Source organism: Mesorhizobium kowhaii, assembly GCF_003253745.1.
GTDB classification, from domain to species: domain Bacteria; phylum Pseudomonadota; class Alphaproteobacteria; order Rhizobiales; family Rhizobiaceae; genus Mesorhizobium; species Mesorhizobium kowhaii.
Genome location: NZ_MZXV01000013.1, coordinates 902,235 through 956,939, shown reverse-complemented (window position 1 = coordinate 956,939; position 54,705 = coordinate 902,235). Strand labels below are relative to the sequence as shown.

The 54,705-nt window shown below is 64.6% G+C and carries 56 protein-coding genes (2 of these 56 running past the window's edge); 26 read left to right on the top strand and 30 right to left on the bottom strand.

Annotation, left to right across the window (positions count from 1 at the left end; all coding sequences use genetic code 11):
* Together B5V02_RS07160 and B5V02_RS07155 are read right to left on the bottom strand one after the other, a co-directional pair.
* Positions 1 to 303: the 5' portion of a putative quinol monooxygenase gene (locus B5V02_RS07160; protein WP_167458386.1), read on the bottom strand. Its footprint begins 3 nt before the window's first position; only the first 303 of its 306 coding nucleotides appear in the window; it begins with the start codon at positions 301 to 303; its stop codon lies beyond the left edge, outside the window.
* Between the two features lie 148 nt (positions 304 to 451).
* Entirely contained in the window at positions 452 to 913 is a 462-nt protein-coding gene (locus B5V02_RS07155; protein WP_111543802.1) for an Lrp/AsnC ligand binding domain-containing protein, read from the bottom strand.
* Positions 914 to 1,045: 132 nt separating this feature from the next.
* On the opposite strand from B5V02_RS07155, the gene B5V02_RS07150 reads away from it, so the two are divergent.
* Entirely contained in the window at positions 1,046 to 2,041 is a 996-nt protein-coding gene (locus B5V02_RS07150) for an ornithine cyclodeaminase family protein (RefSeq protein ID WP_111543437.1), read from the top strand.
* Between the two features lie 39 nt (positions 2,042 to 2,080).
* Here the strand turns inward: B5V02_RS07150 and B5V02_RS07145 are convergent, their stop codons facing one another.
* The gene (locus B5V02_RS07145) at positions 2,081 to 2,656 is read right to left on the bottom strand and encodes a cytochrome b (protein WP_111543436.1); all 576 of its coding nucleotides are present in this window, start codon (positions 2,654 to 2,656) and stop codon (positions 2,081 to 2,083) included.
* A 212-nt stretch (positions 2,657 to 2,868) separates the two neighbouring features.
* Here B5V02_RS07145 and B5V02_RS07140 point away from each other — a divergent pair, with 212 nt between their 5' ends.
* On the top strand, positions 2,869 to 3,552 hold the full coding sequence (locus B5V02_RS07140; protein ID WP_111543435.1) for a YoaK family protein: 684 nt from the start codon (positions 2,869 to 2,871) through the stop codon (positions 3,550 to 3,552).
* Here the strand turns inward: B5V02_RS07140 and B5V02_RS07135 are convergent.
* Positions 3,549 to 4,019: a MarR family winged helix-turn-helix transcriptional regulator gene (locus tag B5V02_RS07135; RefSeq protein WP_111543801.1), complete on the bottom strand. Its 471-nt coding sequence runs from the start codon at positions 4,017 to 4,019 to the stop codon at positions 3,549 to 3,551. The genes B5V02_RS07140 and B5V02_RS07135 overlap by 4 nt on opposite strands.
* Positions 4,020 to 4,144: 125 nt before the next feature.
* Between B5V02_RS07135 and B5V02_RS07130 the strand changes: the two genes are divergently transcribed.
* Together B5V02_RS07130 and B5V02_RS07125 are read left to right on the top strand one after the other, a co-directional pair.
* Positions 4,145 to 4,960, top strand: coding sequence for a p-hydroxycinnamoyl CoA hydratase/lyase (locus tag B5V02_RS07130; protein ID WP_208647045.1), 816 nt, complete (start codon positions 4,145 to 4,147; stop codon positions 4,958 to 4,960).
* Between the two features lie 32 nt (positions 4,961 to 4,992).
* Complete coding sequence (locus B5V02_RS07125) at positions 4,993 to 6,513, top strand: AMP-binding protein (RefSeq protein WP_111543434.1); 1,521 nt, start codon at positions 4,993 to 4,995, stop codon at positions 6,511 to 6,513.
* A gap of 13 nt (positions 6,514 to 6,526) precedes the next feature.
* Here the strand turns inward: B5V02_RS07125 and B5V02_RS07120 are convergent, their stop codons facing one another.
* On the bottom strand, positions 6,527 to 7,252 hold the full coding sequence (locus B5V02_RS07120) for a 3-keto-5-aminohexanoate cleavage protein (RefSeq protein ID WP_111543433.1): 726 nt from the start codon (positions 7,250 to 7,252) through the stop codon (positions 6,527 to 6,529).
* 188 nt (positions 7,253 to 7,440) lie between these two features.
* Here B5V02_RS07120 and B5V02_RS07115 point away from each other — a divergent pair, with 188 nt between their 5' ends.
* Positions 7,441 to 7,635, top strand: a complete 195-nt coding sequence (locus B5V02_RS07115) for a hypothetical protein (RefSeq protein WP_167458385.1) — start codon at positions 7,441 to 7,443, stop codon at positions 7,633 to 7,635.
* A gap of 49 nt (positions 7,636 to 7,684) precedes the next feature.
* On the opposite strand, the gene B5V02_RS07110 is transcribed toward B5V02_RS07115, so the two are convergent.
* From B5V02_RS07110 to B5V02_RS07090, 5 genes are all read right to left on the bottom strand, one after another.
* A complete protein-coding gene (locus B5V02_RS07110) occupies positions 7,685 to 9,781 on the bottom strand; it encodes an EAL domain-containing protein (protein ID WP_111543431.1) in 2,097 nt (698 codons plus the stop codon).
* A gap of 132 nt (positions 9,782 to 9,913) precedes the next feature.
* Complete coding sequence (locus B5V02_RS07105; RefSeq protein WP_111543430.1) at positions 9,914 to 10,123, bottom strand: hypothetical protein; 210 nt, start codon at positions 10,121 to 10,123, stop codon at positions 9,914 to 9,916.
* Between the two features lie 77 nt (positions 10,124 to 10,200).
* A complete protein-coding gene (locus B5V02_RS07100) occupies positions 10,201 to 10,836 on the bottom strand; it encodes a DUF3313 domain-containing protein (RefSeq protein WP_245445744.1) in 636 nt (211 codons plus the stop codon).
* A gap of 136 nt (positions 10,837 to 10,972) precedes the next feature.
* The gene (locus B5V02_RS07095; RefSeq protein WP_146606020.1) at positions 10,973 to 11,362 is read right to left on the bottom strand and encodes a hypothetical protein; all 390 of its coding nucleotides are present in this window, start codon (positions 11,360 to 11,362) and stop codon (positions 10,973 to 10,975) included.
* A gap of 221 nt (positions 11,363 to 11,583) precedes the next feature.
* Entirely contained in the window at positions 11,584 to 12,180 is a 597-nt protein-coding gene (locus B5V02_RS07090) for a TetR/AcrR family transcriptional regulator (protein WP_111543427.1), read from the bottom strand.
* A 242-nt stretch (positions 12,181 to 12,422) separates the two neighbouring features.
* Here B5V02_RS07090 and B5V02_RS07085 point away from each other — a divergent pair, with 242 nt between their 5' ends.
* Both B5V02_RS07085 and B5V02_RS07080 read left to right on the top strand, forming a co-directional pair.
* Positions 12,423 to 12,872 carry an ester cyclase gene (locus B5V02_RS07085; protein ID WP_111543426.1) on the top strand — a complete coding sequence of 150 codons (450 nt, stop codon included), beginning with the start codon at positions 12,423 to 12,425 and terminating at the stop codon, positions 12,870 to 12,872.
* 272 nt (positions 12,873 to 13,144) lie between these two features.
* A complete protein-coding gene (locus B5V02_RS07080; protein WP_111543425.1) occupies positions 13,145 to 14,215 on the top strand; it encodes a phosphatase PAP2 family protein in 1,071 nt (356 codons plus the stop codon).
* An 81-nt stretch (positions 14,216 to 14,296) separates the two neighbouring features.
* On the opposite strand, the gene B5V02_RS07075 is transcribed toward B5V02_RS07080, so the two are convergent.
* Both B5V02_RS07075 and B5V02_RS07070 read right to left on the bottom strand, forming a co-directional pair.
* Positions 14,297 to 14,833: a hypothetical protein gene (locus B5V02_RS07075; RefSeq protein WP_245445742.1), complete on the bottom strand. Its 537-nt coding sequence runs from the start codon at positions 14,831 to 14,833 to the stop codon at positions 14,297 to 14,299.
* A 121-nt stretch (positions 14,834 to 14,954) separates the two neighbouring features.
* Positions 14,955 to 15,281, bottom strand: coding sequence for a DUF1330 domain-containing protein (locus B5V02_RS07070; RefSeq protein ID WP_111543424.1), 327 nt, complete (start codon positions 15,279 to 15,281; stop codon positions 14,955 to 14,957).
* 175 nt (positions 15,282 to 15,456) lie between these two features.
* Here B5V02_RS07070 and B5V02_RS07065 point away from each other — a divergent pair, with 175 nt between their 5' ends.
* From B5V02_RS07065 to B5V02_RS07045, 5 genes are all read left to right on the top strand, one after another.
* Positions 15,457 to 16,149: a winged helix-turn-helix transcriptional regulator gene (locus B5V02_RS07065; protein ID WP_111543423.1), complete on the top strand. Its 693-nt coding sequence runs from the start codon at positions 15,457 to 15,459 to the stop codon at positions 16,147 to 16,149.
* 85 nt (positions 16,150 to 16,234) lie between these two features.
* The gene (gene ada, locus B5V02_RS07060) at positions 16,235 to 17,368 is read left to right on the top strand and encodes a bifunctional DNA-binding transcriptional regulator/O6-methylguanine-DNA methyltransferase Ada (RefSeq protein WP_111543422.1); all 1,134 of its coding nucleotides are present in this window, start codon (positions 16,235 to 16,237) and stop codon (positions 17,366 to 17,368) included.
* Between the two features lie 14 nt (positions 17,369 to 17,382).
* Complete coding sequence (locus B5V02_RS07055) at positions 17,383 to 17,619, top strand: hypothetical protein (RefSeq protein WP_111543421.1); 237 nt, start codon at positions 17,383 to 17,385, stop codon at positions 17,617 to 17,619.
* Between the two features lie 109 nt (positions 17,620 to 17,728).
* Positions 17,729 to 18,292: a methylated-DNA--[protein]-cysteine S-methyltransferase gene (locus B5V02_RS07050; protein ID WP_111543420.1), complete on the top strand. Its 564-nt coding sequence runs from the start codon at positions 17,729 to 17,731 to the stop codon at positions 18,290 to 18,292.
* The gene (locus tag B5V02_RS07045) at positions 18,289 to 19,032 is read left to right on the top strand and encodes a 2OG-Fe(II) oxygenase (RefSeq protein WP_111543419.1); all 744 of its coding nucleotides are present in this window, start codon (positions 18,289 to 18,291) and stop codon (positions 19,030 to 19,032) included. The genes B5V02_RS07050 and B5V02_RS07045 overlap by 4 nt, the downstream gene beginning before the upstream one ends.
* A gap of 41 nt (positions 19,033 to 19,073) precedes the next feature.
* On the opposite strand, the gene B5V02_RS07040 is transcribed toward B5V02_RS07045, so the two are convergent.
* The 4 genes from B5V02_RS07040 to B5V02_RS07025 all read right to left on the bottom strand — a co-directional run bounded on the left by B5V02_RS07040 (position 19,074) and on the right by B5V02_RS07025 (position 22,747).
* Positions 19,074 to 20,009, bottom strand: a complete 936-nt coding sequence (locus B5V02_RS07040) for a sigma-70 family RNA polymerase sigma factor (protein WP_111543418.1) — start codon at positions 20,007 to 20,009, stop codon at positions 19,074 to 19,076.
* Between the two features lie 88 nt (positions 20,010 to 20,097).
* Positions 20,098 to 21,039, bottom strand: coding sequence for an alpha/beta hydrolase (locus tag B5V02_RS07035; RefSeq protein ID WP_111543417.1), 942 nt, complete (start codon positions 21,037 to 21,039; stop codon positions 20,098 to 20,100).
* Positions 21,040 to 21,148: 109 nt separating this feature from the next.
* On the bottom strand, positions 21,149 to 22,030 hold the full coding sequence (locus tag B5V02_RS07030; RefSeq protein WP_111543416.1) for an SDR family oxidoreductase: 882 nt from the start codon (positions 22,028 to 22,030) through the stop codon (positions 21,149 to 21,151).
* A 129-nt stretch (positions 22,031 to 22,159) separates the two neighbouring features.
* A complete protein-coding gene (locus tag B5V02_RS07025) occupies positions 22,160 to 22,747 on the bottom strand; it encodes a dihydrofolate reductase family protein (RefSeq protein ID WP_111543798.1) in 588 nt (195 codons plus the stop codon).
* 113 nt (positions 22,748 to 22,860) lie between these two features.
* Between B5V02_RS07025 and B5V02_RS07020 the strand changes: the two genes are divergently transcribed.
* From B5V02_RS07020 to B5V02_RS07010, 3 genes are all read left to right on the top strand, one after another.
* A complete protein-coding gene (locus B5V02_RS07020; RefSeq protein ID WP_111543415.1) occupies positions 22,861 to 23,277 on the top strand; it encodes a winged helix-turn-helix transcriptional regulator in 417 nt (138 codons plus the stop codon).
* An 81-nt stretch (positions 23,278 to 23,358) separates the two neighbouring features.
* Positions 23,359 to 24,606: a DNA polymerase IV gene (gene dinB / locus B5V02_RS07015; protein ID WP_111543414.1), complete on the top strand. Its 1,248-nt coding sequence runs from the start codon at positions 23,359 to 23,361 to the stop codon at positions 24,604 to 24,606.
* A gap of 209 nt (positions 24,607 to 24,815) precedes the next feature.
* Positions 24,816 to 25,076, top strand: a complete 261-nt coding sequence (locus B5V02_RS07010; RefSeq protein ID WP_111543797.1) for a hypothetical protein — start codon at positions 24,816 to 24,818, stop codon at positions 25,074 to 25,076.
* Between the two features lie 99 nt (positions 25,077 to 25,175).
* On the opposite strand, the gene B5V02_RS07005 is transcribed toward B5V02_RS07010, so the two are convergent.
* The 7 genes from B5V02_RS07005 to B5V02_RS42620 form a co-directional block, all read right to left on the bottom strand.
* Complete coding sequence (locus tag B5V02_RS07005; protein WP_111543413.1) at positions 25,176 to 26,777, bottom strand: FGGY-family carbohydrate kinase; 1,602 nt, start codon at positions 26,775 to 26,777, stop codon at positions 25,176 to 25,178.
* A 155-nt stretch (positions 26,778 to 26,932) separates the two neighbouring features.
* Positions 26,933 to 27,658 carry an SDR family oxidoreductase gene (locus B5V02_RS07000; protein WP_111543796.1) on the bottom strand — a complete coding sequence of 242 codons (726 nt, stop codon included), beginning with the start codon at positions 27,656 to 27,658 and terminating at the stop codon, positions 26,933 to 26,935.
* 22 nt (positions 27,659 to 27,680) lie between these two features.
* Positions 27,681 to 28,940, bottom strand: a complete 1,260-nt coding sequence (locus tag B5V02_RS06995) for a sugar ABC transporter permease (protein WP_111543412.1) — start codon at positions 28,938 to 28,940, stop codon at positions 27,681 to 27,683.
* A complete protein-coding gene (locus B5V02_RS06990; RefSeq protein WP_111543411.1) occupies positions 28,937 to 29,758 on the bottom strand; it encodes an ATP-binding cassette domain-containing protein in 822 nt (273 codons plus the stop codon). The genes B5V02_RS06995 and B5V02_RS06990 overlap by 4 nt, the downstream gene beginning before the upstream one ends.
* Positions 29,759 to 29,954: 196 nt before the next feature.
* Positions 29,955 to 31,025 (bottom strand): ABC transporter substrate-binding protein, encoded by a 1,071-nt coding sequence (locus tag B5V02_RS06985; protein ID WP_111543410.1) that lies wholly within the window; start codon positions 31,023 to 31,025, stop codon positions 29,955 to 29,957.
* Between the two features lie 249 nt (positions 31,026 to 31,274).
* Complete coding sequence (locus B5V02_RS06980) at positions 31,275 to 32,159, bottom strand: AraC family transcriptional regulator (protein ID WP_111543409.1); 885 nt, start codon at positions 32,157 to 32,159, stop codon at positions 31,275 to 31,277.
* Positions 32,160 to 32,785: 626 nt separating this feature from the next.
* Positions 32,786 to 32,923, bottom strand: a complete 138-nt coding sequence (locus tag B5V02_RS42620; RefSeq protein WP_111543795.1) for a type 1 periplasmic-binding domain-containing protein — start codon at positions 32,921 to 32,923, stop codon at positions 32,786 to 32,788.
* A 304-nt stretch (positions 32,924 to 33,227) separates the two neighbouring features.
* On the opposite strand from B5V02_RS42620, the gene B5V02_RS06970 reads away from it, so the two are divergent.
* On the top strand, positions 33,228 to 34,559 hold the full coding sequence (locus tag B5V02_RS06970; protein ID WP_111543794.1) for an APC family permease: 1,332 nt from the start codon (positions 33,228 to 33,230) through the stop codon (positions 34,557 to 34,559).
* A gap of 156 nt (positions 34,560 to 34,715) precedes the next feature.
* Here the strand turns inward: B5V02_RS06970 and B5V02_RS06960 are convergent, their stop codons facing one another.
* Positions 34,716 to 35,498, bottom strand: coding sequence for a helix-turn-helix transcriptional regulator (locus B5V02_RS06960; RefSeq protein WP_111543407.1), 783 nt, complete (start codon positions 35,496 to 35,498; stop codon positions 34,716 to 34,718).
* Between the two features lie 140 nt (positions 35,499 to 35,638).
* On the opposite strand from B5V02_RS06960, the gene B5V02_RS06955 reads away from it, so the two are divergent.
* Positions 35,639 to 37,075 (top strand): amidase, encoded by a 1,437-nt coding sequence (locus B5V02_RS06955; protein WP_111543406.1) that lies wholly within the window; start codon positions 35,639 to 35,641, stop codon positions 37,073 to 37,075.
* A 21-nt stretch (positions 37,076 to 37,096) separates the two neighbouring features.
* On the opposite strand, the gene B5V02_RS06950 is transcribed toward B5V02_RS06955, so the two are convergent.
* Positions 37,097 to 38,281 (bottom strand): Gfo/Idh/MocA family protein, encoded by a 1,185-nt coding sequence (locus B5V02_RS06950; protein WP_111543405.1) that lies wholly within the window; start codon positions 38,279 to 38,281, stop codon positions 37,097 to 37,099.
* A gap of 126 nt (positions 38,282 to 38,407) precedes the next feature.
* Here B5V02_RS06950 and B5V02_RS06945 point away from each other — a divergent pair, with 126 nt between their 5' ends.
* The 8 genes from B5V02_RS06945 (at position 38,408) to B5V02_RS06905 (ending at position 47,901) form a co-directional block, all read left to right on the top strand.
* Complete coding sequence (locus tag B5V02_RS06945; protein ID WP_111543404.1) at positions 38,408 to 39,301, top strand: MurR/RpiR family transcriptional regulator; 894 nt, start codon at positions 38,408 to 38,410, stop codon at positions 39,299 to 39,301.
* A 78-nt stretch (positions 39,302 to 39,379) separates the two neighbouring features.
* A complete protein-coding gene (locus B5V02_RS06940) occupies positions 39,380 to 40,162 on the top strand; it encodes an SDR family oxidoreductase (RefSeq protein ID WP_111543403.1) in 783 nt (260 codons plus the stop codon).
* Complete coding sequence (locus tag B5V02_RS06935) at positions 40,159 to 41,697, top strand: mannitol dehydrogenase family protein (protein WP_111543402.1); 1,539 nt, start codon at positions 40,159 to 40,161, stop codon at positions 41,695 to 41,697. The genes B5V02_RS06940 and B5V02_RS06935 overlap by 4 nt, the downstream gene beginning before the upstream one ends.
* A 38-nt stretch (positions 41,698 to 41,735) precedes the next feature.
* Positions 41,736 to 42,650: a sugar phosphate isomerase/epimerase family protein gene (locus tag B5V02_RS06930; RefSeq protein ID WP_111543401.1), complete on the top strand. Its 915-nt coding sequence runs from the start codon at positions 41,736 to 41,738 to the stop codon at positions 42,648 to 42,650.
* 154 nt (positions 42,651 to 42,804) lie between these two features.
* Positions 42,805 to 43,839: an ABC transporter substrate-binding protein gene (locus B5V02_RS06925; protein ID WP_111543400.1), complete on the top strand. Its 1,035-nt coding sequence runs from the start codon at positions 42,805 to 42,807 to the stop codon at positions 43,837 to 43,839.
* A 273-nt stretch (positions 43,840 to 44,112) separates the two neighbouring features.
* Positions 44,113 to 45,678: a sugar ABC transporter ATP-binding protein gene (locus B5V02_RS06920; RefSeq protein ID WP_111543399.1), complete on the top strand. Its 1,566-nt coding sequence runs from the start codon at positions 44,113 to 44,115 to the stop codon at positions 45,676 to 45,678.
* Positions 45,675 to 46,649 (top strand): ABC transporter permease, encoded by a 975-nt coding sequence (locus B5V02_RS06915; protein WP_111543398.1) that lies wholly within the window; start codon positions 45,675 to 45,677, stop codon positions 46,647 to 46,649. Before B5V02_RS06920 ends, B5V02_RS06915 begins: the two co-directional genes overlap by 4 nt.
* A 271-nt stretch (positions 46,650 to 46,920) precedes the next feature.
* On the top strand, positions 46,921 to 47,901 hold the full coding sequence (locus tag B5V02_RS06905) for an ABC transporter permease (RefSeq protein WP_111543397.1): 981 nt from the start codon (positions 46,921 to 46,923) through the stop codon (positions 47,899 to 47,901).
* A gap of 124 nt (positions 47,902 to 48,025) precedes the next feature.
* On the opposite strand, the gene B5V02_RS06900 is transcribed toward B5V02_RS06905, so the two are convergent.
* The 5 genes from B5V02_RS06900 to B5V02_RS06880 all read right to left on the bottom strand — a co-directional run bounded on the left by B5V02_RS06900 (position 48,026) and on the right by B5V02_RS06880 (position 54,165).
* A complete protein-coding gene (locus B5V02_RS06900) occupies positions 48,026 to 49,372 on the bottom strand; it encodes a hypothetical protein (RefSeq protein ID WP_111543396.1) in 1,347 nt (448 codons plus the stop codon).
* Complete coding sequence (locus B5V02_RS06895) at positions 49,369 to 50,523, bottom strand: ATP-binding domain-containing protein (protein WP_245445740.1); 1,155 nt, start codon at positions 50,521 to 50,523, stop codon at positions 49,369 to 49,371. The genes B5V02_RS06900 and B5V02_RS06895 overlap by 4 nt, the downstream gene beginning before the upstream one ends.
* Complete coding sequence (locus tag B5V02_RS06890; protein ID WP_167458384.1) at positions 50,520 to 51,887, bottom strand: serine/threonine protein kinase; 1,368 nt, start codon at positions 51,885 to 51,887, stop codon at positions 50,520 to 50,522. Before B5V02_RS06890 ends, B5V02_RS06895 begins: the two co-directional genes overlap by 4 nt.
* A 380-nt stretch (positions 51,888 to 52,267) precedes the next feature.
* The gene (locus B5V02_RS06885; protein ID WP_146606019.1) at positions 52,268 to 52,531 is read right to left on the bottom strand and encodes a hypothetical protein; all 264 of its coding nucleotides are present in this window, start codon (positions 52,529 to 52,531) and stop codon (positions 52,268 to 52,270) included.
* Between the two features lie 131 nt (positions 52,532 to 52,662).
* Positions 52,663 to 54,165: a helicase HerA domain-containing protein gene (locus B5V02_RS06880; protein ID WP_111543393.1), complete on the bottom strand. Its 1,503-nt coding sequence runs from the start codon at positions 54,163 to 54,165 to the stop codon at positions 52,663 to 52,665.
* A gap of 418 nt (positions 54,166 to 54,583) precedes the next feature.
* Between B5V02_RS06880 and B5V02_RS06875 the strand changes: the two genes are divergently transcribed.
* Positions 54,584 to 54,705, top strand: the beginning of a protein-coding gene (locus B5V02_RS06875) for a hypothetical protein (RefSeq protein WP_095091288.1). 184 nt of this gene lie beyond the right edge of the window; the window shows 122 of its 306 coding nt (coding positions 1–122); it begins with the start codon at positions 54,584 to 54,586; its stop codon lies off the right edge, out of view.

Sequence of the window (54,705 nt, the reverse complement as noted above, 5' to 3'; positions counted from 1 at the left end):
CCGGGTTTCGCTCAACACCGCCGAGCCCACGATCGAGTCCAAGCTCGCCAGCTCAATGATCTTCGGGAAATAGGCTTTCATGCGCGGATCGCTGCGCATCGCCTCGACGGCTGCGGGGGTCTCCCACTCGGAATAGATGACGACGCCGGCGCCGTCGTTTGCCGCGATCAGCCGGGTCGTCTTCCAGCCGTGGAGCGTGCGGACCACCGTGTCGGTGTTCTGCTTCAAGAGCGCGATCAGCGCATCCTGCTTGCCGGGTTTGACCTTCAGCAGATTGATCAAAATAACGGACTCGTCGGACATGGCATGTCTCCTTCTGTTTCGAACACACCAAGGACGATCCGAAGGGCGGAAACGGATCGCGACGTAAAAGATTTTTTGGAAAATCATCGGGCAGGAGTGCGCTTTGCCGAGTTTTGCAACGCCAGTTGCAATGACCTGACGCAGCCAGCTAGATCGGCAGCAAGGCGTCGGGCTTCACATTGGCGATCGAGGCATAGGTGTGCGTTTCGCGGACGCCGGGCAGCGGCAGGATAACCCGCTGCAGGAAATCCTGGAACATCGTCATGTCGGCGATGCGCGCCTTGACCAGATAGTCGAACCCACCGACCACCATGTGGCACTCGATGATCTCGGGCGCCCGCAACACCGCTTCGGCAAAACGATCGAAGACATGCGGCGCCGTATGGTCGAGCCGGACCTCGATGAAGACGAGCTGCGCCTGCCCGATCCTGGCGGGATCGAGAACGGCTCGCACCGCGCGGATGAAACCCTCGGCGAACAGCCGCTTGATGCGCTGCGCCGCCCCTGTCGGCGACAGGCCGACCCGCCGCGCCAGATCGAGCGTCGTGCGGCGGCCGTCCTCCTGCAACAAGCGCAGCAGCGAGCGGTCGATACGGTCCAGATCGTCCATTTCAGGATTCACACTTTTGAGCCAGAACAAGCGTGATAGTCACGCCAAAATCGTAAAAACAGCATATTTCATCACGCCGTCAGATCGCAATACCGTTGCCGTGTACTCCAGCCGACAACGAAAGCGTATCCCATGACATCAGCCCTATCGATCTCCCACAGCGCTCAAGCCAAGGACGATACGCCAGTGCTCCTCTTGAGCGAAGCCGAGGTGAAAACATGCATCGACCTTCGCCAGCTTCTCGACGCGCTGGCCGGCGGCTTCAAGGCGCTGTCCGGCGGCAAGATCGTCAGTCCGGCGCGGCCGCAGCTTGATGTTCCGCAAGCCGGCTATTCGCTGGCGATGCCGGCATGGATGGCGGGCATGCATCTGACGGTGAAGATCGTCAACGTCTTCGAAGGCAACATCGCCAAAGGCATCCCCAGTCATCTCGCCACCATCCATCTGTTCGACCCGCAGACGGGCATGCCGGTCTGCATCATGGACGGCACCTACATCACCGCCGTGCGCACCTCCGGCTCGGCCGTGTTGTCGGTGCGCGAACTCGCCCGTCGCGACGCCAGGGTCGTGACGGTGGTGGGCGCCGGTGTGCAAGCCAGCCAGCACTTGCATCTTCTGCCGCTGGTGCGCGACTTCGACGAGATCCGCGTCGTCTCGAAGGAATTCGCGGATGCGCACGCGCTTGCCGCGCAGCATCCCGGGGTCGTCGCCGTCAGCGATATTGAAGCCGCGGTGCGCTCGTCGGATGTGGTCTGCCTGGCGACGCATTCCTACGAACCGGTGATCTCGGCAGACTGGGTGCGCCCCGGCACCCATGTCTCGTCGGTGGGCGTCGCACCGCCCGGCGGCGAACTGCCGGTCGACCTCATCAGGCGGGCCAGCCTGTTCGTCGAGACAAGCGAAGCCTTCGCCCCGACCCCGGTCGGTTCCTGCGAACTCGCCGGTCTCGATCCGCAAACCGGAACCGAACTCGGCGAAATGCTGCTCGGGCTGCGGCCGGGGCGCATCAGCGCCGATCAGGTCACTGTCTACAAGGCCATGGGCGTTGCCATGGAGGACATGGTGGCGGCCGACCTCGCCTATCGCGAGGCGGTACGGCGGGGAGTGGGACACGTGGTTGCGCTGTAGAGGGGCCGGTTCGCTTCATCGTTTAAGTCGGCGCCGCCCTCATTGCCTGCCGGGCATTTCTCCCCGTTGAACGAGGGAGCCGGGCAGCATCTGGCTTAGCACGCGATCGCGAAGGAAGACGTGATGGAAGATGGCCGCGGCGGCGTGCAGGCCGGCGAGCCATAGGATGATATCGCCAAGCGTGCCGTGGATGTCCGCCAGCGATGCGCCGGCATCCCACGGGCCGAAAAACGGGCCAATGGCGCCAAAGCCGTAGACCGTTACCGGGTGGCCGCCGAACCATGCGCCGAGCATGGCAGTCGCCGGAACCGCGAACAGAAGCGCATAGAGCGCCCAATGCGTTACCTTCGAGGCGACGTCCATCCATGCGGGCATCGGCGGTGCATCGGGAACGCGGTCGAACAGGCGCCAGATCAGACGAAGGACCAGCAGCCAGAAAACGGTGAAACCGAGCGACTCGTGGAGCAGCAGCGTCGAGGCGCGGGCCTCGGAATAGACCCGCGTCGGCGGGCCACCTTCGGAGACCAGGAAGGCGATGAGCACAAGCAGTGCCGTCAGCCAGTGAAATGCCTGGGCGAGGCTTCCGTAGCGATTTGTCGTACCGGACAGCGACATGCAAAGCTCCGTTGGACCCCCCGCGCCTGAGGTGTCTTATTCAGTTGGTCCTCGAGTGACATCCGAGTTTGCCGTTCGTGTGGCGGGGGCGACGGCAAAGGTGCCGCGCGGGCGACGGCAAGGGCCGCGGGCGACGGCAAGAAGCCGCGCCGAGGTGGAACGCCCCGCCGGGATATGAGACGCTGTCCGCCAAGTCTGGTCGGAGATGCCGCATGAAACCCACACTGCCGCTGCTGTTGAGCCTCAATGGCGGCTATGTCGATACGGCCGGGTTCCTGGCGCTGCAGGGCCTGTTCACCGCGCATGTCACAGGAAATTTCGTCACCCTGGGCGCCTCGCTGGTGCTCGGCATCTCGGGCGTGCTGGCAAAGCTGCTGGCGCTGCCAGTCTTCTGCATCGTCGTCATCCTGACCCGGCTGGCGGGTGAACTCTTGCGCAGACGGGGACGGCCGGCGCTCGCCGTGCTGCTGGCGGCCAAGCTGGCGCTGCTGATTGCCGGCGCCACCCTTGCGATCCGCTTTGGCCCCTTCGCCAGCGGCGACGGCGCGGCCGCCATCGTCACCGGCATGATCCTGGTCGCCGCGATGGCGATCCAGAATGCAGTGCACCGCGTCCATCTCGCGGCAGCACCACCGTCGACGCTGATGACCGGCACCACCACCCAGCTCATGCTCGACCTCGCCGATCTCATCGGCGGCGTCGCGCCCGAAGCCCGCCCTGCCCTCATTGCCCGCCTGCGGCGCATGTCTGTGGCGGTCGCCGTTTTCGCCGCCGGCTGTGCCGCCGCGGCACTCGGCTTTGCCTTCGCCAATGTCCGGTGCTTCGTCGTTCCGCCGGTGATTGCGCTCTTCGCCCTGCTGCTGCGGGTTTCGGTGCCGGACGGGGAGATCAGCTAGCCCTCTTCATCCGTCCAGATCAGGCGCAGCAGGCGCAGCAGCGTTGCCCGCTCCTTTTTTGTCAGCCGGTGCAGGAACCGGTCCTCGTGCCGGCGAACCTGCCGGCGCAATCCCGGCATGGCCTCCCTGGCGGCTTGCGTAAGGGTGAGCATCTGCACGCGCCGGTCGCCGGCATGGTCGTCGCGCTCGACCAGCCCGCGCTCTTCCAGTTCGGCGAGCAGCGGCGCCATGTTGGCGCTCTTCATGCCGAGCAGGCGGCAGAGTTCGGCGGCGCGGATGCCGGGCTTCTCGTCGATCAGCGCCAGCATGCCATAGGTGACCGGGCGCAGCGCCGCCTCGGCCAGTTCGACCGCGAAATCATTGAGCGCAAAGGCCGAGGCGCGTTTGAGATTGTAGCCGATCTGCGCGTCTAGCGCGTCTTCGGGTGTCGCGCCTGGCGTGCTGCGACTGGTGTGAGCCTCGTCCATGTTGCAACCGATCGCCGCGATCAAAGCCCTTGTCAAGCGAAAAAGACTATGCGACATAGCAAACACAATAGCTATGTCGCATAGCAATTTCCACAATGCCACCGGCGAAACGGGAGGACCTGACCATGACCGAAGAGACCGCTGCCTTCGACGTCGAGAACGGCATCGCCTGGGTGCGCTTCAATCGCCCGGACAAGCGCAACTGCATGAACCCGGCGCTCAACCGGCGGATGATGGAGATTCTCGACGAGTTGGAATTCCGCGACGATGTCGGCGTGCTGGTGTTGTCCGGCGAAGGTAGCGCCTGGTCGGCGGGCATGGATCTCAAGGAGTATTTCCGCGAGACTGAAGCCAAGGGCCTGGGAGCCATCCGCAAGGCGCAATCCGAAGCTTATGGCTGGTGGCGGAGGCTGCGTTGGTACGGCAAGCCGACCATCGCCATGGTCAATGGCTGGTGCTTCGGCGGCGGCTATGGCCCGCTCTTCGCTTGCGACCTCGCCTTCGCCGCCGACGAGGCGCAGTTCGCTTTGTCCGAGATCAACTGGGGCATCCTGCCTGGCGGTGGTGCCACCAAGGTGGTGGTCGACCTCCTGTCGATGCGAGACGCCATGTACCACGCGCTGACTGGCGAACTGATCGACGGCAGGAAGGCCGCCGCCTGGAAGCTGGTCAATGAAAGCCTGCCGCTGGCGGATCTGAAGGCGCGTGTCACCGAGGTCGCCACAATCTTGCTGAAGAAGAACCCGATTGCCCTGAAGGCGACCAAGGATGCCATCCGTCGCGTCGCCGAGATGACCTACGACAATGCCGAGGACTATCTCGTGCGCGCGCAAGAGGCGGCCAATTTCCACGACAATGAGGGCCGCAAGGAAGGCATCCGTCAGTTCATCGACGAAAAGAGCTACAAGCCCGGTCTCGGCGCCTACGACAAGGCAAGGTGACCGTGCAAGCATAACGCAACCCTGGGGAGGAGATGCAGATGCCGGCATGGACGACATCAGACCCCGTGGCCCTGCACGCCCGGACGCAGCCGGATCGTGTCGCTTGTGTCGACTTGGGATCCGGCCGTCGCTGGACTTACTTCGCACTCGACGAGGCTATCCAGCGCGCCGTCGGCGTTCTCGAAACCGGCTATGGCATCGCGGCCGGGCAACGGATCGCGACGATCGCCCGCAACAGCGCCGACTTGCTTGTCCTGCAGCAGGCTGCGATGCGGCTCGGCGCCATCTTCGTGCCGCTCAACTGGCGGCTCGCCGGTGCCGAACAGAAGACGATCCTCCAGGATTGCGATCCGGTGTTGCTGCTGCATGACTCGGCCCTCGATATGGCGCCGCCCAACGGCTGCATGCCGGTCGAAGTCGCTGCCTTCGCGGCGGCGGTCGAGGCGCATGCACCGGCGCCGCGCCGCCCGTTGCCGGCGGACGATACGCCGTCGATTATCCTCTACACGTCCGGCACGTCGGGCCGGCCGAAAGGGGTCATCGTCACCGAGCGCAACGCCTTGGCCACAGCGGTCAATTTCGGCGTGCTGGGGCGGGTCGGCAATGCCAGCATCTTCCTCTGCGACACGCCGATGTTCCATGTCATCGGCCTCATCGCCAGCTTGCGTCCACCCCTGCTGCAGGGCGGCACGGTGTTGATCTCACCCGGCTTCGATGCCGGCCTCACCAACCGTCGCCTCGCCGATCCCGCGCTTGGCGTCACCCACTATTTCTGCGTGCCGCAAATGGCCAGAATGCTGCGCGACCATCCGGGGTTTGCGCCTGTGGACTGGACCTCGCTCACCGCCATCTTCACCGGCGGCGCGCCCAATCCGGCCGCCGACATCCTCTGGTGGCTGGCAAAAGGCGTGCGCATGGTCGACGGCTTCGGCATGACGGAAGCCGGCACCGTGCTCGGCATGCCTGTCGAGGCCGACCGGATCGCCCGCAAGGCGGGCTCGGCGGGTCTTGCCGCGCCGACGATCGGCCTGCGCATCGTCGGCGAGGATGGCCGCGACGTCGCCGCCGGCGAGCCAGGCGAGATATGGCTGTCAGGTCCCAGCGTCACATCAGGCTACTGGAACCGGCCGGAGGAGACAGCGCGCGCCTTCACCGCCGGTGGCTGGTTCCGCACCGGCGACATCGGGCGGCAGGATGACGAAGGCTTCGTCACCCTCGTCGACCGCCGCAAGGACATGTTCATCTCCGGCGGCGAGAACGTCTACCCGGTCGAAATCGAGATGGCGCTGCTCGACCACCCCGCCATCGCCGAGGCGGCCGTGATCGGCGTCGCCGACCAACGCTGGGGCGAAGTCGGGCGCGCCTTCATCGTAGTCAAACCCGGCTGCGTCGTCGATCCGGCTGATCTGGCAAGCCACTGCAGCGCACGCATCGCCCGCTACAAGGTGCCGAAGGAGTTTTTGCTCACGCAGGCGCTGCCGCGCACCGCATCCGGCAAGATCCAGAAACACATTTTGCGCAGCTGGACAGCACCGACCAGCGGACAAGCCTGAGGCAGACGGCCGTTCAGCCGGCCGGCACCGGCCGAAAAATCGCCACGGCCGCCGCAACGATTTCCGCATTGTCCCTCGCCGTCCTGCCGTCGGCGAGCGTCTTGCCGTCTTCCAGCCCAACCCGCGTCGACCAGCGCTTGCGATGCGCCAGCTCGACGAACGGCCAGACCGTGGCGTCGACGCCGTGCAGCAGGATCGGCCGCCGCACCCCGGCACGCTCGAGCACTGCGGCGATGCCATGCGCCTCGTCCAGCGCGGCCGGCAGATCCCGGATGTCAATCTCGATCAGGATGCGCAGCACGCGGCCGTGGTCGGCAAGACCGACGAAGCGTTCGGCGTCGGCGAGGGTGGCAAGCCCGGCCTCGATGCCGACGCCACGATTGCGCAGCAGCTCCATGACCCCAGGCGCATCGACCTCCGACAGATTGACCGAGGCATAGTCGGGCAGTTCCCGCCAGCCGCCGATCGCGGTGCGGGTCCGCTCGACATCGTCCTCGATCCAGGCGCCGGTCGACACGCCGACCAGCGTGCCCGGGCAGGCCTGGCGCACCGCCAGCACGGTGGCATTGACGGCCGCCAGGCTTTCGCGCCCGTCAATGCTTCGCGGGTGGATGTGCAGTTCCGCCGCACCGGCGGCGACGCAGGCCGCGGCGTCGCTGGCCATCGTCTGCGCAGTCAGCGGCAGCCTGGGGTGGAATTCACGGGGACGCGCGCCGTTGATGCAGGCCTGGACGATCATCGATCTCACCTCGGACAAGGAAGGTCGCAGTCTAGCCGCGCAGCAAGACACGGCAAAGAGTTGGAGACTTCGCTCCTGACAGTGCGCGCTAGATTCGGTGGCATTTGAATAAAAGCCGCCTGTGGATATTTACCCCGCCTTCCGCCAGGCCCGGCAAGATACATTAGGGTGGGATCATGGAGAGACCATTGACCAGTGATTTTTCAGCCGCCCGCATCCATCTCGAACGCGCCTATCACTATCTGCAGGGCAATGACGAGACGAGCCGCACGGCATGTGACGCCCTCGATCTGTTGATCGAAACGGTGGCGGAAGCACAGCACAGGCCAGCCGAGGCTGGAGTGCTGGAGTTTCCGCAATCGACGGCGCGGCGAACCGGCTAAGACGTGTTGAGATTCAGGCCGGCCGGCCTGAATCTCAATACACGCTGGATCACGATGCCTTGCGGGTCGCCACCACCTCGGTCGCGCGCGAAACGATCGCCTCCAGCGGTTCCGGCCGGTGCAGCAGAAACCCCTGGCCGAAGGCGACGCCCATGTCGCTCAGCATCGTCAACGTGTCCTGCCGTTCGATCTTCTCACCCACCACATCGCAGCCCAGGCTGCGGGCAATGCTGGTGATAGCCAGCACGATCTCGCGGTCGAAGCGGCTTTGCGTGATGTGCTCGATGAAGGAACCGTCGATCTTGATGGTGTCGACGGGGAAGCGCCTGAGATATTCGAACGAACTCATGCCGGCGCCGAAATCGTCGAGGCTGACCCGGCAGTGCCGCTCGCGCGCCTTGCGCACGAATTGTTCGGCGGCGTCGAAATTCGTGACCGCGGCGGTCTCGGTAATCTCGAAGCCGATGCCCGAATGCGGCGCCCCGGTCTGCTCGATGACGCTGTCGACGAACGCCCACAGCTGCGGATCGCTCAGCGTCTGCGCCGACAGGTTGAAGCCGAGCGTCAGCGCGCCCGAGCGCAAGGCCGCGCCATGCCGCGACAGCGCGGTGCGGATGATCCAGCGGTCGAGCCTGGAAGCGATGCCGAACCGCTCGGCCACCGGAATGAACTCGCCGGGCGGCACCAGGCGGCCATTGCGCGCGGCGAGCCTCGCCAGCACTTCGACATGGCGGCTCTCTTGCCAGGGTCTGCCCAGCCGATGGATTTCCTGGCCGAACAGTTTCAGCCGTCCGTCTTCCATGGCATCGACGGTGTCGGCGGCGATGCGCGCCGCATTCAGCCCGCCCGATCCCGATGCCGTCTTGATGGAGAAGACAGCGAAACGGTTGCGTCCGGCAGCCTTGGCCGCGTAGCAGGCGTCGTCGGCGCAGGCCAGCGCGTCGGCCACCGTGGTGCTGGCGTCATCGACGAAGGCGATACCGATCGAGGCCGCCAGCTTGCGCGTCGACGCGGCCGGGCCGAGATCGGCTTCGCGCACCGCGCCAAGCACCGCAGTGGCGATCCGCTCGGCCTGCGCGGTGTCGCAATGCGGCACCAGCAACGCGAATTCGTCGCCGCCCAGCCGTGCCGCATGCGCCGATGGCGGCAGGCAAGCGCGGATGCCGGCGGCTACGCTCTTCAGCGCCAGGTCGCCGGCGGCGTGGCCGGCAAAATCGTTGAGCGCCTTGAAGTAGTCGAGATCGACATAGAACACCGCCAGCGGCGCACCTGCCGCGATATGGTCGGCGAGCAGCCGGTCGAAGGCAGAGCGGTTCCACAGGCCGGTCAGCGCGTCATGGCGGGCCGCATAGGCGAGCTCCTGCTGGCGCAGCTTTTCCTCGGTGATGTCGCGCACCGTGCCGAGGATCTGGCCCGCGGCACCCGCGGCGGCGATGAAGCGGACCAGCGATTCGACATGGCGGAGCTCGCCGTCGCGCCTGATGATGCGGTATTGATTGGCGATGACGCCGTCCGTTCCGACTGCCGCCTGGTGGGCACGCTCGGTGGCCTCCTTGTCGTCGGGATGCAGATAGGTGTGCCAAAGGTCGGCCGTCACCTCGTCGGTGTCCGCAACGAGGCCGAATATATCCCTGGTGCGGGTGTCCCAATAGCTCTTGCTGGTGGCGATGTCGTGGTGCCAGATGCCGGTGCCGCTGGCGGCGAGCGCCAGGCGGAAGCGCACATTGACTTGTTCGAGCTCGGCTTCGGTCGCCTTCTGCCAGGTGATGTCGGTCTGCACGCCCATCAGCCGCAGCGGCCGCCCGTCCGCGTCGCGCTCGACGATGCCGCCGCGATCGAGCACCCACACCCAATGGCCCAGCTTGTGCTTCAGCCTGAGTTCGGTCTCGATGGCGTCGGTCTGTCCGGCAATGTGGCGGTCGCCGCTTGCCAGCGCCCGCTCGCGATCGTCGGGATGGGTCAGCTGCAGCCACAGGTCGCTGGCGTTGGCAAGTTCGCTTTCATCATAGCCCAGCATCCGCGCCCAGGTCGCGGAATAGAAGCAGTCGCCGGTCGCAAGATCCCAGTCCCAGACGCCAAGATGGGCGCGTTCCAGGGCCTTGGCCCAGAACGTTCCATTGCGACTTTTCTTGTCCTGACGCGTCATCGTCTGTTTCGCTCATCCCCGCAGCGGGACAATCTGCAGCAAAACCAGAGAAGAAACAGTTACCGTTGGGGTGGTGCGAAACGATCCGCGCGGCACGACCGTGTTCAGCCGTTCACGGTGCTCGCCGATATGTCACGGCGATATCACCACTTGCGCGGCGGATTTTGCCGGCTGTTCGGGCTTGCCGAAAGGGCTGCTTCGTTCGCAGCCGAGCAAGGCCAGTGCGCCCATCAGGAGGATTGTACGAAAAATCACACGATGCATCGGATGTCCTTCGATCAGGCTCAAAGCCGTCAACCAGAGCTGCCAGCTGAAGAACCAGGCAATTGAAATGGCCTCCATGGCCCGGCGCTCCTACTGGCTTGGTTCCCGGCAAATCGCCGTTTCATCAAGAGTGAAAAAGCGGCTTTCAGGCCTGGTCATTTCAACTGAGCGACAAGCGCATCCGCACCCTTGTCGATGCCGGCCTGCGCGGCGGCCAGCGGCTGCATGCTGGCCTTGATGTTGATCGGGCTCGGATATTGCTTGGTGACGAACGCCTTCAGCAGGCGATCGGTCTGGGCATCGAAGATTTCCACGGCGTAGATGACGGAGCCGGTCAGCGACCCTTCCCGGTCGCGAGCGGTCTGCACGGTGTTGTAGACGCCGCCGGCGATGTCGAAGCGCGACAGCGTGCCAAGAACCGGCGTGTTGGCTTTCGCGCCGGTCAGCGTCAGCCGCACGCGCAATGTGTTCGGCCCCGGCTTGCCGGCGAGCACGAACCGGCTCTTCAGCCTTTCGGTAAACCGGGCCTGCATGTAGCCGGCGATCGAAGCCTTGTCGCTTGCCGACATCTTCCCGAACTGCCCGTCCGCGCCCCGATAGATGACGACGGGATCGACGATGACGCCGCTGTATTTTCCCCAGTCCACCGCGGTCGAATAGCTATAGGGAACCCGCCCGGAATCGTCTCGCGGATTGGGGGCGAGCTCAGCTGACGACGACAGTCCCGAATAGGCGACCGGATTTGCGCTGACGCAGCCCTGGACGCTCACGCAGAGCCCGGCGATGACCAAAGCAATTCCAGGAAAAGTGCGTAGCGGTTTTCCGTCCGGAATTGCGTCAAAACAAAGAGAGGGAGCGGTTCTGCGTCTCTGTGCAACCGTGAGCCGCTCAAGAGAAGTCCTGATGGTCTTGTGCATTTTCAATGCCTTAATGTCCTGTTGTAAGCAAAAGGGTGATGACGGTGACCGGGCAGAGGCTCGCCGGTACGCACAGCGTCATGCGGACGGCGCGCAACCACGCATGCCGGCGCGACGGCTTTTGCGCGGCATGGGCGAGAACCTTCGACGCAAGATGAAGCAGCGGCAGCAAGGCGAGCACCGCCGCCAGCACCAGTAGCGGCGTCTGTGGCCGATAATCCGACAACGCCCAGGGATCTGGACCAGGTGCGGCGGCGCGCAGGCGGTCAAACAGCCGCATTGCCAGCAGGGCCGTCATCAGGTCGACGGCGCACAGGACGAGGCCGGTGGCCACCAGCGGCGTGAAACTGAATGCGGTGGGTCGCCATGTAGCGAGTGGCCAAGAGATCAAGGATCGCATGCCATGCCCGCCGGCGACAGGCGTCGCCTCCGCCGACATGCGCCCATGAGCCGGAGACGCTGCGCCGGAAACCTTCAGCCTGGCCAGTTGCCAGTTGCTTGCGGGCCATCCAGCACCGCACTTCGTCCCCGGCCGAAACATGCCTGCACCCCTCGCTCTTGCGTTGGGTGTTCGTATAACAGGCAAAATCCGATTTGCAAACCGTCTAGTCGGTTTTTATTTTAATCGCCGGCTGAAGGGGAAGTTGGGCGGTCCTTGGCGGCAGCAGAGTCCGGCCACTGTCCGTTGTCGAGGAGGCGCTCGAACAGCCGCTCCCGATCCTCATCCGACAGCGAGCAGATGCCCATCATTGTCGACAGGGCAATGCCTTTGGCCGCGAACAGGCGAAGCGTCGCGAGATCGGGGTCGGCAGCCTCGGATCGAATGGCCTCGACCTTCCTGGCATCGGTCTCACGCAGGCCCGAAAGCAGCGCCGGGTTCTCCGCCAGGGCACCGAGCAGGCCGAAGGCCACCGAATGCGGCTCCGCGATGGCTTTGCGTTGCACCGCGATCTGTGCCGAGAGTTGCGCTTCCTTCATGTCCGCGCTGGCCAGATAATCCCTGGAGAAGTTCTCGAAGAACTCGACCTGGTTCTCCAGCAGCGTCTTCAGCACCGCTTCCTTGGTGCGGAACTGATGCATCACGCCACCCTTGCTGAGGCCACCCTCGCGGGCGATGGCGTCCAGCGTCAGCCGGCCCGGTCCATCCCGCGCGATGATGGCGAGCGCCGCCTGGATGATGGCGCTTCGGGATCGTTCGGAACGGGAAACATTGTCCATGGCGACTTCCAACAAACCTGCGCGACGCGTGACGTGGCGTCCGCGTCCATGAGATAGACCTGAAGCACGGCAAAAACAATCCGCCCGGTCTGTTTATTATGCCTTGGCCTCGGCATCGACGCCTCCCCGCCTTTCGATTGGCCGGCAAGAACCGGAGTTTTGCGCCCGCCGGATCGTCCTAGTCATGGCCCCAGGTCACCGGCGAAGACCGGTGATCCCCAAACAACAAAGAGGACCTCCCAATGACCAAACAGGAAGACAACAAGGCCGTCGTCATCAGATGGTTCACCGATTTCTGGGGTGAAACCTGCGATCTGTCGGTCGTCGACGACATCTCAGCACCCGACATGCTGCTGAAATACTCGCTGCACGAGCCGCGCTGCGGCCGCGACGACATCAAGGCCTTCATGACCGACTTCCGCGCCGCTTTCCCGGACCTCAACTTCTGGGCCACCGCCGACCTCATCGCCGAAGGCGACTATGTCGTCGGCCAGTGGGAGGGCGGCGGCACGCATACCGGCCCGGCGTTCAGCGATTTCCTCGTCGGTTCGCTGCCGGCCGCCACCGGCCGCACCATGCGCTTCACCGGCACCACCGTGCTGAAAGTGGTCGACAGCAGGATCGTGGAGGAGATCGGCCTTGACGACGGCGTCGCCGCCCTCACCCAGCTCGGCCTGATCAAGGCCGCCTGATTGCAGGGCCATCGCCGCCCAGGCGATGGCCCTCTGTCTTGGCCGAAGCTCGATGACGGCAGCCTGCAACAGTCGAAAGCCTCGGATGGCGGCGAATGATGCCGGTGCGTTGCGGCGCGACATCTTCGTCAATGAATCCTTGCCAACAAATTTTGCATTATAACTTTCTAATATTTTTAATTTTACTTCGATGAAAGTGTAACCAGACGGTAATACATTCTCTGCGAAATACTCCATAACAGTTTTCTGGGCAGCTGGCGGGATGTCCTCCGATGAATGCGTACACCGGGCAGCGCGGCGATAACAGCCGCTCGTCTGCCCCTCTTGACCTAGACATCGCGGCAACCAGGAGCGGCTGGCTGCTGACTGCCCTGTGTCTGACCTATGCCGTGACCGCTCTTTACCTGCAGCCGGATCGCTATCTGCATCTGGCCCAATCCTATGCCAAGCCGTTCGCCTTCTTGTTGCCCGCGCTTCTGGCGGCTGGGCTCGGCCTGATGGCGCTGGCATTCGCCAGGGACAATCCGACCAGGTTCATGCTCGACACGCTCAGGCAGCGTTGGCTGGCAGCCGCGCCCGTCATCCTTTTGTTCTTTCTCGGCATCACCGCCTTCACCACCTTGAAAATCGCAATCCCGGACATCGTCCCATTCTATGCCGACCGCGCCCTGGCGGAGCTCGATCTTCAGCTGCATGGCACCAATCCCTGGGCATGGGCGCACAACATCATTCCCGAACCAGTCTCGTTCGCCATTTTCGCCGGCTACGGATATGCATGGTTCGTGCAATGGTTTGGCACCGTGCTCTTCGTCGCCTTCTGGAACAGCCCGGCCAGGCGCTTGCGCTATCTCTGGGCATTTGCGCTGACCACGATCCTGTGCGGTACCGTTCTTGCGACAGTCTTGTCGTCCACCGGCCCGATATTCTACGACCAGTTCTACGGCGGAGACCGGTTTGCCGGACTGCAAATCGCCCTGGCGCAAAACGGCTACGCGGCGTCGGTCCATGCCTATGCCAGCTATCTGTTTGCAGCCTACGAAAGTGGTCGCCCGGAGCTGGGTACCGGCATCTCCGCCATGCCAAGCGTGCACGTCGCAATGGCCACGCTCAATGCATTCTTCCTGGCCAGCTTCGGTCGTCGCTGGGCCACTGTCGGCTGGTCCTTTGCCGCCTTTATCCTGTTCGGCTCGGTCTACACCGGCTGGCACTATGCCGTGGATGGCTACCTGTCGATCCTTGTCGTGTCCTTGGTCTGGTCCCTGACGGGGCGTTTCCTGCTGCCGGAAGCGATCCAGAATATCACCGAGGTGGGATTGGCGATCCCCGATCCGGCGTCACAATGACCGGGCCTGGCTGAAGCCGACAACCCCCCACGGGCTTCGGGCGAGTGGCCAGGCGGCATTGGCGCCGCCTGGCCTTGCCGGCTACTGGCTCGGCGCCATCGCGTGTTCGCATGACACTTTCGGGTTCATGTCGGCGAAGGTGCCGGTCGGGTTGCCCTTCCAGGCCCAGACATGCAGTTCGTAGAACTCGCCCAGGCCGTAGCGGTTGGGCGCGCTGTTGAAGTTGAACAGCTGTCCGTCCAGCGACGCCGGCCCCTTCGAGGTGATGTATTCGACCGCCACCAGCTTCAGCGTGCCGTCGGCCATCGGCTCGTACATCACGGCTTCGGGACGGGCGATGTCGATCTTGTCGTCCTTCAGATACTGGCCGTTGACGTAGTGGATGCCCATGGCGCCGCCGGTGATGCCGCTGGCGCATGGGATGGGCGCATAGCCCTCGGCCGTCGCGGCCTTGACGTCGACAAACCGGCTGTTGGCAGCCCGTACCTTGTCGGCCAGCGGATTGGGGCCGGACGCGGGCGCAGCCGCTTCCTGATGGGCCTGCGCGAACGCGGTGCAGACGGCCAGCATGGCCCCCGCCATGAGAAGCCTGTTGCAAAAGTTTGAAATCATCTTCATTCCATTCTTCTTGAAAAAGCACAGCTGGCCGGCCGCCGAAAATACGGGGGCCCAACACGCAAGGGCTGTGACTGTTGTTGCTTCGAGATCCCGAAATCGATGTGACGACTGCCGGGAAGGATCATCCCTTCGGCAGATACGGGATCGTTCCGGCCAGATCGGTGTTGTCGATCATCTGGAAACGACTGTCGCTGCCATCCTGACGGGCCGAGACGAAGGGCGCATAGGCCGGATCGTTGGTGAAGGCGCGCGCCGCCGCTTCCGATGGGAACGCCATCAGGGCGATCAGCGTGGTGTCGAGCGGCTTGCCTTCAAGCGTCGTCACGTTGCCGCTGCGCGACAGATATCTGCCGCCATGCTTGTGGACGAGGTCGTGCACCGATGCGGCATAGGACGGCATCCACTGCGGGTCCTTCACCTTGATGTCTGCGATAATATAAGCGGTCATGGGTCGTCTCCTGGTTGCTGCGCACAGGGTATCCCGTGCACCGGCCAAGGGCTCGCATGGCAGGGCACTCGCCAACCAGTCCGCGATCTGTACTGGGGTAGTACAGTTTCCGTACTGGTCGCTTCATTCAGGAAGGCCTAATATTCAGCCCAGGTTCGAGGGAGAGGCACCAATCATGACCCAGCACGGATACAAGCAGTTCTGCCCGCTATCGATGGCCGCCGAGGTGCTCTGCACCCGCTGGACGATGGTGCTGCTGCGCGAACTGGTGGCGGGGTCGACCCGCTTCAACGACCTGCGCCGCGGCGTCCCGAAAATGTCGCCGACCCTTCTGTCGCAACGGCTGAAGGAGCTTGAGCTGGCGGGGATCATCGAGCGCAAGGAAGTGCCGGGCGAGAAAGGCATCTTCGAATATCGGCTGACGGAAGCGGGCCGGGATTTGCGCCCGGTCGTCGAGGCGATGGGCTTCTGGGGACAGAAATGGGTCGAGTCCCGGCTGTCGCTGAAAAACCTCGATCCGTCGCTGCTGATGTGGGACATGCGGCGCAACCTGAACCCCTCGCCACTGCCCGAAGGGCGCACGGTGATACAATTTCTGTATCAGGAGCTACCGGCGTCCAAACGGTCGTGGTGGCTAATCGTCGAAAAGCACGGCGAGGTCGATCTGTGCTGGTACGACCCTGGCTTTGACGTCGATCTCTACGTTTCGACCGACTTGCACACGATGACGGCGATCTGGATGGGGTTGATCACGGTCGAGAAGGCCGGGGCAAAGGTCGCCTTGACCGGCGATCAGGACATCGCGAGGAAGATGCAGACCTGGCTCGGGCTCAGCCCATTTGCGATCGAACCCAAGCGGGCGGCGTAGGAACGAGGCTTCGGGGGACGGCGATCGGCGGCACTTGGCAGGAAACGGGTGGCGAGGCCGGCTTTTGGCGGCTTCAATACCGGCCATGTTCATCACCCTGGCGAGAAATCTAAAATCCACGCCGCTCCCGGTTGCCGACGATCCGCGCTGGGCGCGCATCGTTGCGCGCGACAAATCGGTCGATGGCGCGTTCTGGTATTCGGTGGCGACGACCGGTGTCTATTGCCGGCCCTCCTGCCCGTCGCGGCGCGCCAATCCGAAGAACGTGCAGTTGCACGACACGATTGATCAGGCCAAGGCGACAGGCTTTCGCCCATGCCGGCGCTGCAACCCGGATGGCCCGTCGCTGGAGGCCGGCAATGCCGCGATGGTCGCCGATGCCTGTCGCAGGATCGAACGGAGCGAGGAAGAACCGTCGCTCGCCGAACTGGCGGTGGCCGCCGGGCGCAGCGCCGGCTATTTTCATCGCGTCTTCAAGGCCGTCACCGGGCTGACGCCGAAGGACTATGCCGCCGCGCAGCGCGCCGCCCGCGTCCGTCAGGGCCTGGAGGACGGCGCCAGCGTGACAGTGGCGATCTACGACGCCGGCTTCAATTCGAGCGGGCGTTTTTACGAGAAATCCACCGGCATGCTCGGCATGACGCCGACGCGCTATCGCGCCGGCGGCGCCCATGAAGAAATCCGCTTTGCCGTCGGCGAATCCTCACTCGGCGCGATCCTGGTGGCGTCGAGCCAAAAAGGCGTCGCCTCGATCCTGCTCGGCGACGATCCCGACGCGCTGGTGCGCGACCTGCAGGACCGTTTCCCCAGGGCGCGGCTGATCGGCGGCGACCGCGACTATGAGGCGCTGGTCGCCCGCGTCGTCGGTTTCGTCGAGGCGCCGGCGCTCGGCCTCGACCTGCCGCTCGACGTGCGCGGCACCGCGTTCCAGCAGCGGGTCTGGCAGGCCTTGCAGGACATCCCGGTCGGCCACACGGTTTCCTATGCCGAGATCGCGGAGCGCATCGGGGCTCCAAAAGCGACCCGCGCCATCGCCGCCGCCTGTGCTGCCAACACTCTTGCCGTCGCCATTCCCTGCCACCGCGTGATCCGCAAGGACGGTGCCTTGTCCGGCTACGCCTGGGGCGCGGAGCGCAAGCGCGCGCTGCTCGACCGCGAGGCGGGGTCCGGTGGATCGAGCGGGTCGAGACCAGCAGATCATCGGTCTGCGCGGGCCTGAGGAGACGGACCGCAATGCGCGCGATGGCTAGGTCTCCCGACAACACCGCCAATGGGAACAGCCAGACCCGCGACAGTTCTCGCCACAAGCGCGCCGATGACGCAAAATCATTGGTGATGACCGCAATCGGCGAGCTAATCGACGGCGGCAAAGCCGAGTGGAGCCGCACCACGACCGGCGAGATCGAGCTACACCTGCTGACCGGCGAAGTGTTCCTGCTCGGCGAGCTCTCCGTCACCCGCCTCGCGTGACGAGTGTGAACGGCCCCAGATCCTGCGATTTGAATTTGAAAGCAAGCACCGGAGTGAGGACCGGACGCCGTCTCTGTAGGGTTCAGTCACACACAAAGGAGTGAAGGCAATGAACCTCATGCAAACCCAAATGACCGCACCGACGGCAATAGCCCGCAACGCCGCCGCCCTCGACACCATCGCCTATGCCATCGGCGAATCCGCGATCGGCAACATCCTGGCGGCGCGCAGCCGCATCGGCGTCTGCGCCATCCTGATCGGCTCCGACGCCGACACGCTGGAGCAGGACCTCGGCAACCGCTTCCCCGGCAAGAGGCTCCTCGAAGACGAGGCCGGATTGCGCGACGATCTCGCGGCGATAGCGCGCTTCATCGAAACGCCCAGCATCGGTCTCGACCTGCCGCTCGACATGCGCCACGGCACGCCATTCCAGCAGAGGGTGTGGGACGTGCTGCGCGCCATCCCGTGCGGCGCCACCATCACTTACACCGCCCTTGCCCGCCGCCTTGGCCAGCCGAATGGTGCCCGCGCCGTGGCGACGGCCTGTGCGACCAACGCCATCGCGCTCGGTATTCCCTGCCATCGTGTTGTCCGCTCCGACGGCACGCTGGCCGGCTACCGCTGGGGCGTCGAGCGCAAGCGCGCCCTGCTCGACAAGGAGGCAACACTATGAACGCCCGTGCCAAGGTTGCCGCATCCGTGGTCGAAGCTGCTGAGACGCGCATCGTTGGTTACGACTGGCCAGCCCTTGCCGCTGACCTCGACGGCTTCGGCTGCGCGGTGATCGAAAAGCTGCTCGCGCCCGAAGAGTGCCGGCAGATCGCCAGCCTCTATCCCCATGAAGAGCATTTCCGCAGCCACATCCACATGGCCAGGCACGGCTTCGGCAAGGGCGAGTACCGCTATTTCCGCTATCCCTTGCCCGATCTGCTCGGCGGCCTGCGCAGCGCGCTCTATCTCAGGCTGGCCGAGGTCGCCAACCGGTGGAACGAGCGCATGGGTCAAGCCATGCGCTACCCCGCGACGCATGCCGAGTTTCTCGAACAGTGCCACGCCGCCGGCCAGACGCGGCCGACGCCGCTGTTGCTGCAATATGTGCCGGGCGACTTCAACTGCCTGCACCAGGACCTTTACGGCGACCTCGCCTTCCCGCTGCAGGTGGCGATCCTGCTTTCCGAACCGGGCGAGGATTTCACCGGCGGCGAGTTCGCGCTGACCGAACAGCGGCCGCGCATGCAGAGCCGGGTCGAGGTGGTGCCGCTGCGCCAGGGCGACGCGGTTGCCTTCGCCGTCCACAACCGGCCGGTGCAGGGAAGCAAGGGGAATTACCGCGTCAATTTGCGCCACGGCGTCAGCCGCCTGCGCTCAGGCATGCGCCACACGGTCGGCATTATCTTTCACGATGCCAAGTGAGGCCGCCTTCCCTTCCCCCTTGTGGGAGAAGGGAAGGCACTTCATCCAGCGTCGACGGATGCCATGTCCAGGATCCACGGGCAGGCATAGTAGTCGGTGATATGGTCGATGACGCCGTCGGCGGCATGGATCCGCACCAGATACGCCGGCCGCCAGGCGTCGCCATACAGCCTGTCAAGGACCAGCACGATTTCCCCGCCGATCGCGCCGCGCCGCATGCGCCAGGGCAGCTCGCTGCGCTCATATTCGACGAAATAGGGTGAGGCCGACAGCAGGCCGTTGTAGCAGTCCGAGACCCGCAACCGCGCATCGGCGCTGGCCAGCGTCCGCACCCCGTCCCAGTCCCTGATATTGAAGAGCTCTACATAGCGATCGAGCAGCCGCGCCAGTTCGGGGTCGTGTGCTGGTGCCGCGACCGGCTGCGCCGGCAAGGCGGCGAGCTTGGCGCGGCCACGGTTGAGCGCCGATTTGACGCCCCCGGTGGTCGAGCCGACCAGATCGGCGATTTCTTCAAGCGAATGGTCGAAGACATCCTTGAGCAGCACGCAGGCGCGCTCCTTCGGCGGCAGATGCACGACCAGCCGCTCGATGGCACGGCCCGCGCCGGGACCGGCGGGCTCGACGGGCGGCACGATGTCGTCGCCGGCATAGCCGGCCTCGGCCCGCTGCCGCGCGCGGCGGTTGCGGATGAAGTCGATGCAGCGATTGTGGGCGATGCGGAACAGCCAGGGCCGCAGCGCCTGCGCATCGTCGAGCCGTTCGATCTTGCGATAGGCCTCGAACAGCGCCTCCTGCATGATGTCCTCGCCATCGAGGGCCGAGCCGGTCATGCGCGCGCAGTACCGATGCAGCTTGACGCGCAGATGCGACACCGTCTCCAGGAACGCTGCGTAGCGCAGGTCGAACAGGCCTTCGGGGACGAGGGCCGGCTGCATCCCTTTTGCCGGTGCAACGGATTTGCGGATCTGCTGGTTCATCGCGGCGTATCGGTCAGCGTCACCACAACATTGCGCAAGTGCTGCACGTCCACAAGCACGAAGCCCGACACGATCGGCCGGCGCATGCTCACGCCGCCCTGTCGCCGGCAACTTTGTCGCTTACGGCCGGCAAGCCCAGTCTCGGCCGCACCCAGGCGGCGAAGCGGCCGATCGCATCGTCGGCTTCCGGCGCCTTGCCGGCCATCATCTGGAAGGAATGCAGCATGCCGTCAAAGACGTCGAGCCGCGTCTCGACGCCGGCCAGCCTGGCGCGCTCGGCGAACATGCGGCTTTCGTCGACCAGCGTTTCATCCGCGCCGGCCTGCAGGAAGACAGGCGGAAAACCACGGAGGTCGGCATAGAGCGCACTGACCTCCGGAGCGAGCCGGTCGCCATCGCCAATGAAGTTCGTCACCAGCCAGTCAACAGCAGCCTTGGCGAAAGCCGGATCCTTGTCGCGGTTGGTCTCATAGCTGGCACCGGTCAGCGCCATGTCGAACCAGCCGGAGATGATCAGGGTGGCGACCGGCAATGGCCGCCCTTCGGCACGCAGCCGCTGCAACACGCCATAGGTCAGCATCGCACCACAGGAATCGCCGGCAAGCGCGATGTGGCTGGTGTCGAAACCCCGATCGGTGAGCCAGGTCCAGGCGGTCATCGCCGCATTGAGCTGGGCCGGATGCTTGGCCTGATGTGCCAACGGATAGTTGTAGAGCAACGCCCGGCAGCCGGCGGCCTTGGCCAGATGGCCGACCAGCTTGCGGTGCGTGTAGATCGAGCCGCCGACGAAGCCGCCGCCATGGGCGTAAAACAGCACCCGCTCCTCATCGGCGCCCTTCGGCACGATCCACATCGCCGGCACGCCGCCGGCATCGACCTCGACATAGTCGACGCCGCCCGGTTCGCCGGTCAGCGCCGTCCAATGCGTGTCGTTGTAGTCGATGATCGCTTGCGGGCTGGTCAGCTTGCCGGCATTGGCGGCGATCGCCGCGTAGTGGTTCCTGTTTGCCTCGCTCTGTATGCTCGCCATGACGGTCTCCCGGGGTTGCGGATCGCGGGCCGCGCGACCTTCGAAGCCTAGGACGAACGGGCGGGCAGAAAGGATACGTGGCGGCGGATGCTTTTTTTCGCGGGCGCGGCTAATCCTCGCCGCCAAACATCGCGGCATGACGCCGGGCGAATTCGACGAACGGCGTTGCGCGCACGCCAAACATCTCATGCGTCGCCAGATGCACTCGCGATTTCGGCCGCCGCAGCCGCTCGGCCAGTTGCTCGTCCAGCGCATCGGCAAAGCTGGCCGAGATGCCGCTGGCCAGTAGATTGCGCCGCCGCTCCTCAGGGCTCACATCGACATAGCGGACCGGTCTGCCGATCGCTTGCGATATCCGCGCCGCGACATCGCTCATGGTCAGCGCCTCGGGCCCGGTCATGTCGAGGCTCTCGCCTGCATGGCCGCCATCGCGCAGCAGCCGGAAGGCCACCTTGGCGATGTCCTCGACATCGACCGGCGACAATTCGGTGCCGCCGAGCGCGAGAGTGAAGGCGCCCTCGGCGGCAATGGTCGGCGCGTCGCGCAGATAGACCTGCATGAACTGGCTGGGGCGCAGATGCTTCCACGCCATGCCTGCCCCTTCCAGATAGCGCTCGATCTCCTCATGCATGCGCGTGAAGCGGAATTTCGTCGCGTCATAGCCGATGTTGGATTCCGCGCCGGAAAACTTCACCACATGGGCAACACCAGCCTGCCTGCAGGCGTCGATGAAGCGGCACTGCGTTTCCGTCATGTCCTCAGCGGCGGTCGAAATCATCAGCACCCGGTCGATGCCGTCAAGTGCGGCGCCCAGCGTTTCAGGCCGGCGCATGTCGCCCTCGACCAGTCGTACACCGGCAAGCGCGTCGAGGCCCACCGCCGATGCCCGGGCCGGATCCCGCACCAGCGCCCTCACCTCATGCTTCTGCCGTGCGAACTCGCGCACGATCGCCTTGCCGTTCAGGCCCGTGGCGCCTGTCACCAGGATCATGGTCTTCCCTCCGTTCAGGATTGATGCGGCCGCCCTGCCGGCGACCGCACCTTGAAGACGAAGAGACGCGGGCAAAGGATTCCACCCAAACGATATTTTTCCGATGCGATGCCTTCCCCGTGCTTCCGATCAACCCGCCGGTGCGTAGCGGTTGACCACCATCCCGCAGGCATAGGCCTTCGAACCGAGCAGCCGCAGGGTCTTGAAACCGCCCTGGTCGAAGATCCGGCGTCCCGCGCCCAGCACCGCCGGGTTGACGAACAGCTGGAACTCGTCGACCAATCCGGCCGCGATCAGGGCGGAGGCAAAACCGGCGCCGCCGAAGACGGCCATGTCGCCGCCCTCACCGACCTTCAGCGCGTTGACTTCGCGCGGCAGGTTGCCGCTGGCGACCCTGGTGCGCTCCCACCGCGAGGCTTTGAGCCTGTCGCTCAGCATCACCTTCTGCGCCTCGACGATGCGCTGCGCAAAGGCGTAGAACGGATCGCGCGGAAACTTCTTCGCCGCATTGCCCCAATGGGTGAGATAGCCCTCCTCGGCCATCTTGCGGCTGAGCAGGATGGTGTCGATGCTGGCGAAGACTGCGTTGAAGTCCCGCTTCAGCTCGTCGTCCCAGGCGCTGTCGTCGCCCCATTCCCAGAGCTGCCAGTGATGGTCCTCATTGGCGCCGACAAAGCCGTCGACCGACATCTGCATCTGCAGGATCAGCTTTTTCATCGTCATTCTCCTCGGTTTGTCCGGCGGCTGGCGAATGATTTACTTTTGGAACCAATTGACGCATGCGGAGAATGGTGTCAATAGTAAACTGATTTAAAAATGGAACCATAGACATGTCGACCAAGGGAAAGTCCGGCTGCCCGATCAACCTGTCGCTCGAACTGCTCGGCGACCGCTGGACGCTGCTCATCATCCGCGACCTCATCTTCGCCGGGAAAAAGCATTTTCGGGAATTCCTGCAGTCCGACGAAGGCATCTCCTCGCGCACGCTGGCCGAGCGGCTGCAGACGCTGCAGGACGAAGGCATCCTCACCCGCAGCGACGACCCGACGCATGGGCTGAAGACGGTCTACCGGCTGACCGAGGCCGGCATCGACCTCTTGCCCGTGCTGGCGACACTCGGCGCCTGGGGCAGCAAGCACCGCAAGGCCGACGACAAGCTCGCCCGGATCGCCGACGATCTGGCGGCCAGTGGCGAGGCTGCGCTGGAACAGATGAAGGCGGCGTTGCGGGCGGAGCATATTGTTTAGGCGGCCGCGTGCGCTTGACAATTATCCCCTTTTGTTCTCTATTTGTTCCGATCTATCAGCAACTGCGGATGTGCGGTCGGGATGGAAACGACAGCCACCATCCTGCATGCCGATCTCGACGCCTTCTATGCCTCGGTCGAGCAGTTGCTCGATCCGTCGCTGCGCGGCAAGCCGATTGCTGTGGGCGGCGGCGTGGTGCTCGCCGCCTCCTACGAAGCGCGCGCCTTCGGCGTGCGTGGCGGCATGCCGGGACGCAAGGCACGCGAGCTCTGCCCGCAGCTGATCTTCGTCGGCGGCAATTTCGGCGACTACCAGCGACTGGGCGACGCGGCGATCAAAGTGCTCGACGATTTCACGCCCGTGGTCGAGCGCATTTCCATCGACGAGGCCTTTGCCGATGTCGCCGGCTGCACGCATCTGTTCGGCTCCCCGCGAGAGATCGCCACGACCATCCGCCGCCGCGTGCGGGCCGAGCTCGGCCTGCCGATCTCGATCGGCGTGGCGCGCACCAAGCATCTGGCCAAGATCGCCTCGCAGGTCGCCAAGCCCGACGGGCTGGTGGTGGTCGACCCCGGCACCGAACTCGCCTTCCTGCACGACCTGCCGGTCGGGCTGATGTGGGGCGTCGGCCCGGCGACGAAGGCGCGGCTGGCCGAAATCGGCGTCGAGACCATCGGCCAGCTGGCCAGGACGCACAGCGGCGCGCTGACCCGGCTGCTCGGTCCCGCCGCCGGCGAGAAGCTGTCGGCGCTGTCATGGAACCGCGACCCGCGCAGGCTGGAGACGAAGCGCCGGGCGCATTCGGCCGGGGCCCAATCGGCACTTGGGCAGAAGCCCGCCGTGGCGCGGGTCATCGTGCCCACTTTGCTGCACCTGGCCGACCGCGTCGCCAGCCGGCTGCGCGCCAAGGCGCGGCCTGGCCGTACGGTGACGGTGCGCGTGCGCTTTGCCGATCTCAGCACTGTTTCGCGCTCGATCACGCTTGACCAGCCGATCTCGGCGACCACGACGCTGGCCGAGATCGCCGGCGACCTGGTGCGCGGCGCGCTTGCCGACCACCCGCACGAGAAGACGATCTCGCTGCTGGCGATCTCGGTCTCGCATCTCGAGGAAAGTGCCGAGCTGCAGCTCGAACTGCCGCTCGGCCTCGCCGACGACAAGCGCCGTCCCGGCACGCGAAAAGGCCTGGCACGCTTCGGCGCCGACCGCGCCATTGACAAGATCCGCGAGCGCTTCGGCAAGCAGGCGGTCGGCTACGGCACGGTGGCGCTGGAGGCGGCACGCTCGGTGCCTGACGAATTCAGGGAATTGGCGCAGAAGGAGCTGTAAGCGCAGCGGAAGCTATTCGTGTCCTGCATGTGACCGCGCAAGTTATAACCGGGGGCGGCAAAGAGTGACTTGATTTCCGCCCTGGCTATTCGAGTAAGGTGTAGCGGCCACACAAGGCATGGAATCCGATGTTCGCAGCCTTCATCGTTTGCGCGTCAGTCACAGCTCTCAGCGCGGTTGTCAGTCTCGGTTTCTCCTTGGCTGCAGCCATGAACGAGACCGGCAACGCCCGGACAATAGCATTTTACGGTTGTGCACGCAGTGTGGCTTTGGTGGTCGCAAGCGTCGTGCCATTTTTTACAGGTTCGACGGAATGGCTTGAAGCCATCGCCTGGATAATGATCCTTGTGCAGGCTGGAGATGCTGTCATAGGCACCACCATCGATGATCGGATGAAAACCTTCGGCCCGGCCTGCGCCTCGCTCGCCAACCTTCTGGCTCTCCTATGGCTCATCCAGTCTGTTCAATGAGACCACGACAAACAGCCTCAGCGCGCGGTCTCGCATCTCGAGGAAAGTGCCGAGCTGCAACTCGGACTGCCGCTCAGAGTAGAATTTCCAAACAGTCTCTCAGCCCCTGATCGCCTTGCCGGCCTGCTGCAGCAGCTCGAACGCCGCGAAGCGCCTGTCGTGCCAGCCGGCCAGCGAAGCGTCGGGATGATAGACCTCGCCGAGTTCCGACATGCCGGCCATGGCCGTCACCAGATCCTTGTAGGCCCCGGCGGCGACGGCGCCCAGCATCGCCGAGCCGAGCAGCACCGGCTCCGGCGAGGTCGACGCCACCACCACCATACCTGTCGTGTCGGCAAGCAGCTGGCGCACCAGTGGGCTTTGCCCGGCGCCGCCGCTGACGACGATGGTGTCGACCGAGATGCCCTTGTCATGCTCGGCCCGCACGATCTGACGCGCGCCATAGCCCAGCCCGCAGACCCCGGCAACGTAGAGCCCGACGAGGCTGTTGAGGCTGGTGTCGAGATCGAGCCCGGCAATCAGCGCACGCGCATCCGGATCGGCGAAAGGCGCGCGGTTGCCGAGGAATTCCGGCACGACATGGATATCGCCGACCAGCGCCGGCGCGGCCGCGGCTCCCTTGCGGCTTTGCGCCTGCAGCGCCAGCCAGGCGCTGAGGCTGAGGCCCTCCGCCTGCGCCTTGGCCGCCGCTCCGCCTGCCGCCGGGTGCATGCGCACCAGATGATCGATGGCGGCACCCGCCGCCGATTGGCCGCCCTCGTTCAGCCACAGGCCCGGCACCATGGCCGAGAAATACGGACCCCAGACACCGTCGACGAAGGCCGGTTGGGCGGTCGACGACATGGTGCAGGCCGAGGTGCCCAAGACATAGGCCATGCGCGACAAAACGCTGCCGAAATCGCCGCGCGCGCCGACCGTGCCGACGCCACCGGCATGCGCGTCGATCAGCCCGGCCGCCACCGCGGTGCCGGGGACGAGGCCAAGGTCCGCCGCCGCCTGCGCGATCAGCCCGCCGCCGAGCGATGCTCCCGCCGGCACGATCTCGGTGCCGATGCGCGCGAACGCCTCGTCGGCCAGCGCGCCAAGGCCGATCTTGCGGAAATAGGTCTCGTCCCAGCGGCTCTCATGCGCGAGATAAGTCCATTTGCAGGTCACCGTGCAGACCGAGCGCGCAAGGCTGCCGGTCGCTCGCCAGGTCAGGAAATCGGCGAGGTCCAGGAACTGCCAGGCGGCGTTGAAGGTGGCGGGCATGTTTTCCGCCAGCCACAGGAGTTTCGGCGTTTCCATCTCCGGCGAGATGACGCCGCCGACATAGGTCAGCACCGCCTCGCCGCTGCGGTTGATGCGGCGCGTCTGCTCGACCGCGCGGTGATCCATCCAGACGATGATGTTGCGTTCGGAATTGTTGGACGGGCCGACCGGCAACGGCACGCCGCCCTCGCCCAGCACCACCAGCGAACAGGTGGCGTCGAAGCCGATGCCGGCGATCGCCTCGGGCGCTATGCCGGCTTCAGCGACGGCGGCGCGGGTGGCAGTGCACACCGCCCGCCAGATGTCGTTGCTCGACTGCTCGACGATGTCGCCGGCCTCGCGCCAGACCTCGATGTCCTGCTTGGCCGAAGCGAGCAGGTTTCCCGCCTGGTCGAACACCCCGGCCCGCGCGCTGCCGGTGCCGACGTCGATGCCGAGATAGTGGGGCATTGGGAAACCTCCGGTTCAGGCAGTAGGGAATAGGCAGTAGGCAGTAGGCGATTAGCGATGAGGGGCAGCAAGCAGGGAGCGTTTTTTGACCGGAAATCGGGCAGTAAGGCTGTGTCTACATCTTCCCTACTGCCTACTGCCTACTGCCTACTCCCCTAAAGATCATTACTCTGCGGCAGGATCACCAGATCCCGGATCGTCACGTTGCGCGGCCGGGTCAGCATGAACATCACCGCTTCGGCCACCTCGCGCGGCTGCATCAGGCCGCCGGCGGCAAGTTCTTCCTCGAGCTTGGCCTTCGGCCAGTCGTCGACCAGCGCCGTCACCACCGGGCCTGGCGCCACCGCGCCGACGCGCAGTCCGTGCTTGGCAACCTGCCGGCGCACCGTGTGGACGAAGGCCTGCACGGCATGCTTGGAGGCCGTGTAGATCGGCTCCCAGACCACCGGAACCAGCCCGGCGATCGAACTGGTGACGATGATGTCGCCGGTTTTGCGTTCGACCATGTGCGGCAGCACCGCGTGGATCGAGCGGAACACGGCGTTGATGTTGAGATTGAGCATGCGGTCCCAGGCGTCGGGATCGCCTGTCAGCACCTCGCCGCCGACATACGACCCAGCATTGGCATGGAAGATGTCGAGCTGGCCGGCCTTCTCCAGGATCTGCGGCATCATGGTGGCGACGCTTGATGGCTGCATCAGGTCGATCACCAGCGGGATCGCTTTGGGGCCGAGTTCGGCGCACAGGCTGTTCAGCGTCGCCTCGGCGCGGTCGACCAGCACCACGCTGGCGCCCGCCGCCAACATGTATCTGGCGCATTCGAGGCCGATCCCCGACGCCGCGCCGGTGATGGCTGCAACTTTTCCGGACAGTTGACTCATATCTCTCTTCCTGTTGATGGGTTCAGGCCCGGCCATGGGAAACACGCGAGCGGCGGGCCAGCGAGTCGACGATGACTGCGATGGCAAGCACGGCGCCTGTGATCATGTACCGAAGCGACGAGGACAGATCGAGCAGCGTCAAGCCGCTGGCGATCGACTGGATGACGATGATGCCGAGCAGTGCGGAATAGGCGCTGCCACGGCCACCGAACAGGCTGGTGCCGCCGATGACGGCCGCCGCGATGGCGTTGAGATTGACGTCGCCGGTGCCGGCCTGCTGGCTGGCCGAGGCCAGCCGCGCCGCCGAAAGCACGCCGCCGAAAGCAGCCAGCATCGAGCACAGCACGAAGGCGCTGGAATAGATCAGCCGCACATTGATGCCGGCGCGCCGCGCTGCCTCGCGGTTGCCGCCGACCGCCGACATCGAGCGGCCCCATTTCGTCCGCGTCAGCGCGTAGTGCATGGCGATGACCAGGCCGACGAACAGGCCGAACATCCACGGGATGCCGCGCGCCTGGTTGAGATAGAAGACGATGAGTTCGAGCACGATCGTGATCGCCACTGCCCGCGTGACGAGACCGCCGGTCGAGGGTGCCGACAGGTTGGCGGCGCGGCGGCGCGCAACGGTGCGCAACCCGGTGATCAGCATGACGATGCCGGGCACCGCCGCCAGCCCGAACGACACGATTTTCGGCATCACCAGCAGTTGGCCGAAATTCACCAGGTTCGAGCCGTAAGGCAGGTTGATCGAGCCGGTCGAGCCAAGAATGTAGAGCTGCAGGCCAAGCACGGCGAGCAGGCCGGCCAGCGTCGAGACGAAACTCGGCATGCCGAGGCGGTTGAACAGCAGCGCATAGAGCGCGCCGATGAAGCCGCCGACGGCGATCGCGGCGAGGATGGCGAGCGCCACCGGCCAGCCCTGGTTGACCCACAGCGTGCCGACCAGGGCCGAGGCAAAGCCGCTGATCGAACCGACCGACAGGTCGATCTCGCCGACCATCAAAACGCAGACGATGCCGAGCGCAATGACGCCGACTGTGGAGGAATCGAACAGCAGATTGACCAGATTGCTGCTCGACAGGAAGATCGGGTTGATGCTGGCGAACACCGTCCAGATGATGACCAGCCCGACGATGACCGGCAGCGAGCCGAGATCGCCCGAGCGCACCCGGTCGAAGAAGGCGCGGATGGCGCCGCTTAAGCCGGCCTCATGCTTGACGCGCACATCAGCGCGGTCGAGCTGCGGCGGCACGGGAGCGGCCTGTTCCACTTGGCGGCTCATGGGCGTGGCTCCTGAATTTGATCCTGCTGGGCCTGCCGACGCTCGGCGCGCCGCGACACCGAATTGTTCGACGCACCGGTGATGGCGCTGACCAGTTCCTGGTTCGAGGCGTCAGGGGTGAAGATGCCGTTGTTGCGACCAAGCCGCAGCACGACGATGCGGTCGGCCACGGCGCGCACGTCTTCCATGTTGTGGCTGATGATGACGACGCCGAGGCCGCGGTCGCGCACCCGCTCGATCAGGTTGAGCACTTCGGCCGTCTGCGCGACGCCAAGCGCCGCCGTCGGCTCGTCGAGCAGGATGAGCTTCGGTTCGAGCAGGAGCGAGCGGGCGATCGCCACCGCCTGGCGCTGGCCGCCCGACAGCGACGCGACGACCACGCGGACGCTTGGGATGCGCGCCGAAAGCTCGTTGAGCAGCGTCCAGGCACGCACTTCCATCGCCACCTCGTCCAGCCGCAGCGGGTTGAGCTCGCGGCCGAGGAAGATGTTGGCGACGATGTCGAGGTTCTCGCACAAGGCCAGGTCCTGGAACACGGTGGCAATGCCGAGCGTCAGCGCCGCACTTGGGTCGGCAAGCGCGACCTGCTTGCCGCGAAAGCTGATGGTGCCCGAGCTTGGCTGATGCACGCCGGCGAGGATCTTGACCAGCGTCGACTTCCCGGCGCCATTGTCGCCGACCAGCGCCACCACCTCACCGGCATGGACATCGAGATCGATGTCGGTGAGCGCCGAGACGGCGCCGAAATTCTTCGAAATGCCACGCAGGCTGAGCACCAGCTCGCCTGTCGGAACCGGTCCGTCCGGGTTATCGACCATGCCTGGAACACCTTTCAAGAAAAACCGGTTCAAAAGCGGGGAGCGCTGCCTGGCTGCCGCCAGAGCCTGTTCCACCCCGATGCATTCGGGGTGGGGCTCTGGCTTATTGTTCGACCATGATCTTGTCCGAAAACCGGTTCCCGCTTTTCGGGATCATGGTCTGGCGGCCAGGCAGCGGAACGGGCAAAGGTCGCGGTCAGTTCCCGATGCCCAGCTTCTTGCAGCCTTCCGCGTAGCGATCGACGCAGAGTTCAGCCGCGGTGTTGATCTTCTTGTCGATGATCTCGGCCTTCAGGTTTTCCTGCGTCACCACCGCCGGCGTGAACAGCTGCGAGGGTGTATCATACAGCGTCATCTCGGCCTTCGGTGTCTCGCCCGAAAGCAGCTTGATGGCGACGTTGGCGGCGGCTGCCGCCACGATCTCGCTCGGCTTGGAGATGGTGTTGTACTGGTCGCCGGCGATGATCAACTGCAAGGCGGCGATCGTCGCATCATTGCCGGTCACCGACGGCACCGGATCGACGCCGGCCGCCTTGAAGGCGGCGATGGCGCCACCACCGGTGCCATCATTGGCGGCGACGACGCCGAGGATTTTTGGGCCGAAGCGGGTGATCTGGCCGCCGGCCCATTGCTGCGCCTTCGGCGGCGCCCATTCCGGCGTGTCGTATTCGGCTAGGATCTGATAGCCGCTGTTGTCGAGGCCTTCATGGATGCCCTTCTTGATCAGGCCGGCCGCCGCGTCGGTCGGCGAGCCGTTGATCTGCAAAACGCCACCGGTGGCCGGATCGACCTTCAGCGCCTTCAAATGCTCGACCAGCGAGTCGGCGATCGCCTTGCCGATGCCTTCATTGTTGAACGAGACATAGAAGTCGGCCGGCGCGGTCGGGATCGGCCGGTCATAGGCGATGACCTTGATGCCCTGGCTCTGCGCCAGCTTGACCAGCGAGGCGGCGGCGGTCGAGTCGACGGGATCGAGCACGATCGCCTTGGCGCCCTGCGAGATCACCGAGTTGAACTGCTGCTGCTGGCGCGAGGCGTCGGCATCGGCGTTCTGGTAGAGCACCTTGCAGCCCGGGCACAGCTTCTTCATCTCGGCGGCGAAGCCAGGATAGTCGTGCTGTTCGTAGCGGGTCGAGGCCTGGTCGGGCATCAGGAAGGCGACGGTTGCGTCGGTGACCTCGGCGGCCCTGGCGATGCCTGCGGTGCCGGCCAGCAGCGACAGCGCAAGTGCGGCCATGCCGGCGGACTTAAATGAAAATTTGGTCATTCGGTCTTCTCCGTTTCTGGATATGGTTGTAAGAAGGTCGTTGACTGCTTTTATGTGTAGACACGCGTCCGCCCTCGCCCCAACTGCAATTGGGAACCAGGGCCCGGCACGGCCTTTTGGCCGCGACGACATCCTCCGCTGACGAAGGATTTTCGGGACAAGCGCTCTCCATCGCGGACCGCGTCACGCGGGCCACGTTGTCAGGCGAAAAATTGTGGTTCCTCCCTTGGTTCCTCCCTGGCTCCTCCGTTAAGCGGCTTTTCCCGCGTTGATGTTGTCGGCCAGCAGGCGCCTGAAACGCGAGGGCGGCATGCCCTTCTCCGCCAGGAACTGCCGGTTGAAATTGGACAGATTGTTGAAGCCGACCTCGTAGCAGATGTCGGTGATCGAGGCCTGCTCGTCGCTCATCAGGATCTGGCAGGCAAGGTTGATGCGCAGCCGCTTGACATATTGCACCAGCGACATGCCGGTGTGGCGGCGAAACGAGCGCGAGAAGGCGCCGGTCGACTGGCCCGCAATAGTCGCGAGATCCGCCTCGTCGAACAGCTGCGTCAAGTTCTCCCTGATATATGCCAACGCCTTGTTCATGCCGGCGGTCATGTAGCCCGACGGATCGGGCCGGTAGCTGGCGCTGGCCAGCAGTTGGAACTCCTGGGCGCGGCTGAGCAGGCCTGATATCATCATGAACAGCTCGATGCGGCGCACGCCTTGCGCCTGCATCATCTCTTCCATCAGCGGCGCCAACTCCTTGCTGGTGCGGCTGGAAAACAGCACGCCGCGCCGCGACGCCTCGAGCAGCGGCCCGAGCCCCGCCAGCTCCGGCAGCACATGCATGGCGTCGCCGATGAAGCTTTCGGAAAACTGGATGATGCGGCCGCGCAGCGGGATCGAGCTGTCCCTCGGGATATCGCTCACCCAATTGTGCGGCAGATTGGGTCCGGTCAGCACCAGATTGCCCGGCTCGAACTCGCCGATGAAGTCGCCGACGAAATAGCGGCCGTTGGTGAAGATCACCTGATGCAGTTCATATTCGGGATGGAAATGCCAACGCACGGTGTGGAAGGGGTAGCCATGCGACCACGCCTTGAACGATTCCCCGCGTCGTATCTGGACAACTTCCAGGTCCGGTTCCATGTCCGTTTCCTCCGGGCCGGCACGGATTGTTGCCGCGTTCGGCCCAAAATTCCCTAAACCGGCCGAATTGGTTTCGGCTCTGCATTTCGAGACCACGCTACCGGCTCATGACAGTAGGCGCCACCACGATTCAGGGCAACGGATGATACTTTTTTAACCGGGAGGGGATGCGGAGAGGCAATATTCGGGCAGGATGGGGTCGGCGCTTCGGATTGGGCTGGCTGACGCGGATGCGTGGCGGTGGTGGTCACACGCCCAGTCTGCGTCCCCCGCATATCAGGTAGTAGCAATCTTCGTAGCGAGTGCGTTCAGGGCCGGATTCCGGCATCGTCCTGCTGCCGTCATGATAGCTTTGAAGAAGGCGCGAGCATCGCGCCACCTTGATCACCCTGACATTCGGAAACAAGGTACCGGCGGCTTCTGACCGCGCCAGGGAAACGGCCGTGAGGAGGAGACATCCGAGCCCGAGACTGGCGGCAAGAAAAAGATTTGCGTTGCGCATTGGCGTTACCGAATACGTTCGGGCGATGTTCCTGACAACGCAGAACCCGCGTCATGATTAACATGTGGATAGCGGCACCCTCATTTCATCGAGTGCTATCTGGCACTTGGCGAACGAGGCCTCATCACGTTGTCTCTCGCTGGATCACCGTCGGTTCCATGAGCACCATCCGGCGCGGCTGTGTGGGGTCATCCAGGAAATCGATCAGCGCTCCGATCGCCAGGTAACCGGACTCGGAAATGCGCCGTTCGATCGTCGACAGGGGCGGTCATGTTCCGGCGGATCGAGCCCGCCCCGCCCTCGCCCCCGCATTCGAATCCACCGCCGCTGCGGCTTCACTCCCTGGAGAAGGCGCCCAGGCGAAGCGGCCGGCATTGCGCGTCGGCTGGCCGGCCAAGGAGGATTTCGCATACCCCTTTGGGGTTATGGTCGCCGCGCGCCGGCTAAGTCATGTTTCCCTTCATCTTCAAGAAATGCGAACGGCAGCCCGCGCGGTACGGTTCGATCTCAAGCCCGCCTCGGCCTCCGGAAAAAGCATCGGACACAACCTTCCCGGAGGCGGAACAATGAAAGACACTGTCAAACTCGACCGCGCGCTCGGACTCTGGTCCGTCGTGCTCTTCGGCCTGGCCTACATGACGCCGATGATCGTCTTCGGCACCTTTGGCGCGCTGGCGGCGACCAGCCAGGGCACCACCGCGATGGCCTATCTCGTCGCGGCCGCGGCCATCCTTCTCACCGCCATCAGCTACGGCGTCATGGCGCGCGTCTATCCCGTCGCCGGCTCGGCCTATACCTATGCCCGTCGCTCGATCAACCCCAGCGTTGGCTTCCTCGTCGGCTGGGCGGTCCTGCTCGACTATTTCTTCCTGCCGATGGTGATCTGGCTGATCGGTGCCGCCTATCTCACCTCGGCCTTTCCCGCGGTTCCGGCCTGGCTGTGGATCGTCGGCTTCATCGCGCTGACGACGCTGGTCAATGTCGTCGGCATCGCCTTCGCCAACCGCGTCAACTTCATCCTGATGGTGGTGCAGCTCGGCGTGCTGGTCGCCTTCCTGGTGCTGGCCGCCCGCTATGTGGTGGCGCTGAACGGCTCTGGCGGCCTGCTCTCGGTCACGCCCTTCTTCAAGACCGGCGTGCCCTTCTCGGCCTCGGTCGCGGGCGCGGCAATAGCGGCTTACTCGTTTCTCGGGTTCGATGCGGTCTCGACTCTGACCGAGGAGACCAGGGACGCGCGCCGCACCATGCCGAAGGCGATCCTGATCATCGCGCTCGCCGGCGGCCTGATCTTCATCGCCTCGGCCTATATCACCCAGCTCGCCCATCCGGGCGCGGATTTCGTCTCGGTCGACGCCGCCGCCACCGAAATCGCCAGGGCCATCGGCGGCGACCTGTTCGTCACCATCTTCCTGGCAACGCTGGTCGTCGCGCAATTCACTTCCGGCCTTGCCGCGCAGGCCAGCGTCGGCCGGCTGCTCTACGCCATGGGGCGCGACGCGGTGCTGCCGACCTCGTTCTTCGGCAACCTGCACCCGAAATGGCACACGCCGATCCTCAACCTGATGCTGGTCGGCGCCGTCGGCCTCGCGGCGCTGACCATGGACGTCACCACCTCGACCTCGTTCATCAATTTCGGCGCCTTCCTCGCTTTCACCGCCGTCAACGTCTCGGTGATCGCGCTCTATCTGAAGCGCGACCAGCAGGTCCGTCCTCTCGGCGTGCTGATCGGGCTGGTCATCCCGGCACTGGCGGCGGTCTGCGACCTCTTCCTGTTGTGGAACCTCGACGAGAACGCCAAGGTCCTCGGCCTCGTTTGGCTGGCGGTCGGCGTCGCCTATCTCGCCTACCTGACCAGCTTCTTCCAGGTCGCGCCGCCGGAAATGGACTTCGCCGAGTGACGCGGACTTAGTCCGAGGTGTGTTGAGATGCAGGTCAGGCCGAGTCGAAGACGACGGATTCCGAGACCCGGAGCGGAGCGTACTTTTGGGTACGTGAGCACCGGAAGCGCCGGTGTCAGCCGTTTGCCGGCCGGCATCACCTGAATATCAACACACCTAGGCCAGGAACAGCCTGAACAGCTCTGCCTGGCTGGATATTGCGAGTTTGGAATAGATCTGCCGGCGATGGACCTTGACCGTGTTGGGCGACAGCGAAAGGACCGCGGCGAGCGAGAGGTTGGAATGTCCCTTGAGCACCAATGTGACGATTTCAAGCTCGCGCCGGGTCAGCAACGGATGCTCGATCCGCGCCGCGGTGCCCGCGTTCTTGAGGTCGAGCGAGAGGCTGGGGACTTGAAACCAGTGTCGCGCCGCAAGCGCGCAGACGACTGGCGCGGCGGATCTGAGCCACGCCAGCTCGTCCCCGGCAAACAGTGGCGCCGCACCGGTTCGCGACAGCGACAAGACGCCGGCAAAGCCGCTTTCCAGCTTCAGCACGAAACCGATCTCATCGACGATCTCGGTCGTGGCGTAGTGCTGCCGATGATATTCGCTCTGCAGAAAATCGTCCGGCGCCAGCTCCCGCATCACGATCATGCGCTCGGTGCCATCGCTGCGGACCGCATCGTAGAACGGGTCGAGCACAAAGGCACCAGCGAGGTAGCGGTCGACGATGATCGAGCGCGCGGCCACGATCTTCTCATTGTAGAGGTCGAAGGCGCGACCGCCCGGCGAATAGAGAAAGCCGTTCATCATCTGGAAGGGCGCAAGCAGGCGCAGCGCCGCCGCCAGCGCATCGGGAAATCCGCGCGAGCCGATCGCATTCGCCGCTGCGCCGAGGCTGGCATTCCAGGCATCGAAGGACGCATGCGAGCCGGCTTGTCTGGCTGCGGACTTCATCGAAACGGTAGACCTCTTGCTTGCGGCGTTGGCGAGATTGCGCAGGTGCGCCGGCGCAGCACAAGCACCTATTGCATGTCACAGGTCCTTGCCGGAGGCGAAAGCCGCGCGGCATCAAAACACTTCCGGAGACCCGAGCCATGACCCATCCGCTGGACCTGACCGCCAAGACGATCGCTGACGGCATCCGCTCGGGTGCCTTCAGCGCCGAGACGGTCGTGGGCGAGTCCATCCGCCGCGCCAAAGCGGTCAGCCAGACGCTCAATCCCTTCGCCGTCATCCGCGAGGAACAAGCGCTGGAAGCGGCGCGCCAGGCGGACAGCGCCGCGGCGCGCGGCGAGCCGACCGGACCGCTGCATGGCGTGCCGTTCGCGGCCAAGGATCTTACGCCGACCGCCGGCGACCTGACGACGCTCGGTTCCTGGACGCGTGGAAACTGGGTGCCGACGCAGACGGCGCTCTGCATCCGCCGCCTGGAAGCCGCCGGCGCCATCTTGATGGGCAAGACGACGACGCCGGAGTTCGCCTTTTCCAGCTTCACCAACAGCCCGCGTTGGGGCGTGACCCGCAACCCATGGAATCCCGAGCGCACCAGCGGCGGCTCTTCCGGGGGAGCGGGGGTCGCCGTGGCAACCGGCGTCGTGCCGTTCGCGGAAGGCACCGACATGGGCGGCTCGGTGCGCATTCCGGCTGCCTTCTGCGGTGTCGTCGGATTGAAGCCCAGCCTCGGCCGTATCCCGATGACCATCCTGCCAAGCGTCTTCGACAACATTTCGCATTTCGGGCCGCTGGCGCGCAGCGTTGCAGACGCCGTCGCCTTCATGGAGACGGCGGCGGGCGGCAGTGACGAGGACATCGCCTCGCTGCCGATCGGATTCGACGGCGCGGCGGCGCGGCGAGAAGGGCTCGAAGGCAAGCGCTTCGCGCTGTCGATCGACCTCGGCTATTACGCCATCCAGCCGCAGGTCGAAACGGTCATCCGGCAAGCTGTCGCCGAAACGCGCAGGGCGGGCGCCGTCGTCGACGAAGTGCCGATGGGCTGGACGCGCGCCGTCAACGACGAATGGTTAGATCTCTGGTGCGTCTTCATGTCGGCCTTCTTTGGCAGCGAGCTCACCGAGCATCGCCACCATATGGACCCGTCGGTCGTGTCGATGATCGAGCGTGGGCTGGCGATGAACGCCACCGCCTACAAGCGGGTCGAGCTGTTGCGCACCTCGATGTGGCGGGACATGGCGCGCCTCTTCGAACGCTACGACGCCCTGCTGTGCCCGACCTGCGCCATCACAGCACCGGCTGTGACCGAGACCGACGACGACTATGCCGCGACGCTGCCCGATGGCCGCTTCAAGGGGCTCGACCTGACCTGCCCCTTCAACATGCTGCCGCAATTGCCGGCGCTGTCGCTGCCCGCCGGATTTGCCGCTGACGGGCTGCCGGTCGGCCTGCAGATCGTCGGGCGGCGCTTTGCCGATGAGCAGGTGCTGTCCATGGCGGCGGCGGTGGAAGCACGGCTGGCCGCCGCCGGCCTCAATGCGCCACCGATGGAGGCAGCGGGCCGGTCGCTGGAACGTTGAAGGAGCGATGAGGTCTCATCCTCACCCGAACCGCGCAGCCGTCCACGTGCCACCCGCCGCATTCGACTCCACCGCCGCGGCGACGAACTTCACGCCGCGGGCGCCGTCGACGACATCGGGCACCTGCGCCGCGCGGGCCGGATCGACGGCGCCACCCGAACGGTGGGCGCGGATGATGTCGGCGGCGTCGCGGTAGAAATTGGCGAAGGCCTCGATATAGCCTTCGGGATGCGCCGCCGGCATGCGCGACACGCGCCGGCTCTCTTCGGTTGAGCCATGGCCGCCGCGCACCAGGGTGCGGGTTTCCTCGCCGTAGATGGAGAAGCGCAGTTCCTCCGGCCGCGCGCCCGACCATTCGAGCCCGGCTCTGTCGCCATAGATGCGCACCGACAGATCATTGTAGTGGCCGGGCGATGTCTGGCTGGCCAGGATCGTGCCGCGCGCCTCGCCTGTCCAGCGCACCAGCACATGCGCGTTGTCGTCGAGCCGCCGCCCCGGCACCGCGGTGAACAGGTCGGCCGAGACCGCCTCGGCCTCGCAGCCCGAGATGTAGCTCGCCAGGTTGAAGGCATGCACGCCGATATCGGCCAGCACCGCCGACTGGCCGGCACGCGCCGGATCGGTGCGCCACTCCGCCTGCTTCTGGCCCTCGGTGTCGATCGGCTTGGTCAGCCAGTCCTGGATGTAGGCGCCGTGCACGGAAACGATGCGCCCAAGCTCGCCCGCCGCCACCATTTCGCGCGCCTGGCGGACCATGGCGTAGCCGGTGTTGTTGAGGGTGACGACGAAGCGGCGCTTTTTCGCCCGTGCCAGCGCCACCAGTACTTCGGCGTCGGCGAGCGTCGTCGACAGCGGCTTGTCGCAGATGACGTCGATGCCGGCCTCGAGGAAGGCTGTGGCGATCGGCGCGTGCAAATGGTTGGGGGTGACGATGACGACGGCTTCGATGCCGTCCGGCCGCGAGGCTTCGGCCTGCGCCATGGCGCGATAATCGGCATAGCTGCGCTCCGGGGCTATGCCAATCTCGGCGGCCGATGCGGCGGCATTCTCCGGGTCGGAGGACAGCGCGCCGGCCACCAGCGCGATCTGGTCGTCGAGGCGCATGGCCAGCCGATGCACGGCTCCGATGAACGCGTTGCGGCCACCGCCAACCATGCCGACCCGCAAACGTTGGCGTGTCGATCCGTCCGATGTTGCATAGACCATGATTTTTCAAACTCCTCCCGACAGGCGACTTCCGACAGCGTGCAAGCCTATGACGCCGCTAGCGCTTTCGAACACGATTTCCAATTTCCATATTGTAAAACGATCGTGCCGCGCTAGCCTGAAAACATGAGTGGGGCAGGCAAAACATCGGGACGGTCCATTGCCGACGAGGCGGCGACCCGCAAGCGCGGGCGCTCGCTGGCGGCACTAGGCTACATCCAGCCGCAAACCTATGAGGAACTGCGCGCGGTGCTGTCGTCGGGCACGGTGCATTTCCCCAAGCGGCTGCGCCAGGTCGCCATCTTCCTGTGGCAGCATCCGAGCGACGTGGCACTCGGCACCATCGCGCAGGTGGCCGCACAGGCCGGCGTGCAGCCTTCGACGCTGGTGCGCTTCGCCCAGATCTTCGGCTATGCCGGCTTTTCCGATTTCCAGGGCCTGTTCAAGGACCACGTCAAAGGCTCATGGCCGGACGGACGCGGCGAGCAGCGGACCGAGACCGAGCCCAACGCCAATCTGCATTTCCTGCACGGTATGGTCGGCGCCTCGCAGGCCTCGCTAGGCCGCATCGAGGCCGGCTTCGACGTCGAGAGTTTCGAGAAGATGGTGGCGCTGCTGGCAGCCGCCGACCTGATCTATGTCATCGGCTCCAAGCGCGCCTTCCCCGTCACCACCTATCTGTCGCTGACCCTGTCGCAGCAGGGCGTGCGCAACGTGCTGGTCGACAATGTCGGTTCCACCGCGCTCGATCAGGTCGGCTGCATCGGCAGGCAGGACGCCGTGCTGGCGGTGTCCTTCAGCCCCTACAATTCAATCACGCCCGATCTCGTCGCGGTGGCGCATGAGCGCAACGCCCGCATCGTCACCATCACCGACAGCACCTTCAGCCCGCTGATCCGGCTGTCGGACGCCTGGCTCGAGGTGGTGGAGTCGGACTTCGCCGGCTTCCGCTCGCTGGCCGCGTCGCTGGCCGTCGGCATGGCGCTGGTCCAAGGCGTCGCCGCGCGCCGCGGCACATGAGACGCCGCTGGCACAATTGACTATCGGGAATTTGCGTTCCATATTTCGAAAAATAGAAACTTTGTTCCGGGAGGAGGAATGGAGCTTCAGCTCAACGGCAAGGTGGTGCTGGTCACCGGTGCGACGCAAGGCATCGGCCGCGCTATCGCCGAGACACTCGCGCGTGCCGGCGCCGGGGGCATTCTCGTCACCGGCCGCGAGAAGGCACGCGGCGACGCGGTGGCGGCGGAGCTTTCGCAGCTCGGCACACCGACCGTCTTCGTCGCCGCTGACCTCGCCGACCCGGCAGCCCCTGCCCTGCTGGCGCAAGCCTGCATCGAGCGCTTCGGCCGCATCGACGGCCTCGTCAACGCCGCCGGCCTGACCGACCGCGCGTCCTTCCTCGATGCCGACCTCGACGACTGGGCATCACTGTTCGCCGTCAACGCACGCGCACCGTTCTTCCTGATGCAGGCGGCGATTGCCGACATGAAGAAGCGCGGCCAGGGCGGCGCCATCGTCAACATCCTGTCGATCAACGCCCATTGCGGCTCACCGGAACTCGCCGTCTACTCGGCCACCAAGGGCGCGCTGGCGACGCTGACCAAAAATGCCGCCAACGCCCACCGCTTCGACCGCATCCGCGTTAATGGCATCAATGTCGGCTGGACCGACACGCCGGCCGAGCGCGTCATGCAGGCCGAGACGCTGGGCAACGGTCCAGGCTGGCTCGATGCTGCCAACGCGTCGCAGCCTTTCGGCCGCCTGTTCTCGACGAACGATGTGGCGAACCTCGCGGTCTTCCTGCTTTCCGATGCGGCGGGACCGATGACCGGCACGCTGGTCGACCAGGAACAGTGGGTGATCGGGGCGAACCGGTGAGCGCTGCCGCCTCCCCCGAAACACTTGGGCCGGCGCTGCTCGACCGTTTGCCTGCGACCGTCCAGAAACCGGCCTATGATCGCGCGACGCTCGCCCCCGGCATGGCGCATCTCGGCGTCGGCGCCTTCCACCGCTGCCATCAGGCCGAATACACCGACGATCTGCTGGCCAGCCATTTCGACCGCTGGGGCGTGATCGGCATCAACATCCGCCCACCCTGCCTCACTGAGACGCTCGGCCGGCAAGGCGGCCTCTACACAAGGCTCATTCGCGAGAACAGCCATATCGAGGCGCGCGTCATCGGCAGCATCATAGAGGTGGTCGACAGCCAGGCCAATGCCGCGCCGGCGCTCGAGGTACTGTCCTCCCCAGACATCGACCTGGTGACGATGACGGTGACCGAGAAAGGCTATTGCCACATCCCATCGAGCGGCGAACTCGATCTCGGCCATCCCGACATCGTCCATGACCTCGCCAACCCCCGGACGCCGCGCAGCGTGCCCGGCATTCTGGCGCGGGCGCTGGAGCTGCGCAGGGTGACGCATGGCCGGCCGCTGACGCTGCTCTCCTGCGACAACATCCCGACCAATGGCATTATCCTCGCCAATGTCGTGCAGGCTTTTGCCGAACGGCGCGGCAATGGCCTTGCCGACTGGATCTCGGCCAACGCCGCCTTTCCTTCGGCCATGGTCGACCGCATCGCGCCGGCGGCCACGCAGGCCGACCTCGACAGCGTCGAGCAGCGCTTCGGCTACCGCGATGCGGCGGTCGTCGTCGGCGAGCCGTTCCGGCAGTGGGTGATCGAGCAGAAATTCGCCGGCCGCGTGCCGCGCTGGGATCTCGTCGGCGCCAGTTTCGTCGACGATGTCACGCCGTTCGAGCATCTCAAGATGCGGGTGCTCAACGGCGCCCAGACGACGCTGGCCACGCTCGGCGTGCTGGCCGGCCTCGAACATACATTCGATGCCATCGCCGATCCGCTGCTGTTGGCCTTCGTGCGGCGCATGCTTGTCGAAGAGACGCTGCCGACGCTGATGCCGGTTCCGGGCATGGAGCCATTGGCCTATGTCGCGCGGAGTCTCGGCCGCCTGGGCAACACCGCGATCCGCCACCGAAACCACCAGATCGCCACCGACGGTTCGCAAAAAATCGTCCAGCGCCTGCTCAATCCGATCCGCGACCGCCTGAGACACGACCAGAGCATCGCGCTGCTGGCGGTGCCGGTCGCCGGCTGGATGGCCTATCTGATCCAGGCTTCGGAGCGGTTCGGCAAACGCTGGCCGGTGTCCGACCCCTATGCCGGCAAGGTCGCTGCGGTTGCCGACGCGACCGGCCGCGATGCACAGGCGCTGGCCGCCAGCATTCTTGCCATCGACACCATTTTCGCCCCCGGCCTTGCCGCGAACGATGTGTTCCGCAGGGCCGTCACATCAGCGCTCGACGGCTTGCTTTCGGACGATCCGATGGCAACCGTCAGGCGCAATCTGAAACAAGCCGACACCACACGGTTGAAGCGGCCGGCACGATCTGCATAGTACAAGTCGGTCGTGAATTCACGACCAGGGGAGGAACGATGAAACTTGGACTGCTCACCGCACCCTTCGCGGAGACGCCGCTTGGCGAGGTCGCCGGCTGGGCAAGTTCGGCCGGCTTCGAGGCGCTGGAAATCGCCTGCTGGCCGAAATCCTCGGGCGCCAGCCGCCGCTATGCCGGCACCAGCCATATCGACGCCGCTTCGACTTCCGCTGCGCAAGCCAAGGAGATCGTCGCCTCGCTGGCGGACAAGAATATTTCCATCTCCGGCCTCGGCTACTACCCCAACCCGTTGCACCCGGATGCGGCCCACCGCGAGGCGGTGATCGGCCATCTGAAGAAGGTGATCGTGCTGGCCGCCAATATGGGCGTGCCTGTTGTCAACACCTTCTGCGGTGGCGATGCTTCCAAGACCGTCGACGTCAACTGGCAGGACGCGCTCACGGTCTGGCCCGAAATCGTCGCCCATGCGCGCGACCACGGCGTCAAGCTCGCCTTCGAGAACTGCCCGATGATCTTCAGCTATGACGAGTGGCCGGGCGGGCACAACATCGCCTATTCGCCGCTGGTCTGGCGCCGCATGCTCGAAGCCTGGGGCGGCGATGTCGGCATGAATTTCGACCCCTCGCACCTGGTCTGGCAGATGATCGACCAGGCTCGCTTCATCCGGGAATTCGGCCCCTACATGCTGCATGCCCACGCCAAGGACCTGATGATTGATCATGATGGACTTTATGAGCGCGGAATCCTTTCGGCTGGCATAGGCTGGCAGGTGCCGCGCATGCCGGGGCTCGGCGATGTCGACTGGAGCGGCTTCTTCTCCGGCCTCTACCGGGCCGGCTATGACGGCCCCATCATCATCGAGCACGAGGACCGGCGGTTCGAAGGCAGCGACGATCAGGTAAAGCGGGGATTCCTGCTCGCCCGCGACGTGCTGCGTCCCTTCGTCAAATGACGGCGGAAAATGCATGTCGCCCAAAGGGTGGAGCGGTTCCGGGACAGCGACATGCAGAGAACAAGAACTTAAGGCGCGCCGCCTGAATCTCTTTCTACGCGACGCGGTTTGACGGCTTGGAACTGAACTGAAAACAATGTGGAGGAAGTCTGAAATGAAGAAATACCTGACCATGGTCCCGCTGCTTGCCGGCGCGGCCTTGCTGGCCTCGGTGGGCGCCTCGTCCGCCGCGGGCAAATACACGATCGGCATCTCCAACACCGTGCAGGGCAATGGCTGGCGCGAGGAGATGGTCTGCGCCATGAAGGCGCAGGCGCTGGCCTCCGGCGAGGTCGCCAAGCTCAACATCGCCCACCGCAACACCGATGCTGCCGGCCAGCTGGAAGATATCCGCAACCTGATCAGCGCCAAGGTCGACGCTATCGTCGTCAACCCGGCCGATCCGGCCGGCATCAAGGCGGGTCTCGAGGAAGCCACCAAGGCCGGCATCGTCGTCGTCGCCGTCGACCAGGCGGTCACCGAACCGTCGGCCTACATCATCTCCAACAACCAGGAACAATATGCCTATCTCGGCGCCAAATGGCTGTTCGGCCAGATGGGCGGCAAGGGCGAGGTGTTCTACATGCGCGGAGCGGCCGGCGCGTCCGCCGACAGCGACCGCGACAAGGGCTTCAAGAAGGCGCTGGCCGAATTTCCCGACGTGAAGGTCGCGCAGGAAGTCTTCACCGGCTGGCAGCAGGACCAGGCCAAGCAGCAGATGCTGTCCTTCCTCGCCACCGGAACGCCGATCAACGGCATCTGGACCTCCGGCATCGACAACGTCATCGTCGACGCGCTGGTCGAATCGCAAGCGCCGCTGGTGCCGATCGTCGGCGCCGACAATGCCGGCTTCGTCGGCCAGCTCAGCTCGGTCAAGGGCCTCGTCGGCGCGGCCGTCACCAACCCCGGCTCGATCGGCGGTGCCGGCGTCACGCTCGCGCTGCAGATCCTCGACGGCAAGAAGCCGGCACAGCAGACCGTGCTGGTCGAGCCGCAGCTGTGGGAGAACGCCACCGACGAAGGCAAGGCCAAGCTCAAGGCAGCTGCCGACCCGTCGCTCAGCCCCGAATGGCCGGTCTCGATCTCGATCCCGGACTGGACCACCTACACCAAGGACCAGATCGTCGCCTGCAAGGGCCCGGGCGAGTAATCTGGGCTGACAAGCCGCGCTTCTGCCTTCTCCCCTTGTGGGAGAAGGTGGATTGGCGCGCCGCGCCGAGACGGATGAGGGGTGCTGGACGGAATGAGGCGTTGGTGTTTTCTGGAACACCCCTCATCCGACCTCGCTTCGCGAGGCCACCTTCTCCCACAAGGGGAGAAGGGAGGTCGCCGCTTCGGCCAACATCGTCAATCGTAGACCGCCAGCTCATCAAAGCAATTGGCTCCACAACATTTGAACAGCTTGAACCGAGAACCACACAATTTGACCACCAGCCCCCTCCTCGACGCCACGGGCGTTGCCAAGAACTACGGCGCCGTTGCCGCGCTGCGCAACGCGTCGCTGTCGGTGCTGCCGGGCGAGGTGCACGCGCTGATGGGCGCCAATGGCGCCGGCAAGTCGACGCTGGTGAAGATCCTGACCGGCGCTATTTCTGCCAACGCCGGCCGCATCCTGATCCGTGGCGAGGCGCGTGACATCCGTTCGCCCGCCGCCGCGCGCCGCGCCGGTCTGTTGCCCGTCTACCAGGAGCCGTCGCTGATCCCCGATCTCGACGTGCTGTCCAACCTTCGCCTGACTGGCACGCCAGTCGAGCCGTTCCGAGCCTGGGTGCGTGAACTCGGCATTCCCGACCTCGATATCCGCGAGACAGCACGCGACATTCCGCTGGCCGTGCTGCGCGTGCTCGACCTGGCGCGTGCGCTCGCCGTCGAACCCGACGTGCTGCTGCTTGACGAAATGACGGCGGCCCTGCCCGCCAACCTCGCCGAAAAGGTGCTGGAAGTGGTGCGCCGCCAGGGCGACAGTGGCCGTGCGGTGATCTTCATTTCGCACCGCTTCGTCGAGATCTCGGCGCTCTGCGACCGCGCCACCGTGCTGCGCGACGGCGAGACCGTCGGCGTCGTCGACATCGTGCCCGGCGTCGAGGAAAAGATCGTCGAGCTGATGCTCGGCACCCGCATCGTCAAGACCCATGTCGCCGCCCGCAGCGCTGCCCAAAAGGCTGCGCCCGCCCCTGCCCGCCCGCGGCTTGCCGTACGCAATTTGCGCGTCGGCACCAAGCTCAACGACGTCTCCTTCGATCTCGCCGATGGCGAGGTCGCCGGTGCCGTCGCGCTCGAGGGCCAGGGCCAGGACGAGCTGTTCGCCGCGCTTGCCGGCTCGATCCGGCCGTCTGGCGGCGCAATAGAGGTCGACGGCCAGCCGGTGAAATTCTCGCACCCGATCGACGCCATCCGCGCCGGCCTCGCCTATGTGCCGGGCGACCGTGCCGAGGCGCTGGCCATGCAGCGCTCGGTGCGCGAGAACATCGCGCTGCCCTTCAGCGCCGCCTTGCGCAACTGGGGGCCGATTGCCATGCGCCAGGAGCGCGCCAAAGTGGTCAGCGCCATCGAGCGGCTGCAGATCGACACCCGCGCGCAAGGGGAAGTGCAGCGCCTGTCCGGCGGCAACCAGCAGAAGGTGACCATCGCCCGCTGGATCGCCGCCGACACGCGGACCCTGCTGTGCTTCGACCCGACGCGCGGCATCGATGTCGGCACCAAGCAGGAGATCTACAAATTGCTGCGCGAGGTCGCCGGCCACGGCAAGTCGGTGCTGTTCTACACCTCCGAACTGGAAGAAGTGCAGCGTGTCTGCGACCGCGTCATCGTCATCTTCGGCGGCCGCGTCGTCGATATCTTCCCGGTCGAGGAGGCCGACGAGCCGACGCTGATGCGCGCCGCCTACGGCCTGCCGCGCGGCGCCAAGGCCGATATCGGCATCCTTGCCGATCCCCACTCTTCTCCGGAGACCTCGAATTCCCCAAATTCGCCGGGGGCGACGCCATGAGCTATTTCCTGCGCCGCCAGGGCTGGGTCTTCGGCCTGTTCGTCCTCTTCGTCGCCCTGTTCATCGTCACCAGGCTGATCCAGCCGGCCTATGGCAGCGGCGATTTCGGCTCGCTTGTGCGCGCCGTGCTGCCTTATGCCTTTGCGGTGGCCGCCCAGACCGTCGTCGTCATCGCCGGCGGCATCGACCTGTCGGTCGCCGCCATGATGGCGCTGACCAGCGTCACCGCCGCCTCGATGATGGCAGGCGCCTCGGAAGAATACGCACTGTTCGTGGTGCCCTTCGTGCTGGCCATAGGTCTCGTGCTCGGCGCCGTCAACGGAATGCTGATCGTCGTCACCCGCGTGCCCGACATCGTCGTCACGCTGGCCACTCTGTTCGTGCTGCAGGGCGCCGCCCTTCTGGTGCTCGACGCGCCGGGCGGGGCCGGCGCCGAATGGCTGAAGGCGCTGATCTCGGGCACCGTGCCGGTACCGGGCCTGCCCGACGGCATCGATGCCTGGCTGCCGAAGGCGCTGCTGCTGCTGATCGTCTGCGTCTGCATCATCTGGATCCCGCTGCGGCGCTCGCGCCTCGGCCTCTCCATCTACGCCATCGGCTCGAGTGAACTGGCGGCGTTCCGCAGCGGCGTGCCCGTCGCGCGCACCCGCATCATCGCCTACGCGCTGTCGGGCCTGTTTGCCGCTTTTGGCGGGCTGGCGCTGACCATGAGCACCGGCATCGGCGCCCCCATCCCCGGCCCCTATCTGCTGGCCAGCGTCGCGGCGGTGGTGCTGGGCGGCGTCGCGCTCGGCGGCGGCAAGGGCGGCCTGCTCGGCCCCATCGTCGCCGTCTTCGTGTTGCGGCTGGTGCGCACCGACCTGACGCTGCTTGCCATCGACCCCAACGTCACCGCCATCATCGAAGGCGCCATCATGGTCGCCGTGGTGATGTTCGGCGCCTTCATCACCATGCGGGGGAGGCAATCATGAGTGGCGGCGTGACGCTGGCGTATCGGCATGAAGTTGGCGATCCTTCGCGCCCCCCTCTGTCCTGCCGGACATCTCCCCCACTTGGGGGGAGATCGGACGGCGCGACGCCTTTCGCCAATCGTCGACGTTGCAAGAATGAGCGAGGCGCCGAAGCTGCCAATCTCCCCACCCGTGGGGGAGATGTCCGGCAGGACAGAGGGGGGCGCCGTGGAGCACCATCCTTCACAGTCAACCCGACCACCACCACACCACCCCAATCGCGAGCCCCCTCATGAGCACAACCGCGATCCAACCCGTCCCCTTCGGCCGCCGCCTGAAGCGCTTCATGGCCGACCGGCCGCTGATCCCGCTGATCATCCTGCTCGTCATCCTGGTGGTGATCCTGCAGATCCTGCGCCCCGGCATCGTCAACGAGCGCTGGATCGCCAACACGATAAAGTTCGCCATTCCCTTGGCGATCCTCGCCGGCTGCCAGACCATGACCATGCTGACAGGCGGCATCGACCTGTCGGTCGGCACGGTGGCGACGATGAGCGCCTTCATCATGGCGACGCAAGTCGTCAACCAGGACCCGGCGGTGGCCTTCCTGCTGGCGATGATGCCGGCGGTGCTGATCGGCCTGGTCAACGGCATCGGCGTCGGCGTCTTCCGCGTCCACCCGCTGATCATGACGCTGGGCACCAGCCTGATCGGCACCGGCTGCCTGCAGGTCTACCAGCGCACGGTGATTGCGTCGGGCGCCAAGATCCCCGACGTCCTTGCCTGGCTCGGCACCGGCCTGACATACGGCGTGCCCAACGCCCTGCTGCTGTTCGTGCCGCTGGCGGCGCTCATCGTCTTCACGCTGAGCCGCACCGGCTTCGGCCGCCTGCTCTACGCCGTCGGCGACAATGAGCGCGCAACCCGCCTGTCCGGCGTGCAATACTGGCAGGTCATCACGGCGCTCTACGTCATCTCCAGCGTGCTCGCCGGCATCACCGGCCTGCTCTATATCGGCCTGATCAAGGCCCCGTCCCTCTCGCTCGCCGAACCGCTGGTGCTGCCTTCGGTGGCCGCCGCCGTGATCGGCGGCACCTCGATCTTCGGCGGCCGCGGCGGCTACACCGGCACCATCATCGGCGCCCTTATTTTGACGGTGCTGACGACGCTGCTGACCATCCTGCAAATGCCGGAGGGCGCAAGGCGGATTTTGTTTGGGCTGATCGTGCTGTTCGTGACGGCAGCGTATTTGCGGATTGTGGAGGAGCGGTAGGAGGAGCTGGGCGATGTTACTTTTCGCCCAAAATGCGGGTGCCCGTCGACTACGATGCCGTAGTCATGGCGTTTGTCGTTTGCCTACCGACTCGCCCGCCAGCTAGACCGAGCAAGGATTGCCACTACCGGTACCGGTTCGGCCGCTTGGGCTTGTAGGGATCGCCTTGGCGCTCGGCGCGTTCGGGACCTTGCAGAATTCGGCGAGCGCGTTCGGCCAGATGAGACATCTCGTCCATCGTCCGTAGCAACATCTCACGTTCCTCCGCGCTCCGGCCAGACTGACCGCTATCGCGCGACAGGATTCGGGTTGCCACGTTCGGGAGAATTTCCACCTCAACCGACCCTGGTCCGTAGGCGCCCAGTTGAAACACGTCTGACTTGTTGGTCTCAAGGAATCGGAATTCAGTCGAAGCAATGTCTCTGCTGGGTAGGCCAAAGGGGTCATCCCGTCGGAGCAGATCGCGCACGACGCGCCGACCTGCCGAGTTGGCATATGCGAGGACATTGCTCTCATCGAAAAGTGCAGCGCAGATTCCGAACCAAGTCGCCGCGCCATCTAACCACCCGTCGAACTCTCGGGCGGAGCGGATCATGTCGAAAGACCCATTGCCGGCAATTGCCAGCATCAGCCCCGCCAGAAACTCAGCCTGCAATCCGCGTGCGCCGCTGCTCTTGAAGTCGGCTATCGTAGCGTTGAAGCGGCTGATCCGCTCTTCCCTAGGTGCAGCGAGCAACTTAACGAGATCGAGTTCAGGGCCAGCGATCACAGAAAGCGAACGCAACATACTCGGGCGGACAGATTTTGCTTCGACCGCATCCGCGATAAAGGTTGCGATTAACTTGCCAGATCGGTCAAGAAAGGCTTGCGACAGAGTTGTCATCGCTGCAAGTACAAGTCGCCAGGCGAGGCTGATGCCTTCGCAATTCTGATCGCTCATATTGTCGCCCAGGCCCGCCCGCGTTTCTATCCATTCTCGCTGAACCCAGTCGAACGCTAAGTCGTTATAGCCTGCGAGAACAACCTGCCCGAGCGCTGACGACAATGATGACTGCAGTAACGGGACCACGTTGCTGGGCCGCCCCGACTGTCGCGCTGCGGCCAGCCAAGCCTCAGCGATACTGGCACCCGCAATCATCCGCGCGAGTCGGGTTTCATTTCTATGCTCACGCGCCCCGTTGTCGAGAATATCGATCAGTTCGAGCGGGATAACCCGGAAGTACGCGGTGTAGGGCCGCAAGTTGGTGCTATAGGTAGACACAAACGCGAACAAATCCTGAAGCTGGCTCTCGGCAACGCAGATGACCGGTCTCGCATCAGATTGATGTTCAGGCCAAACCAACGTCACATCATTAGGTCTCGATCCGCGAAGCGCTATGTCGCGCGGCAGGGTCGGAAGGCCGTCCGCAGCTTCCGCGATCCAGTTGACGAACTCCTCCCGACTCAGACGGCGCGTTTTCATCACGGTCATAGGAAAAGATCCTTCAAGTTTGGCTCGACTGGCTTCGTGATCTCACAGGCTCTCAGCCCCTTCTCAAAATACCCGGCCAAACCGGCGTCATGATACACAACCAGGGTCGTCTTCGCCCTCGTCACAGCCGTGTATGTAAGGTTTTTCTGCGTTCGGAAGTTCTTGAGCTTATCAGCGGCCATCAGATGCACGGCCCGAAACTCGAGGCCTTTTGCCCCCTGCACGGTCGTGACCACCACTGGCCGTTCAGCGTCAATGGAAGTATATGCGCCGGCGCGCTGAACTTGCATCTCTCCTGCAATCTCACTCGCATCCAGCAACTTGGCGACCATTCTTAGGTCCTCAGCGCGTGGGCAAAGCACGCCGATCATCTCGCCTGGATAAGCCTGCAGTTGTGTCTTGATGCGCTTCACCGCCTCTGCAACTTGATCGTCGATCCCAAGTTGTCCAACTGAATCGACCGTCGAGGGATAGGTGGCCTCGTCATAGTTGGAGGTCGCTTCCATGCTGTCGTGATGGTCGATCAGATTTTTGATCCCATCCGCGACCCGGCAGATCTTAAAACCGTTGCGATAGTGATGGCGCAGTACCGCCTTCAGGGCACCAAGCTCCTCGAACTTCTCTAGAGCGCCGGATTTTTCGGTGATGCGTTGATTATTGTCGCCGACAGCAAACACCCTTTCGCCGAAAGATCTTATCAGAACGGCTTCGTCGGCCGAATAATCCTGTGCTTCATCAAGTAGAATTACGTCGTAAACGTTCTCGGCCATGCCTTTGGCCGCGATCTCGCCAAGTTTTTTGAATATCTGATCTCGTACCTTATCGAAATCCTCATCCTCCTCCAACTCGATGCCGTTGGCAGCCAAAATTTCGTATGCCCACCTCATAAAGGTCTGCACTTTGTCAGGTGCGAACGGATAGTGCTCGGTTCCGGAGACGATGAACTCTTTAAGAACTCGGCCGAAAGCAAGCACCTTAATATTGGTGGTACCCTTCTTGTAAAGATAGCTCGCACGCAAAAGAAGCAGATTGGTTTTTCCACAGCCCGGCGGGCCGATCACAAGATGATCGGCATCATCGTCGAGCGATATTACCTTCTTCTGTTCCTCATCTAGTTGACTGAGGTCCTTCCACCACGAGGCTTCCATCATGCCTCTCCCAATTCTTGAAGATTGAAAGGACCTTCCAACCCCTGCTGCGCTTGATCCAGGCTGAGAAACATCGCAGCTTCGATCCGATCGCCAATTGCTCTTGAACTATAGGGACCCTTGAACACCTCAGTACGGGGAATGCCCTCTGTCGAAACGGTGCAAGCGGCTGCCGCCATGTGGACAACGATAGCTTGAGCATCGACATCAATGATCTGTACAGCAACTTCCATGCGGAGACCCTTAGCGAGTTTTAGGTTCTCAGAGGGTTCCATCTGAACAATTAGCTCCGGCGAGCGACGTCCGGCCCGTGTCACTTCGAGCGGCGGCATTACTGAGGAATTCGCCTGTCGGATGCGACGGAACTCGATTTTCAACCCCTCAACGATAGTATCGAGCAACTCTCGTGCAGCTGTTGCATTCGGCACCGGCGCCGGCACGGCCTCGGCCTGCGCGAGCAGTATTCGCTGGCCGACCCGCTTGCGTGCGCTCTCTACGGCAGACGCCGCCGGCGGTGGTCGAAATGCGTCCCAACGGACAAGGCCGAGGCGTTTGACCGGATCCTTAACCAGTGCCATCCGGCACGCGTCAGCGAGATAGGAAGGCGCCGTCTCGCTCGTTATGTTAGGCACCTCATGCTGGACAGCGTTTACCAAGGCGGCATAGGGATTGACGAACTCTTCAAAGATAGGCCGCCGCATGATCAGATCGTGCAAAACTGCACCAACCTGATAGAGCGAAAGGGCGCGCCAACCATCAGCGTCATTGGCCTCGTCGCGGAGCAAAAATTCGGGAGAGCTGTATTGTAGCGTCCCGATGAACAATCGCTGGCCATCGACGTCGGTCAATCCGGCTTCGCCGATCGGCTTTAATACGCCGAAATCGAGGAGTACAAGCCGGTTGAAGTCGTCAAGCAGGACGATGTTGGCAGGCTTTATATCTCGGTGCGCGAGCTTCAGTGATTCCAAGAACTCACATGCCGACACAAGCTGCTCGATAAGGGTGGGAATGTTGGCTTCGGGTACGTCGGCCAGACACTTGCTGAGACTAGGCCCGTCGAGAAACTCCATTACGATGAAGTGATTTTTGCTCTCCTCATCCACTCCGCCACCAAGAAGGCGGACCATGTTCGGATGGTATTGACCAACCAGCGTGAGTTCACGTTTGATGCGGCTGAGCTGCGCTTCATCGCCGTAGCGCTGAATGATCTCATCATCAAAGATTTTTAAGGCGACTGGACCATCCTTGCCGGTCGCACGGAATACCGCGGCAGACTTGCCATGGTCGATCAGCGATTCGATCGTCCATCCCTCAATTACCTTGCCGCGAAACCGACCTTCCCACTCTTTCGCCTTACCTGAATCCACCGTCTCTCCCCCCAAAGCACCCTAGATGTTTATGTTCAATGATGCCCAAGTGACGGATGATTTATGTCCTTTAGTGGCCGTGGTCCAGAACTTTCACGCAAGTTTGAGCCACTATGATTATACAACCAAGCACTCATAGTGCTGACGCCGACAAAAATAATGTAAAGCATAATTTTGATAAAAAGGCATTATATTTTATATACAAAGCGTAATTATTTGTAAAAATACAGTATTAATCCCCATGCCACCGATATAGATCAGCAAACGCAGGGCGCGGCGCAGCGGGCCATAGGCACGCGCGATCGCGGCGGCGCCCGGGCAACGCGCCGCGCGGGGCGATCACAAAGTGCTTGACCGCCGCCACGCCCCCACCCCACCCCTCACCAAAACCCAACCAGAGACCGCAGCATCGCCCTCGCGCCAACTGCCTCCCGGCAGGTTTTGCGAAACCCGGCCGGTCCCGTGGCGCTCAGCACATCATCGTCGATGGCGCGCAGGATAAGGCTCGCATTGCGCCATCCGAGCCTGGCAAGGGCGGATGCCAGCTCCGCACGTGCGGAATTAAACGGGATCTGATCCGGTGTCGGCGTCGCGGCCCGCTCGATGTCGTTGCTGGCGCCGAGCGCGTGGCGTGGAATGTCCACGGCGCTGCGGACGTCGCAACCCGCTCGAAACTGGCCAAATCCATGGGCCTCGGCCGAAAGCCAAAGTAGTTTTTCGGCCATTCGGACGGAGGCTATGGTGGGTGACAGGTCGGAAACCTGACGCCGCCGCCTCACACCGCCAAACGCCCCTGCTCGGCCTCCTCGGCATTGGGGTCGCCCGGTGCCGTGACCCAGGCCAGTTCGACCAGCGTCACGGTGCGCCGGCCTACCCCGTCGAGTTGGCAGACGATGAGGCCTTGCTCCTCGATATAGGTCAGCAGGCGCCGGGCGCGGCGCAGCGAGTGCGAGCCATAGGCGCGGGCGATCGCGGCGTCGCTCGGGCACGGCCAGCCCTCCTTCGCCGCCCTGGCGATCATCATGAACACGCCCTGCATATCCTCGGGCAGCAGCGAGGCGCGCACCGAGACGTCCTGCCAGGCATCATCCCCTGCAGCCATATCCGAGCCGAGGCCAGCGCGGGCGCGCGTCAGCATGCGGCGGAACTCCGGCAGGTCCGGCACGACAGAGGCAAGGCCCTCGATGCGGCAGCGCACCACGAACTCCTGATAGAGCACGCCGATCACACGGAAGCCCGCATCGGGCTGCGCCAGGATGGCGCGCAGCACACGGTCGACGCGCTCACGGCGCTCGGCCAGATCCTCGGCGCTGATTTGCGGCTCCACCGGCTCGGGGCGGATTTCCAGCGCTGCCGACTTCGCCGCCATCAACTGATCGAGCAGGTCCGGCGACGACCGGCGCTGCGGCCGCACGGTCTCGGGGGGCGGCGCTGCCAGGATGATGGCGCGTGCGTCCTCCAGCGCTGATTCCGGCAGCGGCATCAACCGCGGCGTGCCGTTGCGCGGACTGGTGTCGGTCGGGCCGATGCGCAGGCCGAGCGGCCGGCGCGACAGCGCCGGGCCGAGCGCCATGAACTGGCCGCGCTCCAGGTCGCGAAACGCTTCGGCCTGGCGCCGCTCCATGCCCAAAAGGTCGGCGGCGCGCGCCATGTCGATATCGAGGAAGGTGCGGCCCATGAGGAAATTGGACGCCTCGGCGGCGACGTTCTTGGCGAGCTTGGCCAGCCGCTGGGTGGCGATGATGCCGGCAAGCCCGCGTTTGCGGCCACGGCACATCAAATTGGTCATGGCGCCGAGCGAGAGTTTGCGCGCCTCGTCGGAAACCTCGCCGGCCACCGCCGGCGCGAACAGCTGCGCCTCGTCCACCACCACCAGCATCGGGTACCAGTGGTCGCGGGCGACCTCGAACAGCCCGCCTAGGAAGGCAGCGGCGCGCCGCATCTGGTTCTCGGCGTCGAGCCCCTCGAGATTGAGCACGGTGGAGACGCGATGGATGCGCGCCCGCTCGCCCGCGCTCTGCAGGCCGCGCTCGGTATGCTCCTCGGCATCGATCACCAGATGGCCGAAACGGTCGCCCAGCGAGACGAAGTCGCCTTCGGGGTCGATGATGGTCTGCTGCACCCAAGGCGAACTCTGCTCCAGCAGACGCCGCAGCAGGTGCGACTTGCCGGAGCCCGAATTGCCCTGCACCAAGAGGCGGGTGGCCAGCAGCTCCTCGAGATCGAGCGTCGCCGGGGCGCCTGCGGTCGTGTGTCCCATCTCGATCGCAACGGTCATCTCGACTCAGGCGCTCCTTTCGCAGACGGGCTTATCAACCGGATCACAGCCCGTCGAGCGCGCATGGCCGGCGGCTCGGTGTTGCGCACAGGCTGTCTGAACGTCTCCGGATCATCGAGGACAGGGGAACCCTGTGGATAGTAACCAGCTGTTCACCATGGGTCGGCGTTCCGATTGAAGACGTCCTACATGCGCGTAGCCTGACCTTGCATCGCGTCCACAACGTGGTGCGTCCCAACCGCCCCCTGGCGACCGACGTTTTCAAGTTCCCTCTCGCAGTATATGTCGGTCGCCAACTTCGGCTCACCCCGCCAAGCTCTGACATCGTCAGGACTCGCTCACTGGCGCAAACTTTGGGTTGACCGCCCCGGAGCGCGAGGCGACACTTCCCCCGACGCAGGTGCGAGGAGGAAAAGCAATGGACGAGCCCGAAAGGTGGCGCCACATGTCGACGGCGCCGAGGGATGGCAGCCGCATCCTGGTCACGGTTCGCCCGTCCGAACAGGGGCCGGCGGAAGTCGACCTCGCCTATTGGTCGCG

Excerpts from the sequence above, each read along its gene's own strand:
- B5V02_RS06940 (WP_111543403.1), top strand. The coding sequence starts at position 39,380 with ATGGAGCTTCAGCTCAACGGCAAGGTGGTGCTGGTCACCGGTGCGACG.
- B5V02_RS06915 (WP_111543398.1), top strand. The coding sequence starts at position 45,675 with ATGAGCTATTTCCTGCGCCGCCAGGGCTGGGTCTTCGGCCTGTTCGTC.
- B5V02_RS07065 (WP_111543423.1), top strand. The coding sequence starts at position 15,457 with ATGACCCAGCACGGATACAAGCAGTTCTGCCCGCTATCGATGGCCGCC.
- B5V02_RS07025 (WP_111543798.1), bottom strand. The coding sequence starts at position 22,747 with ATGAAAAAGCTGATCCTGCAGATGCAGATGTCGGTCGACGGCTTTGTC.
- B5V02_RS06950 (WP_111543405.1), bottom strand. The coding sequence starts at position 38,281 with ATGGTCTATGCAACATCGGACGGATCGACACGCCAACGTTTGCGGGTC.
- B5V02_RS07130 (WP_208647045.1), top strand. The coding sequence starts at position 4,145 with ATGACCGAAGAGACCGCTGCCTTCGACGTCGAGAACGGCATCGCCTGG.
- B5V02_RS07085 (WP_111543426.1), top strand. The coding sequence starts at position 12,423 with ATGACCAAACAGGAAGACAACAAGGCCGTCGTCATCAGATGGTTCACC.
- B5V02_RS07035 (WP_111543417.1), bottom strand. The coding sequence starts at position 21,039 with ATGGCGAGCATACAGAGCGAGGCAAACAGGAACCACTACGCGGCGATC.
- B5V02_RS06960 (WP_111543407.1), bottom strand. The coding sequence starts at position 35,498 with ATGAAGTCCGCAGCCAGACAAGCCGGCTCGCATGCGTCCTTCGATGCC.
- B5V02_RS07050 (WP_111543420.1), top strand. The coding sequence starts at position 17,729 with ATGAACCTCATGCAAACCCAAATGACCGCACCGACGGCAATAGCCCGC.
- B5V02_RS07150 (WP_111543437.1), top strand. The coding sequence starts at position 1,046 with ATGACATCAGCCCTATCGATCTCCCACAGCGCTCAAGCCAAGGACGAT.
- B5V02_RS06925 (WP_111543400.1), top strand. The coding sequence starts at position 42,805 with ATGAAGAAATACCTGACCATGGTCCCGCTGCTTGCCGGCGCGGCCTTG.
- B5V02_RS06995 (WP_111543412.1), bottom strand. The coding sequence starts at position 28,940 with ATGAGCCGCCAAGTGGAACAGGCCGCTCCCGTGCCGCCGCAGCTCGAC.
- B5V02_RS06880 (WP_111543393.1), bottom strand. The coding sequence starts at position 54,165 with ATGACCGTTGCGATCGAGATGGGACACACGACCGCAGGCGCCCCGGCG.
- B5V02_RS07030 (WP_111543416.1), bottom strand. The coding sequence starts at position 22,030 with ATGATCCTGGTGACAGGCGCCACGGGCCTGAACGGCAAGGCGATCGTG.
- B5V02_RS07120 (WP_111543433.1), bottom strand. The coding sequence starts at position 7,252 with ATGATCGTCCAGGCCTGCATCAACGGCGCGCGTCCCCGTGAATTCCAC.
- B5V02_RS07075 (WP_245445742.1), bottom strand. The coding sequence starts at position 14,833 with ATGAAGATGATTTCAAACTTTTGCAACAGGCTTCTCATGGCGGGGGCC.
- B5V02_RS07055 (WP_111543421.1), top strand. The coding sequence starts at position 17,383 with ATGCGCGCGATGGCTAGGTCTCCCGACAACACCGCCAATGGGAACAGC.
- B5V02_RS07145 (WP_111543436.1), bottom strand. The coding sequence starts at position 2,656 with ATGTCGCTGTCCGGTACGACAAATCGCTACGGAAGCCTCGCCCAGGCA.
- B5V02_RS07095 (WP_146606020.1), bottom strand. The coding sequence starts at position 11,362 with ATGCGATCCTTGATCTCTTGGCCACTCGCTACATGGCGACCCACCGCA.
- B5V02_RS07020 (WP_111543415.1), top strand. The coding sequence starts at position 22,861 with ATGTCGACCAAGGGAAAGTCCGGCTGCCCGATCAACCTGTCGCTCGAA.
- B5V02_RS06955 (WP_111543406.1), top strand. The coding sequence starts at position 35,639 with ATGACCCATCCGCTGGACCTGACCGCCAAGACGATCGCTGACGGCATC.
- B5V02_RS07110 (WP_111543431.1), bottom strand. The coding sequence starts at position 9,781 with ATGACGCGTCAGGACAAGAAAAGTCGCAATGGAACGTTCTGGGCCAAG.
- B5V02_RS07090 (WP_111543427.1), bottom strand. The coding sequence starts at position 12,180 with ATGGACAATGTTTCCCGTTCCGAACGATCCCGAAGCGCCATCATCCAG.
- B5V02_RS07070 (WP_111543424.1), bottom strand. The coding sequence starts at position 15,281 with ATGACCGCTTATATTATCGCAGACATCAAGGTGAAGGACCCGCAGTGG.
- B5V02_RS07005 (WP_111543413.1), bottom strand. The coding sequence starts at position 26,777 with ATGCCCCACTATCTCGGCATCGACGTCGGCACCGGCAGCGCGCGGGCC.
- B5V02_RS07010 (WP_111543797.1), top strand. The coding sequence starts at position 24,816 with ATGAACGAGACCGGCAACGCCCGGACAATAGCATTTTACGGTTGTGCA.
- B5V02_RS06980 (WP_111543409.1), bottom strand. The coding sequence starts at position 32,159 with ATGGAACCGGACCTGGAAGTTGTCCAGATACGACGCGGGGAATCGTTC.
- B5V02_RS07045 (WP_111543419.1), top strand. The coding sequence starts at position 18,289 with ATGAACGCCCGTGCCAAGGTTGCCGCATCCGTGGTCGAAGCTGCTGAG.
- B5V02_RS06970 (WP_111543794.1), top strand. The coding sequence starts at position 33,228 with ATGAAAGACACTGTCAAACTCGACCGCGCGCTCGGACTCTGGTCCGTC.
- B5V02_RS06895 (WP_245445740.1), bottom strand. The coding sequence starts at position 50,523 with ATGATGGAAGCCTCGTGGTGGAAGGACCTCAGTCAACTAGATGAGGAA.
- B5V02_RS07040 (WP_111543418.1), bottom strand. The coding sequence starts at position 20,009 with ATGAACCAGCAGATCCGCAAATCCGTTGCACCGGCAAAAGGGATGCAG.
- B5V02_RS07155 (WP_111543802.1), bottom strand. The coding sequence starts at position 913 with ATGGACGATCTGGACCGTATCGACCGCTCGCTGCTGCGCTTGTTGCAG.
- B5V02_RS06985 (WP_111543410.1), bottom strand. The coding sequence starts at position 31,025 with ATGACCAAATTTTCATTTAAGTCCGCCGGCATGGCCGCACTTGCGCTG.
- ada (WP_111543422.1), top strand. The coding sequence starts at position 16,235 with ATGTTCATCACCCTGGCGAGAAATCTAAAATCCACGCCGCTCCCGGTT.
- B5V02_RS07135 (WP_111543801.1), bottom strand. The coding sequence starts at position 4,019 with ATGGACGAGGCTCACACCAGTCGCAGCACGCCAGGCGCGACACCCGAA.
- B5V02_RS06905 (WP_111543397.1), top strand. The coding sequence starts at position 46,921 with ATGAGCACAACCGCGATCCAACCCGTCCCCTTCGGCCGCCGCCTGAAG.
- dinB (WP_111543414.1), top strand. The coding sequence starts at position 23,359 with ATGGAAACGACAGCCACCATCCTGCATGCCGATCTCGACGCCTTCTAT.
- B5V02_RS06990 (WP_111543411.1), bottom strand. The coding sequence starts at position 29,758 with ATGGTCGATAACCCGGACGGACCGGTTCCGACAGGCGAGCTGGTGCTC.
- B5V02_RS06930 (WP_111543401.1), top strand. The coding sequence starts at position 41,736 with ATGAAACTTGGACTGCTCACCGCACCCTTCGCGGAGACGCCGCTTGGC.
- B5V02_RS07125 (WP_111543434.1), top strand. The coding sequence starts at position 4,993 with ATGCAGATGCCGGCATGGACGACATCAGACCCCGTGGCCCTGCACGCC.
- B5V02_RS07105 (WP_111543430.1), bottom strand. The coding sequence starts at position 10,123 with ATGGAGGCCATTTCAATTGCCTGGTTCTTCAGCTGGCAGCTCTGGTTG.
- B5V02_RS07080 (WP_111543425.1), top strand. The coding sequence starts at position 13,145 with ATGAATGCGTACACCGGGCAGCGCGGCGATAACAGCCGCTCGTCTGCC.
- B5V02_RS06945 (WP_111543404.1), top strand. The coding sequence starts at position 38,408 with ATGAGTGGGGCAGGCAAAACATCGGGACGGTCCATTGCCGACGAGGCG.
- B5V02_RS07140 (WP_111543435.1), top strand. The coding sequence starts at position 2,869 with ATGAAACCCACACTGCCGCTGCTGTTGAGCCTCAATGGCGGCTATGTC.
- B5V02_RS07000 (WP_111543796.1), bottom strand. The coding sequence starts at position 27,658 with ATGAGTCAACTGTCCGGAAAAGTTGCAGCCATCACCGGCGCGGCGTCG.
- B5V02_RS06900 (WP_111543396.1), bottom strand. The coding sequence starts at position 49,372 with ATGACCGTGATGAAAACGCGCCGTCTGAGTCGGGAGGAGTTCGTCAAC.